Here is a 56,729-nt window from a genome sequence, read left to right as displayed (position 1 = left end):
GGATGGTGCGCTCTCCCTGGAGGCGCGCTGTCTTCGTGCGGAGTGGCTATCCCCGCGCCTGTCTACCCGGGAGGCGGAGGTCGTCGCGCAGCGTGCGGCGGAGGATCGCGACGGATCCGGAGGCTTGTTCCGTTTTTCCAGGGTTTCCTCCGTGCATGTCAGGGAAGAGGACATCCGGCTCGTCTGGAAAGTCTGGTTCCAGGACGAGGAACGTGGGGTGATCGATGCTTTTTCGGGGGATCGGATCGGGGAAGGAGATCTGATGTCCTTGTTTTTGAATGGCCCGTTCGCTTCCGTTCGGAAAGACGGGATGCCATAAGCGCCTGAAACAACGTCGATCCACCGCCGAGGACAAGAAATGCGTCGAAGACCGAAAACTCCGGGAAGGGACAAACAGCCGGGTGAGGAGAGAAAACACCCCCGGGAAACGATTGAGCTATTTCGCAGGGGATTGCCGCTTCCCTCGTGCTCGGTGAACGTACGTGTCCGTTTTTTGGTTCCCCGCCGTGAGGCGGAGGATGGAAACCTAGGGGCTGCAGGAGTCGCTGTCGCCCTTCGGAGGCGCGAGGTCGATGAGGGCGCCGATGAGTTTCTCGAGTTCCGCCATGTCCGGCGCTCCCTGGGTCTCGACGCAGCCGATCACGTAATTCTTCAGGATCTCGATGCATGCCTGCTGCATGGCTTTCCGTGCGGCGGAGAGTTGGATGAGGATGGTGTGGCACGGCTGTTCCTCGATGATCATGCGCTGGATGCCGCGCAGCTGGCCTTCCACGCGCTTCAGGCGGTTCAGCATGGCTTTCCGTTGCGGTGGAAGGGTGTCGAGCTGGTCGATCAAGGATTTCTTGGCCATGGGGATTTGCCTCCTTGCATGAGAGTGCACATCCTTGCCTTCGCGTGATCCCTACAGACAACCAAACCATTGTACGCGCAGGGAAGCTTGCGGGTCAACAAAGAGGTATGCTATACTTCCTTCGGCTCTGATCACACATGTTCAGGGACAACTGTGATGGTGCCCGGTTGATGAAATCGGGTTTCACGGAAGGATGACCTGGGCAGAGGATCGAAAACCACCCATAGGAGGAGGAATTCGCGTGGCAATTGTCTCAATGAAACAGCTTCTTGAATGCGGCGTGCATTTCGGGCACCAGACGAGAAGATGGAACCCGAAGATGAAGCCGTACATCTTCACGGAACGAAACGGCGTCTACATCATCGACTTGCAGAAGACCGTGAAGGGGCTCGAACAGGCCTACGATTTTCTTCGGGAAGTCTCGAAGAACGGTGGAAGTGTCCTCTTCGTCGGTACGAAGCGGCAGGCCCAGGACACCATTCGCGACGAGTCCGCTCGCTGCGGCGGGTACTACATCAACCAGCGCTGGCTCGGAGGGCTTCTCACGAACTTCCAGACCATCCGCCGGCGGGTCAACCGCATGCAGGAACTCATGAAACTTGAGAGCGACGGAACCCTCGACACCTATCCGAAGAAGGAAGCTATTGTCCTTCGCAAGGAAAAGGCGAAGCTCGAGAAGTATCTCATGGGCATCAAGGACATGAAGGATCTTCCCGAGGCATTGTTTGTCGTCGATCCCCGGAGGGAGAACATCGCCGTCCTGGAGGCGCGGAAGCTCGGCATTCCCGTCATCTCCATCGTCGATACGAACTGCGATCCCGAACTCATCGACTTTCCCATCCCCGGTAACGACGACGCCATCCGGGCTATCAAGCTCATGGTGGGTGTCATCGCCAACGCCGTCATCGAGGGACGCCAGGGTGTCGACGGAGAAGCGGGAGCGCTCGACGAGGACGGGCGTCCCCTTGGGGAGAGCGACATCATCGAGGTTCGGGAGAAGCTTCACGACGCCTACGGCGAAGTCGGAGAAAAGCTGGCCGTGGAGGGTATCGAGGAACGCAAAGGTTGGAAGGAGGCCTAGGCAACATGGCTCTTGACATGGAACAGGTGAAGGAACTCCGCGTTCGGACTGGTGCAGGAGTTCTGGACTGCAAGAAGGCTCTTGCGGAGTGTAACAACAATGTCGAAAAGGCTGTGGACTATCTCAGGGAAAAGGGACTGGCCAAGGCGGCGAAAAAGGCCGGTCGTACCGCTTCCGAAGGAAGGATCTTCAGCTACATCCACACCACGGGAAAGATCGGCACCTTGGTGGAATTGAACTGCGAGACCGATTTCGTGGCCCGCACCGACGAATTCCTCACCCTCGGACACGAAATCGCCATGCATATCGCTGCGGCGAATCCCCAGTACGTCCTTCCCGAGGACGTGCCTGCGGAGGACCTCCAGAGAGAGAGGGAGATCTACAAGAACCAGGCTCTCGAAGAGGGAAAGCCCGCGCACATCGTGGAGAAGATCGCCGAGGGGCGCGTCAAGAAGTTTTACGAGGACACGTGCCTTCTCGAGCAGAACTACATCCGCGATCCGGACCGGAAGATCAAGGATCTCGTGATCGAGAACATTGCCAAGCTGGGAGAGAATATCGTCGTCCGTCGTTTTTCCCGATTCTCCATCGGGGAATAGCGGCAGAGGAGAGACGAGGGGCGGAGATCTTTTTCTCCGCCCCTTTTTCATGGGTTTCTCGTGATGGCGGGAATATCGCGAAGGCAAGGAGGATGTGCGATGGCCTCTTTCAAGCGTGTTCTGTTGAAGCTCTCCGGAGAAGTGCTTGCGGGTGATCAGAAGTTCGGCCTGGATTTCGACACCGTCGCGGCAATGGCGGAGGAGATTGCCGAGATTGGCCGGGCGGGCATCGAGGTCGCCCTCGTGGTTGGGGGCGGCAACATTTTCCGCGGTGCCGAGGCGGAACGGAAAGGCGTCGAGCGTGCCCAGGCGGACAACATGGGTATGTTGGCGACGATCATCAACGCGCTTGCCCTTCAGGATTCCCTGGAACAGATAGGCACGCCCACCAGGGTGCAGACGGCGGTGGAAATGCGCCAGCTCGCCGAACCGTTCATTCGGCGCAGAGCTCTTCGCCACCTCGAAAAGGGACGAATCGTCATCTTTGCCGCCGGAACGGGTTCCCCCTATTTCTCCACGGATACGGCAGCGGCGCTCCGGGCTGCGGAGATCAATGCGGATTGCCTGTTGAAGGCCACCAAGGTGGATGGTATATATGAGAGTGACCCTGAGACGCATCCGGAGGCACGTCTTCTGTCGCACCTCACCTATCTGGACGCGTTACGGATGCAACTCCGGGTTATGGACGCCGCGGCGTTTTCCCTGTGTATGGAGAACAAGATTCCCATCATCGTTTTCAACATCCTTCGGAAGGGCAATCTCAGGAAACTGCTCGTAGAGGGTGAACGGACGGGCACGCTGGTATCGTAGGAGAGGAGTGACGGGAATGCCGAACGCTGCGATGAAAGATCTGCGTGGACGCATGGAAAAGGCCATTGATTTCTTTCGGAATGAACTACTGGGAGTGCGTACTGGTCGAGCGCATCCGGCCCTTGTTGAGGAAATCAAGGTGGATTATTATGGAGCTACCACCCCGATCAAGCAGATGGGAACCGTGACAACTCCAGAACCCCGTCAGATTCTCATCGCCCCCTGGGACAAGACGGCCCTCAAGGCCATCGAGAAGGCGATCCTCGCTTCCCCCTTGGGGGTCACTCCTCAGAACGACGGAGAGAACATCCGCATCAACCTACCCGAGCTTACCCGGGAACGGCGTGTGGACCTCACCAAGCTCGTCCGGAAATATGCCGAGGAAGCCCGGGTGGTCATCCGCAACCTGCGCAGGGAGGGCAACGAAACCTTCAAGAAAATGGAGAAGGACACGCTCATCACCGAGGATGCCCGGGACAAATTCCTCAAGGAGATTCAAGTGATGACCGACGAGTTCATCAAGAAGATCGATCAGATTCTGGAGGAAAAGGAAAAGGAGATCATGGAACAGTAGATCCTCCCCGTCGTTTTCGCGTGTTTTTGGCGGAAGCGATGTCGTGGTCGCGGCCGTGCGGACGATGCGGTTCTACCTGCGATGTCGTCTCCGGTCTCTAGTGTTGTGGAAGTTGTTGTGCCTCTTTTTGGAAGCATGGTGCAAGAGCGGGTCCGCGATGGATCCGCTCTTTTGCGTTGTGCCATTCCGTGTCTCTCTGCGGCCGTGCCGAGTTGCGTGCGCAGGGTTGGAAAATCTCCGTCGCGGTGTTCTGTGGTTGCCGATGCTTGTCCAGCTTTTCCGGGAGTGTCACATTTTCTCTTGAGGCACCTCCGCGTGAAGAAGGAAACGCGCCGGAAATGTTCCGGAAGCATGCTTTGAAGAGCGTGCGCAAAAGCGAGTGTGAGGAGAGGATGCCGGTCCGGTTCGGGGGGCACGCGTTCTCATTGTAACGAGAGCGCCGGAGAGTTTATTTCCAGTGGAAGGCCATGTGTTCTGTTGAAGTCCCAGGGTATAGAATAAGAAAGAGTACTTCCATTTGCGGATTTCTGGAGGGATGAGTGTGTCGCAGAGGATCGTCGTGGCGCTTGGAGGAAACGCGATTCTGCAGCGGGGACAGAAGGGGACGGCGGAGGAACAGATGCGGAATGTCCACGCCACCTGCGAGCAGGTGACGGGAATGCTCCGAGCCGGATATGAAGTGGTTCTCACCCACGGAAACGGACCGCAGGTGGGAGCGGTGCTCATTCAGAACGAACTCGGGAGCCGGCAGGTGCCGCCCATGCCGATGGATGTCTGCGGGGCCGAAACTCAAGGGTTTATCGGGTACATGTTTTGTCAGAGCCTGCGAAACATCATGGCGGAGCGCGGTATCTCCGGGCATCCTCCGGTGTGTGTCGTGACTCAGGTCGAAGTGGATCCCCGCGATCCAGCGTTCTTTCACCCCGCAAAACCCGTGGGGCCCTTCTTCACCGAGGAAGAGGCCCGAAGGCGCATGGAGCTGTCCGGGGAGAGCTGGATCGAGGATGCGGGACGAGGCTGGCGCCGAGTGGTCCCTTCGCCGGATCCGAAGGGGATTGTGGAAAGCGATGTCATTCGGGGGCTCGTGGATCGCGGTGCGGTGGTGATCGCCTCAGGAGGCGGAGGCATTCCGGTCGTCCGAAGGGACGATGGCCTCCTTCAGGGCGTGGAGGCGGTGATCGACAAGGACCTCGCGGGAGAACGGCTGGCGCAGCAGGTGAACGCCCAGGCCTTCGTCATCCTCACCGATGTGCCCAACGTGTGCGTGCACTACGGAAAACCCGATGAACAAAAGCTCGGGGAGATTACGGCGGGAGAGCTGAGAAGGCTCGCGGCGGAGGGACATTTTCGTTCGGGAAGCATGGGCCCCAAGGTCGAGGCGGCACTTCGCTTCGTGGAGAACGGCGGCGCCTTCGCGCTCATCGCCAACCTCGAACAGGCCGTGGAGGCTCTGGAGGGTAAGGCGGGGACCAGAATCGTCAAGGGGTGAGCCGGTTCCGGACTCGCGGCGTTTTCCGGGATCGGTGTTGTGCGCGGTTGGCGGAGGATGGTGCGGCAAGGTCCTTCCCCGGTGTGTGCGTCAGGCGTGTGCAGTCGCATGCATCACATTGTAGTTGTCTGCGTCAGGTTGCGCAAAAGGGTTTTCATGGTGTTCGGTGGCGCATCTCCGGCTTTTTTCGGGGGTTCTTTTGTGTGCGGAAGTGGGTGACGTGATCGCACACAACCCACAAAACATGCCGCTCTCGGGTTGTGTACGTTGTGGGCGAACGTTCGCCCGGACTACTCCAAAGGGGGAGCGGGGCTGTGGCGGATGGCGGAGCCGGCTCCGCTTGGCGGCGAAGGCATGACAAAGGGGCGACGGAACGAGGAAGAGATCCTCGTTCCGTCGCCCCTTGCTTTGTAATGTCCCGGGGCCTTTTTTGTGGCTGTCCGGGGGTTTTGCCCGTTTTCCGGATTTCGCCCCCCAGTGTTCGGTCCCGTCCATTTTGCCGCCGGAATTATTCCTCCGGTGCCGCAGGAGCGTGGGCGGGTTTGGGAGGCTCCTTTCTCTTGATCATGTCCGAGATGAAGGGCCATGCGACGGAGAGTGCCGCCAGGGCGAGAAGCGTGATGCAGATGGGGGAGCGCACGAAGATCGACAGTGCTCCGTCGGAGAGCATGAGGGACTGGCGAAAGGACTGTTCCATGGATTGCCCCACCACCACGGCCAGGATGAGTGGTGCCGTGGGGATCTTGAAGGATTTCATGAAATACCCCACCAGACCGAAGAGGACGAGGATGTGGAACTCCATGACGCTGTAATTGATGGTGTAGACCCCGAGGAGGGCAAGGACGATCACCAGCGGGTAGAGAATGCGGGGGGCACCGCGAGAACCCGCACCAGGGCACCCGCGAGGGGGATGTTGATGATCGCGCAGACCACGTTCGCGAGGAAGAGGCTGGCGATGACGCCCCAGGCCACGTCCGGATGGTGCTGGAAGAGCAGGGGGCCGGGTTGGAGACCGAGGATCAGCAGGGCTCCCAGCATGACCGCGGTCGTGCCCGATCCCGGCACACCCAGGGTCATCATGGGGATCATGGCGCCGATGGAGCAGGCATTGTTCGCCGCTTCGGGGGCGGCGAGCCCTTCGACAGCGCCCTTGCCGAACTCTTCGGGGTGCTTGGAGAGCTGTTTCTCGTTGTTGTAGGCCATCATGGCGGCGATGGTCCCGCCCGCTCCGGGGAGGATGCCGATGAGGAAGCCAACGGGCGTCTGGCGGAGAATAGGGAGCCAGCTCCGCTTCCATTGCTCCATGGAGATCCAGATGCGTCCGAATTTTCTCTGGATCGCCTGGGTGCCCTTGGCCTTGATGGTCTCGAAGTTCTTGAACACCTCGCCGATGCCGTAGACGCCGATGATGACCACCACGAAATCGATGCCCGACTGGAGTTCTGGCAGGCCGAAGGTGAAGCGCTGCACCCCCGACTGGAGGTCGATGCCCACGGTGGTGATCATGAGCCCGATCAGGAGGGAGATCATTCCTTTGAGGAGGGCCTCCTTGGAGATGGCTGCGGTGGCCGCTAGAGCGAAGACCATGAGCGTGAAGTACTCCGGGGGGCCAAACCGCAGAGCGAAACGGGCCATGGGGACCGCCAGGGCCACGAAGGCTATGGCGGAAAGCAATCCGCCGATGAAGGAGGCGATGGCGGAGATTGCCAGGGCGGCCTCGGCCTGCCCCTTCTGCGCCATGGGATAGCCATCGAAGCAGGATGCCACGGCGGCGCCGTCGCCGGGGATATTAAGCAGAATGGAGCTTCGGGAGCCGCCGAACATGGCGCCGTAGTAGATAGCGCACATGGTGATGAGCGCTGTCTCGGGCCTCATGGCGTAGGTGAGAGGGAGAAAGAGCGCCACTCCCGTGGAGGGGCCCAGCCCTGGAAGCATGCCGAGAACCGTGCCGAGAACGCTGCCGAAGGCCATGTAGGCCAGGTTTATCGGCGTTGCGGCGACGGAGAATCCGTAAAGAAGGCTCTGCAGAATGTCCATGTGTTCAGCCTCCGCCTAGGGAAGATTGATCTGGAAGGCTTTCACGAACACCACCCACAGCCCCAGGGTGAAGAGGACCGTAATGATGCTGTTGAGCTTCCATGCCGATTTGCCGTTCACGAGAAAGAGCAGTCCTCCGAGAAAGAGCAACGTCGAGGAGATGAAGCCGATGTGTTCGAAGAGAAAACCATAGGCGACGGAGAGGAGGATCGTACCTCCCGTAAGGATCCAGTAGCCGGGATCTTTGGCCTTCCCCGCCTTGTCTCTGTGCCCCTCCGCAGCGCGCTTTCGGTCCACCAGGAGAACCGCGAGGCCGAGGAGCATCGTCAGGACGCCCAGGGTGGCGGGAAAGTAAATGGGAGCCCAGGGATTGCCTATCGAGGCCTTGGGCAATTGAAATGCCTGGATCGTATAAACCGCTCCGAAACAGAGGGAAACGAGTCCCACTATCGTGTCGCGTCGCATGGCATCACCTCATGAATTGTCTGAATGTCTCTTTCGGAAAAAAATCGGAGAACCGAAGGTCTGCGGCCCGTGGGCAGGGCGGGCCGCAGACGACCGGAGATCGTGTTGTCCGACTATTGGGCCTGCTTGTAGAGACCGATCTCGGTGAGGAGTGTCTTGTACTCCTCGTTGGTCTTGTCGAGGAAGGCCGCGAAATCGGAAGAACCCATGAAGGCCTTCGTCCAGCCGTTGCGCTTGCAAATTTCGTCCCACGAGGCAGTCTGGACCATCTTGCCCAGGGCGTCCTCCATAAAGGCCTTCGCCGCCTGGGGCATGTCGGGAGCGCCGAAGATGCCGCGCCAATTGATGAACACCGTGTCGATGCCCTGTTCCTTCAGGGTGGGGACTGCCGCAAGGGGACCCTCGGCGATGCGCTCGGGGGCCGTCACGGCGAGGACCCGTATGTCACCGGCCTCAAGGGGGCCGACGACTTCCGCCATGCCTGTGGAGAGGACGTCCACGTGGCCGCCGAGAAGTGCCGCGAGGCTCTCGCCGCCCTGGAAGGGGATATAGGCGATCTCCTTCAGGCCCGAGACGCCCGCGGCATGGGCGGCCTGAAGGATCTGGAGATGGTCCATGCTTCCCGGAGAGGAGGCGCCGCCGATCTTGACGCTCTTGGGATCCTTCTTCAGCGCCTCGATCACGTCGGTCATGGACTGGTAGGGCGAGTCCTTGGGAACGGCGAATGCGCCGTAGTCGTTGATGAGCATGGCGATGGGGGTGACGTTCTTATAGCTCAGTTCGGTCTGGCCGGTGAGGTTGATGAGCAGAAGGGGAGGGGAGTAGACGATGAGAGAATAGGGATCGCCGGCCTTCTTCTGCATGTACGCGAGAGCCACACCACCGCCGCCGCCGGGTTTGTTGATGACGGGCATGGGAGATTTCACGAGCCCCTCTTCCGTAAGGACCTTGGTGGCCATGCGCATGGTCGTGTCCCAGCCGCCGCCGGGGCCTGCGGGAGCGATGCACTCGAAGGGTTTGGAAGGATAGTCGCTTGCGAAAGCGGCTCCGGCGACAAACAGTACCGCCAGTGCCAGGAGGAGCAGAATCGAACGTTTCATGCTGGTGTCACCTCCGAACAGGGTCATTCGCCTCGGCGCGAAGCGCCTTCCGCGATGCCGAAAAAAGAGAATCCTCTCCGCGATGGTGTGATGGCGTAACGCGAAACTTTTTCCGTGCACCAACCCCTTTCACCTCTGATCTGAGAGAACGCATCACAATATTTCCTGCGTGTCGTGGAGAGTGAAGCGCCGCCTTCGGGGTTGCTTCGTCTCCGGAAGTCGCATCCGAGCCGACGGATACTGCTCCGTGCGGGAGCGAGGATCGTCACCGGCGCTAGCGCGACGAGATCGGGGAGTATTCTTTGGGGGATGCTTCCCGTTCGTCTTTGCCCTTGTCGTCATGGTTGCCGGATGCCTCGCTTTCCAGGGAAGCGAGGTAGGCGTCGAGGGCGGTCTGGAGATGGGTCTTCACGAGGTGCTCCACCGCAGCGCGGTTTTTCTCCGCGACGGCGTCGAGAATGGCCCGGTGTTGCACGAGAACGTCGCCCTGGCGCGGTTTTTTGCCCAGAGTGATTCTGCGAAAGCGGTGGAGATATTCCCGGTAGGTTCCGATGAGCTGAATGAGCCTCGGCATTTTCGAGCTGGCGATGAGGGCGTCGGTGAACTCCTGGTGGTCCTTGAAGACCGCTTCGTCGTCGCCGCAGGCCATGTGGTGTTCCGCGCTGTCCAGACAGGCCTGGAGAAAAGCGAGTTCCTTCGGGGTGATGCGCTCGGCGGCGACGAGGGTTGCCATGACCTCCAGCGCCTGCCGGATGGAGTAGATTTCGATGATGTCCTCCCGGGAGAAGCCTTTCACGACGACGCCCTTGCGGGGAAGATACTCGACGATGCCCTCCATTTCGAGCTTGCGCAGGGCTTCCCGCACGGGGGTGCGGCTCACGTTCATCCGGTCTCCCAGTTCGCTCTCGACGAGGCGGTCCCCGGGCTTGAGTTCTCCGTTGAAGACAGCTTCGCGGAGGTGGTCGTAGATCACATCTCGGATGGGCTTGATGGATCCCGGATCGAAGGTGTCCAGCACGGCCATGAAACAATCCCTCCTGCACGATGGATAAGTATGAAAAGTCTTTGGGAAGCCCTGAATAAAGACCTTTCGCTTTCCCTTGACTCGGGTTGCATCAGGCTCTGCGAGGCGCCCTGCGGGGCTGACGTAGCCTTATTTATTCAGAGATTCCTTTGTTTTTTGCCTGAGGAAGCGTTTCCCAGGAAAGCGACGAGTGATAACCGGCACCGCTTTTATGTGCTGCAGCGGCAGGGCTGAAAAACTGCTGTCTTGCTTTGTAAGGTCTGTGTTTTTTGGAAACCGTTTCCCCCCTTCGTGCGGGGCGGAAGACTTCTCCGGTATGGACGAAAAAAGATCTTCTCCGGAGCTTGTTGCGAAAAACCGTCGGAAGAACTATGATGCATACGGGATACGGGATACCGTTCACGAGATCCATTTTAGAGGCTTTCGTTTTTTTGTCAAATAGGAACAAAGGCGTTGGAAATGTTCTGACAAGATTTTCGAAACGGATGGTGAAAGAACATGCGCTACGAGGCGGCTCAGGCGGGAACGCTGGAATCCTCGGATTGTCTCGTGACTCTGGCGCCGAGCGGAGAATTCTCCTTCGAGTATCGGAGCGGCAACGGAGGACTCTTCGCGGAGCGGACCGAGGCGATGGTGCGGGGGATCCTGGAGCACTATGGAAATCCCTGTTTTCGCGTGCAGATTTTGGATCAGGGCGCCCTGGAGGCGACGTTGCGGGCGAGGCTCGAAATCGCACTCGAGCGGGCCCTGCGGAAGGAGTGACGTTCGTGAAACCGCGCAGATCCATGCTCTACATGCCGGGCAATTCGCCGGGAATGCTCCAGCACGCACCGGTTTTCGGCGCCGACAGCGTCCTGCTCGATCTGGAGGACGCGGTGGCGGTGGCCGAAAAGGATGCGGCGAGGCGACTGGTGGCGCACTTCCTCAGGGTTCTCGATTTCGGCCGCGTGGAGGTGACGGTGCGAATCAACGGTGCCGACACACCCTATTTCGAGACGGACCTGGAGGAGATTGTTCCCGCACGACCCTCGGCGGTGCGGCTGCCCAAGTGTCAGAGCCCCGGGGATGTCCTTCGGGCGGACTCGCTCATGACGGCCATTGAGGAGCGCCACGGTATGGTGGTCGGTACCGTGGGCATTCATGCCATGCTGGAGACGGCGAAGGGGCTGGAGCACGCCTTCGAGATCGCCACGGCCTCGCCGAGGGTGAAGGCCCTCACGCTCGGCGGACAGGATCTCACCGCCGATCTGGGGGTGCAGAAGACTCGGGAGGGGTGGGAACTCTTCTACGCACGGGGGCGGGTGGTCATGGCCGCGAGAGCCGCGGGCATCGCCGCTTTCGACACAGTGTGGACCGACGTGGACGACCCCGAGGGGCTCGCGGCGGAGGCAAAGCAGATCGTCGAGATGGGGTTCACCGGAAAGGCCGCGATTCATCCCAGCCAGATTCCGGTCATACACGAGGCGTTCCGCCCCGATTTCAGGGAATTCCGGAGGGCCTGGCGCATCGTCACCGCCGCGGAAGAGGCGGAACGGCAGGGGAAAGGCGTTTTGCTCGTGGACGGCAGAATGGTGGACGGCCCTATCGTACTCAGGGCCCGGCGGCTTCTGGACCTGGGGGTTCTCTACGGCATGAAGGGAGACGAAACGGCATGAGACGGGCGAAGATGGTTCGAAACGCCATCGGGCGCTTCGTGCCCACGGATGTACCGGGAATCGGCGCTTTCGAGCCCTACGCCGGTGCCATGGCGAAAATCGCGGAGAGGCGAGAGCGGCCGAGGATTTGCGCGCCTCTGAAGGCGACGCCACCTTCCCGGAACAAGGTTGCGCCGGATCTTAGGGAGGCGGTCCGCCGCTCCGGCCTGGAAAACGGCATGACCATCTCCTTTCACCACCATTTCCGCAACGGCGATGCGCTCATGTCGCTGGTGCTCGCCACGCTGGACGAGATGGGCTTCCGCGGTCTCACCCTCGCGCCGAGTTCCCTCCCCGACACGGCGGACTTCGTGGCGGACTACATCCGGCGGGGAGTGGTGACCCGTCTGCATACCTCGGGCCTTCGTGGGGAGGTGGGCAAGGCTGTCTCGGCGGGGGAACTGGAGATTCCCGTGGTCATCCGTACGCACGGGGGGCGGGCCCGGGCCGTCGAGGAGGGGAGCATCGCCATCGACGTGGCCTTCATGGGGGCTCCCGCCTGCGATGTTCTGGGAAACTTCACCGGGTGCATCGGCAAATCCGCCTGTGGTGCCCTGGGGTACGCCCAGGTGGATGTGCGCCACGCCAGGCATGTCATCGCCCTGACGGACGACCTGATGGACTATCCCGTCCGCCCGCGCATCTCCGTGCCGCAGTATCTGGTCGATCAGGTGGTGGTGGTGGACAGCCTGGGCGACCCGACGAAGATCGCCACGGGGGCGGCCAGGATCACCCGAAATCCCGTGGATCTCTGCGTGGCGAAGAACGCCTTCGACCTCGTGGTCGCATCGGGGTTACTCGCACCGGGATGTTCTTTCCAGGTCGGCGCGGGCGGAGCGAGCCTCGCCGTGGCGGCCTTTGTGCGGGAGCATCTCCGGGAGAAGGGCATCCGGGGCAGTTTTGGTCTGGGGGGTATCTCGGGATTCATGTCCGGCATGCTCGAAGAGGGGCTCTTCAACGCCATGTTTGACGTACAGAGCTTCGATTCGGCGGTGACGGGCTCCATGGTGCGCAACCCGAACCATATCGAAATCGACGCCTCTTGGTACGCGAATCCTCTGAACAAGGGATGCCTGGCACACAACCTGGATGTAGTGATCCTCGCTGCCCTGGAGGTGGATCCTGAGTTTCACGTGAACGTCATGACCGGGAATGATGGGGTTCTCCGGGGTGCCTCGGGAGGACATGCCGACACGGCGGCGGGGGCGAAGCTCGCCATCGTCGTGGCGCCTTCGTTCCGTGGTGGTGTGCCCACCATCAAGGATTCGGTCAAGACCGTGATCACCCCCGGGGAGACCGTGGACGCCATCGTCACCGAACGGGGGATCTGCATCAACCCCGCCCGGGCGGACCTGCTGGAGGCCGCGCTGAGAGCGAACCTTCCCGTGAAGGACATCACCGACCTGAAGAAAGAGGTGGAGCGCCTCACGGGGGTTCCCCGCCCGGTGGAGTACGACGAGGATCACATTGTGGCCGTGGTGGAGTACCGGGACGGAACGCTTCTGGACACAGTCTATCGAACTCGTCAGAGGTGAATTTTCCCCCGCGGAACCGGAAAGGACGGTCGCGTGGGGAGGTGTCGTCGCGGGTGGTACGACTGCGTGGTGGAAGGATCGAGCGATCTCGCCGGGGGCTTCCTTGGTTTTTTGAAGAAGATTTTTTTCGGCGGGTGTGCACGATGTCAAAGAAAGAGGGCGGTCGTAAAAAAGAGGGGCGGAACGAGTGCGCCCCTCTTGCGCATGTTTTGAGAGGGATGCGGGCGCGTCGAAGAGGCACTTGCCGGAACTCCTCTTTCACGTCTGCAGAGCGTCAAACTCCAAGGAGCGGAAGGGCGTAAGGTTTCGTGGTCCCGGGATGTCCGTCTCTTATGGTAGAATACCACAGGCAATTTCAGGACAACTGGGAGTGATGTTCGTGGCGCAGAAAAGGAAAAGCTCGGGAAGCAAGGTGTCTCCGACAGAGACTGGAATCGCCGGGAAGGGCGGCATCTCGCTCCAGGGAATGCTCCAGTGGCTGTGTCTGGTCTGCATGGGCGTTTCTCTCGCGGTGCCCAACCTCGTCTATTCGGGGATGAGCTGGTTTCAGACACTCCATTTCATGAAATGGGTGGTGGCGCTCGTTCCTCTGGCGGTGCTCTGCATCGTCGTCGGTCTTGTGGTGGCGTTCAAGGGAACGGAAAAAATTCGTTTCACCATCGACCCCTTCGGGTGGATCTGGTTCGCCTTGCTCCTGTATGTCACTGCCCAGCCCTTGTGGACGGAGATCAAATCCGTTCCGACCTTCGCCCGGGAGTGGTTTTTCTTCGCCTCCCTCTGGGCGGCCTACGTGCTCTGCTATAACTTTCTTCCCAGGGACCGTTTCCGGTGGATTCTCTGGGGGGCGAACCTCAACGCCGCATGCAACGTGATCTTCGCGGAACTGCAGATCCGCAATCTGAGCGGTCCCTTCGCCTTTATCCTCCCCACGCCGGGAAACTACATCGGCAACACGGGGCAGCAGGAGATGTTCGGCCTCTGGGTGGCCATGGCCTGCCTGAACAGCATCTATCTCCACGTGGCCTACGGCCGGGAGGAAGGGCTCTACCGTCGCTCCCTGCCGGTACGTCTCGCCAACATTCTTCTCCTTGCCGTCAACGCCTGGGGGCTCTGGGGCTCCACCACCCGGGCGGCGATCCTCTCCCTGGGTGTCGCCGTGGCCGTGATGGCTCTCGTTGCCTGGCGGAACGAGGAGGCGCGACATCTTCGCCGTCTCGGGGGCATCGTTTCTCTTCTCGCCCTGGGTCTTTTGGCGACGGTGCTCTTCAACGCCGGGCGCGCTGGATCCCTGGAGTCGAAATGGATGGACGTGCTGAAGAACCCCGAAACCGTGGGAGGACGTATCGACATCTGGGCCACCTCGTGGACCATGATCACTCAACAGCCCCTGAAGGGGGTCGGGTTGGGGCAGTACAAATGGCACTACCTGGACGCCCAGAAGGAAATGTTCCAACGTTCTCCGAACCGGGACTGGAAGTTCACCATGTGGGCCCACAACGAGTACCTGCAGTTCTTCGCCGAGTTCGGCCTCGTGGGAGGGCTTCTGGTGATCGCCCTTCTTTTGTGGCTCCTCTGGGCCTTTCTCGGTATCGTGGTACGACGGGAGAAAATTCCGCTGGAAACGCTCTGGGCCTTGGCGATGCTCGCGTTGATCTGGTTCGACGCGCTCTGGTCCAGACCTTTCCGAAGGATCGAAAACGCCCTGTGGATCTCCGCCGCTTTCGCTTTCGCCACGTCGGTGCTGCTTCCGGAGCGCCTTTCCTGGAGCGCGCTGCGGCGTCCGGTGCTGCAGCGCTGTATGGGTGCCCTGCTCGCCGGGGTCGCCCTCTTCGGTTTGGTTTTTCTGGGTCAGGGTATAAAGGGGGACCGCACCATCGCCGAGGCCATGCAGGCACGAACGCCCCAGGCCCAGCGGGCTCTGCTGGAAGAGGCGAAAAAGGCGCTCATGGTGCGGGACATCGCGGAGCGGCAGATCGGAAAGCACCTTATCTCTCTGGCGCAGATCTCGAAGGACATGGATCTGCTGACGGACGGTCTGAACCGCCTCTGGTTCTCCTTCAAGAGCGAGAGCACGGCGGAGGATCTGATGGCCCTCATTGATTGGGGGAACCGCCTGCGAAACCGGCAGGTCCTTGATGCGCTGCTTCCCTATCTCAAGCCGGGAACCTACCGGATGGCCGAACCGGCACCGGAGGAATCTTCAGCCCCCGCGTCGGGTCCAATGTTGCCTTCTGTCCCGACGGAGCCGTCCGGCTCCTGAGCGGTGTTTCGGGACGGCGGCTTTTTCGTGCCGCTTGCCAGATGGAGGAGAGTATGCTAATGTTCTCTCCTGTGCGGGTATGTCGTTTTCAAGAAGAGGTTCGACCTCTCGCCTGTCGACGCTTCGGCTGTTGACTGGCCAGGAACCCGAAAATCCATGCGGATTTTTGTGTACTGAGGCCGGACCGAGTGTCCGGCCTATTTCTTTTTGGAGGTGAAGTGCCATAGAAAACAAGGAACAGGAGCCCCGCGTGAATGAGGAAATCAAGATTCCCGAAGTTCTCCTGATCGACGAGGAAGGTGTCAAGCTCGGCGTCACTCCCGTGCGCGAAGCCTTGGCGATGGCTGAGGAGCGCGGACTGGATCTCGTCGAGGTCGCTCCTCAGGCGCGTCCGCCCGTGTGTCGCATCATGGACTACGGTAAATACCGCTTCCAGATGCAGAAGCGCGACAAGGACGCACGGAAGAAACAGAAGACGCAGACCGTGAAGGAAATGAAGATGCGTCCCAAGATCGACGTGCACGACTATAACTTTAAGACCAAGGCCGTGCGCTCCTTCCTTGAGGATGGACATCGCGTCAAGGTCTCCGTGTTCTTCCGTGGTCGCGAGATGGCCTTTCTGGACCAGGGGCGCGAGGTGCTGGAGCGGGTCATCCGGGATTGCCAGGATTTGGCCACGGTGGAGATGGCTCCGCGCATGGAAGGCCGTTTCATGCGCATCATGCTCGTTCCCGTGCCTCAGGCAGCCAAGAAAGCCTGACGTCGAAGGAGTCTCCGTCCGGTTTTCCCAGGACGGAGCGGGTCAAGAAAGTACGTTCACGCGGAGTTGCTGCGGCACCGTTTTCGATGGGCCTCATCACCTTCTGCGGCAGCGAAGTGAGAGAGAACATCGGTCGGTTTTCCATGAACGGTTGCGTAGGATCCTGTCCCTTTGTGGGCTGGAATTTTCGCAGCCGAAATGTCGAACAGGCGGAAAAGGGTCAATCAGGACGAATCTTGTTGCGGGAGGGGTCGGATCATGCCCAAGATGAAAACACATTCGGGAGCCAAGAAGCGGTTTCGGGTCACGGGCTCCGGGAAAGTCGCTTTCCAGAAGACGGGGCGTCGTCACATCATGCGCACGAAGAACGGAAAACGGGCGCGCACGCTGCGCAGGACGGGAATTCTTCCCGAGGCTCAGGGTGACAATCTGAAGCGTCTTCTTCCCTACGCGTAGAGATAATTCCGGAGCAGGAGTTTCGGAAACCGTAAAAGAGGTGAATTGGTATGCCCCGTTCGAAATCATCGAGTAACAGCGATCGTAAGAGGAAAAAATTGTTCGGTATCACCAAGGGTTATTGGGGACGGAAGAAGAACGTCTACCGCCGCGCCAGGGAAGCGTTCCTCAAATCTCTTTCCAATGCCTTTCGTGACCGGCGTGCGAAGAAGCGGGAGTTCCGCAAGCTCTGGATCATGCGCATCAACGCCGCGGCCAGACTGAACGGAACCACCTACAGTGCCCTCATGAACGGCATGAAACGGGCCAACATCTCCATCAATAGGAAGATGCTCGCCGATCTGGCCGTCAACGACCTTCAGGCCTTCGCGAACGTCGTCTCCTCCGTGAAGGAGGCGCTCGGCCAATAGGCGTCCGGACATACAGCAATGTCCGCGTCGAGCGGGCCGTGGTTTTAGGGTTCCTGCTGCTTATTGCCGCAGGAACCCTACTTGTATGGGCGGGGAACCTGCACTCCGCGAGGCTTTCTCTCGTGGATGCCCTCTTCACCGCCACCTCTGCGGTGTGTGTCACGGGGCTCGTAGTGGTGGACACGGGACGGGATCTCTCTCCCTTCTCGCAGGTGGTCGTTCTCCTTCTCATCCAGCTCGGAGGGCTTGGCGTGATGACCGCCATGACTGCCCTTCCCCTGGTGGCGGGACAGCGCATCGGTATTCGCCAGCGGCTTCTTTTTGCGGAAGGAATGGGGCTCGACACACCCCAGGGGGCGGTACGCCTTCTCCTCGACGTGCTCAGGCTCACCCTGACCATTGAGGGCGTGGGAGCACTGTTGCTCTTTTTCGCCTTTTTGGGAGAATATCCTCCGGGACGCGCCGCCGCCCTGGCGATCTTCCACAGTGTGAGTGCCTTCTGCAATGCCGGGTTCTCCCTCTTTTCCACGAGCCTGGAGGAATATGCTGCCTCCATCGCCGTGCCGGGGGTCGTCATGATGCTGCTCGTCCTCGGGGGACTCGGATTTCCCGTCCTCTCGGAACTCCGGAACGTTCGGCGGGAACGACGTCCTCTCTCCGTTGCGGCGCGGCTGGTGCTCGTCACCACAGGGGTCTGCATTCTGGGAGGATTCGTTCTCCTGCTGGCTGCGGAATGGAACGGCGCCTTCCGACACCTGGCCCCTGGATGGAAACTGTGGAACGCACTCTTCGCGGCAGTGACACCGCGCACGGCGGGATTCGACACGGTGGCGCCCGGACTCTACGCGCCGCTGGGGCTTCTGGTGACGATCCTGCTCATGATTATCGGGGCGTCGCCGGCTTCCACGGGGGGTGGCGTGAAGACCACTACCGTGGGAATTCTCGCTCTGGCATGCCTGCGGGATATTCAGGGCGAGACGGAGGTGCACGCCTTTGCCCGGAAGATCCCCGTGCGGACGGTCTTTCGGGCGTTGACTTTCGTGTTGCTCTATCTGGGAACGATCCTCTGCGGTGTCTTCTGTCTCTCCTTCACGGAGGCACTTCCCTTCGGGAGCGTCCTTTTCGAGGTTGTTTCCGCTCTGGGAACGGTGGGGCTTTCCATGGGCATCACGTCGTCCCTGAGCGTTCCGGGGAAGCTCGTGATGGTACTGCTGATGTTCTGGGGCCGGGTGGGAATCGTGACCTTCATGTACAGCCTCGTGCAATCGTCGGGAGGCGGCCGGATCTCCTACGTGGACGCCCGGATTCCCATCGGATAGGAAGAAACGGGGAGGAAGCCATGAGACAGCCCGAAGCGGCGAAGGGACGGAAGAAAAAGACCGTGCTGGTGGTGGGGCTGGGGCGCTTCGGTTTCGCCTTGTGCGAGCGCCTCGCAGTCTTGGGGCAGCATGTGGTTGCGGTGGACAAGGTGCGCGCTCTGGTGGAGAATGTGTCGGACCTAGTGGAGCTTTCGGCCCAGCTCGACGCTACCGATGAGGACGCCCTGGCCAAGGTGGGCGCCAAGGATGCGGACGTGGCGGTGGTCTCCATCGGAGAAAATCTCGAGGCGAGCGTTCTCGCCACGGCGATCCTCCGTGGCATGGGCGTTCCTCGGGTGGTAGCCCGGGCGCAGAATTCCCTTCATGCCCGGGTACTGGCGAAGGTGGGCGCGCATCGCGTCATCTTTCCCGAGCGGGACATGGGCATCCGGGTGGCGGACCTCTTCGTTTTCCCCTGGTTGACCCAGTTTTCACCCCTTCCTGGCTCGGAATACCTGGTGGGGTCCCTTGCGCCTCTTCCGGAGATGGTGGGCAAGTCGTTGGTCGAGCTGGATTTCAGGAACCGCTACAACGCCGTGGTTCTGCTGATCAATCGGCAGGGGAGTCAGTTTCTCCCGTCCGCTGCTACAATCATCGAGGTCAAGGATGTGTTGCTCATTGCGGCTCGCCAAAAGGATGTGGAGCCCTGGGCGAATCGCCTGTATGAGGAAGGAGGAGATAAAGCATGAGTCATGTGCTCGGGCAGGTTAAAGACTTGCGCGAGCAGTGCCGCGAAGCTCTCGCCAAGATCGGTTCTCTGACTGCGCTGCAGGAGGAACGAGTCCGTTTTCTTGGAAAAAAAGGAGAGATCACGCGCCTGTTGCGCATGCTGGGAACGCTTTCTCCAGAGGAGCGCCCTCTCGTGGGGAGCACCGTGAATGAACTTCGCGACGAGATGGAGATGGCCTTCGATGCGGCTAAGATGCGCCTGGAAGTGCTGGAAGCGGAGAAGGAAGAGGAGCGAGGGCGGCTCGATGTGACCTTGCCCTGCCGGGGAAGAGGATGGGGGAGTTTTCATCCTGTGGTGCAGGTCATGCACGAGGTCATCGACGTCTTTATAGGGCTCGGCTATTCCGTGGCGCTTGGCCCGGAGATCGAGGATGATTTTCACAATTTCGAGGCACTGAACATTCCTTCCTATCACCCCGCCCGGGACATGCAGGACACGTTCTACGTGGAGGGGAACAGATTACTTCGGACCCATACGTCGCCCGTGCAGGTGCGCTCCATGCTCCGCTGGGGGGCGCCGCTCCGCATCATCTGTCCCGGAAAGGTCTTCCGGCGGGACAGCGACCCTACCCATTCGCCCATGTTCCATCAGCTCGAAGGACTCCTCGTGGACCGTGAGGTCTCCATCGCGGACCTCAAGGGAAGTCTCGAGGCCTTTGCCAAGGCCATGTTCGGCCCGGAGGTGAAGGCCCGCTACCGGGCGAGTTACTTCCCCTTCACCGAACCCTCCATGGAGATGGACGTGAGCTGTGTCGCCTGCGGCGGGAAAAATCCTTCCTGTCGCATCTGCAAGGGGAGCGGCTGGCTCGAGATCAGCGGTCTCGGCATGGTCCATCCGAACGTGTTGCGCGCGGGTGGCATCGACCCAACGGTGTACAACGGATTCGCCTGGGGAATGGGGTTGGATCGGATCGCGCTGCTGAAGTACGATGTGCGCGATCTCCGCTTCTTCTTCGACGGAGATGTGACGTTCCTTTCCCGGGGAGGTATGCGCTGATGCTCGTGTCGCTGAATTGGCTCAAGGAACTGATCCGGATTCCCGCCGGGGTGGATGAGATCGCCCACCGTCTCACCATGACGGGGTGCGAGGTGGAGGAAATCCGGCGTCCCGGGGAGGCGCTCCAGGATATCTTCATCGGCAGGGTGCTCTCCCTCGAACCCCATCCCACCCGGGAGGGACTTCGGGTGGCCCGCGTGGACTACGGCAGAGGGCGGAAGACCTGTACCACCGCGGCGCCCAATGTTGCCGTGGGAAAGCTTTTCCCCTACGCGCCCCCCGGCGGCGTGCTCGCCGACGGCACGGTGCTCGGTATGCGGGATTTCGACGGTGTTCTCTCCGAGGGAATGCTCCTCTCCGCAGAGGAGCTGGGCATTCCCGACGTGGAGGTGGAGTTTGGCCTGCTGACGCTTCCCGAGGACGCGCCCCTGGGGGCGGACTGCATCGCCTGGCTCGGTCTGGACGACGTGATCCTCGACATTTCCATCACTCCCAACCGGGGAGATCTTCTCAGCCTGGTGGGCATCGCCCGCGAACTCTACGGCATTCTCCCCGGAACGGAACTGCTGCCCCCGGAGGTTCCGGCGCTTCCGGAGGGGCCCTGGCCGATTCCTTTCGAGGGGATCACGCTGGAGGACGAGGGATGCCCCGCCTACTCCCTGGGACTCATCCGCAACGTCCGCATCGGTCCCTCGCCGGTGCGCGCCAGGGTTCGGGTTTCTCTCTGCGGCATGCGCCCCATCAGTAACGTGGTGGACGCCACGAACCTGGCCATGCTCTTCTGGGGGCAGCCGCTTCACGCCTTCGACCTGGACCGTCTTCCCGCCCGGCACATCGCCGTCCGTGCCGCGAGGAAGGGTGAAACGATCACCACCCTGGACGGCAAGGAACGAGTGCTCGAAGAAGAGGACCTGCTCATCACCTCCGGCGGCGTCGCCGTCGGTTTGGCGGGCGTGATGGGTGGCGCGAACTCGGAGATCTCCGACACCACCACCACGGTAGTTCTGGAGGCCGCCTCCTTCGACAGGGTCCGCATCGGTAGAACCTCGCGTCGCATGGGGCTCCATTCCGAGGCGGCGTTCCGCTACGCCCGGGGTGTGGACCGGACCAAGGCCTTGCCCGCCCTGGCTATGGCCATGGCCTACATGAGGGAGTTCGCCGGAGGCGAACTCTGCGGGGCGCCCCTTGTCGCAGGCGATCCCCGAGAGCCGCGCCGCACCGTGATTCTGCGGGAGAGCACACTCCGAACGTATCTCATGTCTGCGAACATGGACGAGGCGTCGGCCACCCTGGAGCGCTTCGGTTTTACCGAGGTCAGGGAGTTCCGGGAGGAGGCGGCGCGGACCTTCGCCGTTCCCGCTTCGCGGCTCGACGTCTCCATCGAGGAGGATCTCGTGGAGGAAGTGGCCCGGGTTGAGGGGTACGACACCGTTCCAGTGCGGATTCCGCCCCATCTGTATGCCTCGGCGTCCCTGACGACCCTCATGACGGCGTTGCGCCGCCTCCGGGAGTCCGCCATGGGGCGGGGATTCGTGGAAATGATCACCTACAGCTTCGTCGCTCCCGAGGACCTGCGGGTTCTCCGCTTTCCCGAGGGAGACCGGCGTGGAAACCCAATCGCCGTGGTGAATCCTATTGCGGCGGATCAGTCGGTGATGCGTACCTCCCTGCTGCCTGGGTTGCTCAAGGCGCTGCTGCGAAATCTCCGGGGCGGTTTCCGCGGCCCGATCCGCATGTTTGAGCAGGGCAAGGTGTTTCTCCGTACCGACGGCGCCGGTTCCTCCGGAGAGGCGCATGAGGAGCCCTTCTTCCTCGGGGGGATCGTCTTTCCCGGACGAGATCGCCGTTTTGCCGCCGACGAGGACTTCTTCTCCGTGAAGGCGGACGTGATTGCTCTGTGTGAGGCCTGTGCCGTCCGTCCGGAGTTCGTCCAGGGAGAGGAACCCTTCGGGCACAAGGGACGGACCGCATGGATCCGCATCGATGGAAAGGATGCGGGCTATCTGCTGGCGCTTAAGCCTCTCATCGGGGGGGCTCTCGACCTGGACGCGCCGCTCTACGCCTTCGAGATCAATCTGGAGAGTCTTGTGGGGCAGGTGTCCTACCAGTTCAGCGAGCCTATGCGCTATCCCGCGATCTACCGGGACGTGTCGCTTCTCGTGCCGAAAGGAACGCCCGCGGCGGCGGTGGAGGCTGAAATACGGCGCCTCGCCGGAGATTTCCTCTGGGATGTGCGCCTCTTCGACGTCTACGAGGGCGAGAGTATTCCCGAGGGACACCGGAGCCTTGCCTTCTCCGTGGCCTACCGGAGCGCGGAGCGTACTCTCAGCGACGAAGAGATCGAAGGACGCCACGGAGCGCTGCGGAGTGGTCTTGCCGCCCGTGGATACACGCTTCGATAGCATCGGACGAACCGCCGGGCGGCGTTTTTTCGCCGCCCCCGACGCGGGCTTCAACGGAATGGGAGGGAGGTTTTCCCATGATGCAACGTCTTGAACAGCTCGAAAAAGTGATCGAGCGGGCAGCGGAACACCTGCAGAACCTGGAGAGAGAGCGGGAAGAGCTTTTGGCGGCCCTGGAGGAGCAGAAAAAGCTCGTCCAGGCCAAGGAACTCGAGCTGATCCGGCTTCGGAAGGAGCAGCAGCGCATGGTGGAACAGCAGGAAAGGGAGACCATCCAGCTGAAGAAGGAGCGGGCCCAGGTGGAACAGAAGCTGACAGAACTGGTCGCCCGTTTCGAGCGTTTTCGTGCGGGGGAACCCGGGGCGAACAGCGGAAACAGGTGACAGGAACTAGAAGCGGAACCGGATAGGAGAAGGCCCCCATGCCCGAGGAAAAGAAGGATGAACAGCCGGGACGGTCGGTGCGGATTTCCGTAGGCAAGAAAAAATACGCGGTGTACACCCGCCTGGACGAGGAGACCTGCTCCTCCGTGGTCGCTCTTGTTCAGGGGATCGTGGAGAAAATGCCCTTCGGCGTTTCCCAGGAGGAGAAGCTTCTGCTCACCTGTCTCCGCCTGGCTCTTTCCGTGCATCACAGCGCGCAGCTTCTCAGTGATGCCGCGAAGAAAGCCCCGAAAGGCGACGGGAGGGCGAGTCTCCCCGAAAAAAGCGTTTCCGACCTGCGGCGTGACGGCGGAGACGTCCCCGGGAAAATCTGTTCCGGCGACACCCCCACTGTGGACGTGCCCTCCGGGGATCCGAGTGTTCCGCCGCCCTTGTCGGAGTCCTCCGATGCTATCGAAAAGGATGGTGGGGACGAACCCGAAAGAGGGGTTGAAAACCTGTGATGGACATCGCCCAGACAGTGGATCTGCTCTTTCTGCTGCTCGCCGCCGTGTTCGTCCTGCGGGGAGCCTTTCGCGGGCTCTCGGGGGAACTGCTCTCCCTCGCCGGGTTCGTGGGGGGGATTTTTCTGGCCTGGCGCTACGGCCCTCCGCTGGCGCTGAAGATCGAGGGAGCCTGGGCCGTCTCTCCAGGAATCGCCCAGGCGGTGGCCATGATCGGCATCTTCGTCACGGTGAATCTCTTCAGCGCTGTGGCGGAGCGCGGCTTGAAGACGGTTCTGAAGTTCGCCAATCTCTCTCTGCTGGACCGCCTCGGGGGTATGCTCGCCGGGGGTGTCAAAGTGGGAGTCCTTCTCCTCGGAGCCTTTCTTGCCATGTCACTTCTCACTCCGGGAGGGCCGCCCCAATGGGCAGAGGAGAGCCGGGCGCTTTCACTGGCCTCCGTCGCATGGGACTTTCTGGCGGAGGCCATGGAGAAACGAGGGTGGGAATTGCCGCTGCCGTCTCCGCTCTCTCTTCGGAGCGGGGCGAGCGGCGTGGACCTTTTTCCCGCGTCTGTGGAGGCGGATGTGACGTCACCAGATCTGGAGGTATCCCCGTGATCGTGAACGAACGGGTTCGCGAAACCCTGGAAATTGACAAGATACTGGAGAAACTCGCACGACAATGCCGCAGCCCCCTGGGCGTGCGGCACTTTTCCGGCCTTCGCCCCGCGTTGTCGGTGCAGCAGTTGCAGACCCGGCAGGAGTTACTGCGCGTCTACTGCAGAATGCGGGACATGGAGGGAGAACTGCCCTGGGACAACAGGGTCAAGCCCGTTCTGCCCCTTCTTGAAGAGGCGAAAGCCTCGGCCTTTCTCACCGGGGAGGAGCTTGTCCTGGTGCGGAACTTCCTCCGCCTCGCCATGGAGGTGCGGGGAGCGGTGGTGGAGCGGAAGGAGCGCTTCCCCGCTCTCGAGGATCTCGGCAGAGGATTGAAAGATTTTTCTCCCGAACTGACCTCCCTTGCGGTACTCTCCGACGACGGGTGGCTCTACGACACGGCGTCCCAGAAACTGGCTGAGATCCGGAAACGGCTCGAACACATTCGTGCAGACATCCGACGCCTGGGACACGCTCTCCTCAACGAGCCGTCCCTGGGAAGTATGCTTCAGGAGCGGGTGCTCACGCTTCGGGAGGGGCGATACGTTCTACTCGTCCGTCACGAGTACGTGAACAGCTTTCCCGGCATCGCTCTGGAGCGCTCCGGGTCTGGAAACAGCGTTTACATGGAACCTACGGCGCTTATTCCGCACAACAACAGGACGGGAATTCTCGGCGACGAGGAACGCAAGGAGGAGCGGGCCATCCTGACGCGTCTCACCCAGGATCTGCTGCGCCGCGAGCGGGCCATCGTCGAGGCGGAGGAGGCTCTTGGCTACGCGGATGCGCTCTTCGCCACGGCGGAGTACATGCGGAAACACCGTTGGCATGTTCCCGAAGTGGTGCCCTCCAAACGTGGGCACTTTCACTTCTGCAACGCCGTACATCCCCTGCTGGGAGAGGGGGCGGTGCCCATTAACATCCATGGAGGCGAGCGCTTCCGAATCCTTGTCATCACCGGGCCGAACACGGGAGGCAAGACCGTCGCCCTGAAGACCGTGGGGGTGCTCACCTTCCTCGCCTGGTGCGGCTTGCCCATTTCCGCCGCCGAAGGGGCCGTGGTGGGGGACATCGACCGCATTCTCACGGACATTGGCGACGAGCAGAGCATCGAGCAGAATCTCTCCACTTTCAGTGCTCACATGACCACCGTGATCGGCATGCTGGAGGAGGCGGGACCCAATTCCCTCGTGCTCCTGGACGAGCTCGGAGCCGGAACCGACCCCCACGAGGGAGCTGCCCTCGGCATCGCTCTGCTGCAGGAGCTGCTCGACCGGGGAAGTCTCGTTATCGCCACCACGCACCACAATCCGATCAAGAAGTTCGCCCTCAGCACCCCGAGGGTGGAGACGGCGAGCGTCGAGTTCGACGCGGCGACGCTCTCTCCCACGTTCCGCCTCTTCATGGGGGTGCCGGGGCGGAGCAACGCCCTCTACATCGCCGAGCGACTGGGCATGCCCTCCTCGGTGGTGCAGCGCGCTCGGGACGTGCTCGCCGGAGGCGAGGCCTCGGTGGAGGAACTCATCGGCGAACTGCAGGAGAAACAGGCCTATCTCGAACGGGTGCAGGAGCGCATTGCCGCGGATCGTCGGGAGATCGCCGCCCTGCGGGAGAAGTTCGAGCGGAAGTACGCGGAAGTGAACGAAAAGCGCGACGCCATTCTCGCCGGGGCAGACCGGCGGGCCCGGAAGATCCTCAGCGATGCCGAGGAAAGCGCCCGGTCCCTTCTGCGCGAGCTGGAGCATGCGGCGGAGTCGTCGGCGCAGCGGGTGATGCAGGAGAAAAAACAGGAGCTGGATCGCATGAAGAGACATATCGACGCCCGGGAGGAGCGGCGCCTGGAGCGGCAATCCGTGGTGGGGGAGAAGAAGACCCTCGAAGTGGGTTCGACGGTGCAGCTTCTGGAAAGCAAGGTCGTGGGCGTCGTGGAGGAACTGGAGCGGGGGCAGGCCCTCGTGCTCGCCGGAGGCATGCGCATCCGCGTTCCTCTGAAGCGCCTCCGCCTTGTCCAGGAACAGCCCGGCGGGAGTTCCCCCAGGGTCTCTGTGGATGTGAAGGTCACTCCGCCCTCGGAACGGGTGTCCGGATCGCTCATGATCCGCGGCATGACCATGGACGAGGCCATCCCCATGGTGGAGCACTACCTGGACCAGGCCTATCGGTACGGTTACGGGACCGTGTCCATCATTCACGGCAGGGGCGAGGGCATCCTCCGGAGAGAGGTGCAGGACATCTGCAAGCGCCTTCCCTACGTGGAGGAGCAGCGCCTTGGCGGTCCTGGAGAGGGTGGTTACGGCGTCACCATCGTCACGTTCAGGAAGAAGGGATAGAGCGGGAGCGGCTTCCATCGCGGCGAACCCCCGGCGTCAGACGATGGAGGAGAAGGTAGAGCGGAATCGTGATGCACAAGGCGAGCAGTTCCGAGGGAAGATCCCCGGGCGGCGGGCTCACGTGCTGGGAAAAGAGTCCCAGTGCGGCGCCTCCCAGGAAGGAAACGATCCCCGCCAGGCGGTAGTCCGGCTCGTCGTCCAGGTGTTCCGCCGCGTAGTGTCGCTTCCGAATGAAGTAGAAGTCGGCGATGAGGGGTCCCGCCCGCGGTGGGGCCGTTGCGCCGAGGACGGTGACGAAGTCAGCGGAGAAGATTTGGTGGAATCCGAGCGATCCCAGAAACGTTCCCAGAATTCCCGCCAGGAGCACGAGTGTTTTCCGGTCCGCGGACTTGCCATGGGAGGTGGGGATGGAGCCGGTGTAGAGGGAGTTGCAGTACAGTTCGGCGTTGTTGGTGGTCCAAAGGGACGTCGTTCAGGCGAGGCAGTCGACGACGGCGAAGAAAGGACTCTTGTCCAGCATCCATTCCACGTAGTTGAACTGACCCACCGACACGGCGCCGATGTAGCCCACCACGTCCAGAAGGGGGTTGGTGAGGATGAAGCAGGCCGCCGCCCCGGCGAAGACCGCTGCGATATTCCTGGTGAACCGGAACAGATCGACTTCCATGACGGCTCCGGCGGTCCAGCTTCCCACCACGACGGTGACGGCGTTTCCCAGTCCCAACCCGCCACAGCCTCCTTCCGGCGGTGGAGGATGCGGCGGATGCGATGCGGGATTTTCGCCGTTCGCGCTGCTGCTGGTTCTGTCGCTGGTGCTTTCGAGGCGGTGGTGAGGTTTCCCCGGAAGGCGGCGGAGGGTGGGGCTTGCGCTCGACTTCCCTCCGTGCCCCTCGGCAGGGGAACCGGGGGCGGGGGACGGTGTGAAGCGGCCGTGTCGTTTTGCGGATTTTCGAGATGGATTCCTCCTGTGGCTTGACAGCTTCCGGGGTTGCGGCATAAGATAATCCCTGCGCGCGCCCGTAGCTCAGCTGGATAGAGCGTTGGCCTCCGGAGCCAAAGGTCTGGCGTTCGAATCGCCACGGGCGCGCCAGTTCTTTCGATGTACGGCCCTCACTCCTTTTTGGAGTGGGGGCTTTTTTGTGCGTTATGTCTGAACGCGGAGACGATTTCCCCGGGATTTCCAGGACTCCCCTGCGGAAGGGATGGAGAGGTGACGTGTCCGTCTTCTCGCCTTGCGCTGCGCCGGACACCGCTCCGTCTTCCGGATGCTTTTGCTGTTCCGGAGTGGCACAACCGCTCTTGCAGGGATTTTTCGCCGTCGCCGGTCGTCGAGCGCCATGAAAACCTTTTGCACAACGTGACGCACACAACAAGAATTGTTCGCCAAATTCCTAAAATGCGCTAAGATTTTACCGAGGCAGGATGCTTTTTAAAATGCTCCCACGTTCTCGACGTTCGGGAGAAACGGCGTGTTCTGCAAGCGCTGCGGAAAGGCCGGAAAGGCGAGTGCGCAGGAGTCTGGAAGAGACAAGGTGCGGGACTCTTGGGCCCGCCGGAAGAACTGAGAGCGACGAAATGGAGAGAGGATCCCATGGAACGGTTCCGACTCGCGGATCTGGTGGACGTCGCACGGCTGCAGCGAATGATCGATTCCCTCTATGACGCCGGGGGGATCTCCGTGACGATCCTCGACGGGGACCGGGAAATCCTGGTGGCGTCCGGAGGACCGGATGCGTGTCTCCGTTATCATCACGGCAATCCGGACACGTATCGGCGGTGCAGGCGCAGCGATGCCGCCGCGGAAAAGTTTCTCGCGGAAGCGTCGCTTTCCGATGGGCGGGTGAAACGGAGATACAAGTGCGAAAACGGCCTCTGGAATGTGGCGGTTCCCCTCGTCGTAAGGGGGATGCACCTGGGGACGCTTTTTCTGGGGAAATTTCTGCTCGCCGAAGAGGAACCGGACATGGATTTTTTTCGGAGACAGGCCGTCGCATACGGATTTCCGGAAAAGGAGTATCTCGAAGCCATAGAGGCCGTTCCGCGTTTTTCCTCGGAACGCCTGGACGCCATGCTCCGCTACTACACGGATCTGGTGGCCACACTGGTGGACCTTTCCCTTGCCAGAATCGAGGCCATGGAGGTGTCGGAGGCGCTTCGGGAGAGCGAGGAGCGGTATCGGGATCTTTTCGACACGCTGGATCAGGGAGTGGTCTACCAGAATGCATCGGGAGAGATTGTGGCGGCGAATGCCGCGTCCCAGAGAATCCTCGGTCTTTCCCTCGCTCAGTTGCAGGGACGCACCTCTCTGGATTCCCGCTGGAGTGCGGTCCGGAAGGATGGTCTTCCTTTTCCAGGGGAGGAGCACCCGGCCATGGTGGCGCTTCGAACGGGAAAGGTGGTGCGAAACATTCTCATGGGGGTCTTCAATCCGGAGGAGGAGGCATTCCGCTGGATTGATGTCAGCTCTCACCCGAGGACACGGCCGGGAGCGACGGAACCGTTCGAGGTCTATACCACCTTCATGGATGTGACGGAACGCTGGAAAGTGCTCGAAGCCGTAAAGGAGAAGACCGAGGAGGCGGAGCAGTTTTTCCTGAGCGCTCTCGATCTGCTCTGCATCACCGACACGGAGGGGCGTTTCCTCCGGCTGAATGCGGAATGGGAGCATACCCTGGGGTATCGCCTGGATGAGCTGGCGGGACGTTTCTTCATCGAGTTCGTCCATCCCGAGGATGTACAGGCTACGCTGGATGCGATCTCCACGCTGGGCAACCAGAAAGAGGTTCTCAATTTCGTCAACCGCTATCGTTGCAAGGACGGCAACTATCGTTGGATCGAATGGCGATCTTTTCCCGCAGGCAGAAGGATCTACGCAGCGGCGAGGGATGTCACGGTCCGCAGGGAGATGGAGGAAGCGCTCCGCGAATCCCGTGACCGGTACCGACTGCTCTTCGAGAGGATGCTCGACGGTTTTGCCCTGCACGAGATCATCCTCGACGGAGAGGGAAAACCGCGGGATTATCGTTTTCTCGAGGTGAATCCCACCTTCGAACGCCTCACGGGGCTGCGGGGAGGGGACATTCAGGGGCGGACCGTGCTGGATGTCCTTCCCGGGACGGAACCACACTGGATCGAAGCCTACGGACGCGTGGCGCTCTCGGGGGAAACACTGCAGTTCCGGAACTACTCCAGGGCGCTCGGCCGCTGGTTCGAGGTCTCCGCCTTCTCGCCCCGTCACGGTTACTTCGCGACGATCTTCACGGATGTCACCGAGCAGGAGCGGGGCCGGGAGGAGCGGGAACGGCTCATCGCGGAACTGGAGCGGAAGAACGAGGAGCTGGAGCGCTTTACCTATACGGTGTCGCACGATCTGAAGAGCCCTCTCATTACCGTCAAGGGTTTTCTCGGTCTTCTGGAGCAGGACCTCGCCGCGGCGAAACCGGACCTGGTGCGAAAGGACATGGAGCGCATCGGTGAGGCCGCGGACCGCATGGCCCTGCTCCTGGACGACCTTCTGGAACTGTCCCGGGTGGGGCGCGTCGTCAATCCCTCGGCATTGCATTCCGTGGAGGAACTGGTGCACCGTGCTCTGGAGGCTGTTTCGGGGCGTCTCGCGGAACGTGGTGTGGTCGTGGAGGTGCTGCCTGGGCTGGGAAATGTTTATGGAGATGGCCCCAGGCTGGTGGAGGTGTTCCAGAACCTCCTGGAGAATGCGGTGAAATACATGGGAGAACAGGGAAACCCCCGTATCGAGATCGGCGTGATGCCTCGGGAGGATGGAATAGTGTATTATGTTGCCGACAACGGAATAGGTATCGAACCCCGGTATCGGGAGACGATTTTCGGGCTCTTCAATAAACTGGATCCACGAAGCGAGGGATCCGGTATCGGTCTCGCCCTGATCCAGCGCATCGTCGAGGTCCACGGAGGGCAGATCTGGGTTGAATCGGAGGGGAAGGGCAAAGGCTCCGTCTTCTGTCTGCGCTTTCCTCCCGCACCGCGTATCGGAGGTGATGACGTGTGAGCGAGGCTCCGCTGACGATCCTCCTTGTGGAGGACAATCCCGCCCATGCGGAGATGATCCTCCGCAGTCTGGAGGAACACGAAGTGGCGAACCACGTGACGTGGCTCGAGGACGGCGAGACCGCACTGGACTATCTGTTCCGCCGTGGAAGATATGCCGAACCGTCCGAATCTCCCGTTCCCTTCGTGATTCTCCTGGATCTGCGCCTTCCCAGGGTGGACGGGCTCCAGGTGTTGCGACAGGTGAAGGAACATTCCGAACTGCGGGATATCCCCGTGGTGATTCTCACAACCTCCGAGGCGGAGCGGGACATGGCCAGAGCCTATGAGTACCACGCCAACAGCTACGTCGTGAAACCTTTGAGATTCGACGACTTCGCCGCACTCATGAAGGATTTCGGCTTCTACTGGCTTTCCTGGAACAAGAGACCCAAGACCGAGGCGGGATGGAACACGCGCGGCGGCGCGCCGGGGAGCACGAAGACGGCCACCCCGTAGGGCCGGCAGGATCGGTGAAAGGAAACGACATGGAGAAGCCTCTGATTCTTCTCGTGGATGACGATCCCGACCACGTTGAACTTCTTCTGCGCTCCCTTGAGCGGGGGGAGGGGGCGTTCCGCTGTGTGGTTGCGGAAAACCTCGCCCGGGCGAGGGAATGCCTTGCGGAGCGGCTTCCCGATCTCATTCTCGCCGACTACCGTCTTCCCGACGGAGTTGGAAAGGACATCATCCAGGACGCTGCGGGGCGTGTTCCCGTGGTGATCCTCACCAGCCACGGAGACGAGCGGCTCGTGCGGGACGTGTTCCAGGCCGGAGCCTTCGACTATGTGACCAAATCTCCCGAATCCTTTGTCCTCATGCCGCGCATCGTCGACTGGGCGCTTCGGGAATGGCGGAGCCGCACCGCCCGCCAGCGGGCGGAGACGGCCCTCATCAAGCAGGGGCGTTTTCTTAACGTGCTTCTGGAGGCCATGCCTCTTCCCGTCTTCTACAAGGACGCCGGAGGTGCCTATCTGGGCTGCAACAGAGCTTTCGAGCGGGCTACGGGAGTGTCCCGGGAAGAGATGATCGGCAAGACCGTCATGTCCATGCCGGGAGAACAGAACGAAATTCTCCGCCAGAACGACGAGGCGCTTTTTCTCCGCCCCGGAATGCAGCGCTACGAATTACACCTCCCCGGCGCCGAGGGATCCATGCGGGATGTGATTCTCACCAAGGCCACCTTTCCCGACGCGGAGGGAAATGTGGCAGGTATCGTCTGTGCGGTGATGGACATCACCGCACAGAAGGCAACGGAGGAAAAACTCCGTCGCTCCCTCGAACAGAATCAGATTCTTCTCCGGGAAGTGCATCACCGGGTGAAGAACAATCTCCAGGTCATCATCTCCCTCCTCTCTCTCCAGCTCGCGGAAGTGACGGAGCCGCACCTCCGGGATGTGCTCCTGGAGAGCCAGTCCCGAATCCGCGCCATGGCGCTCATCCAGGAACAGCTCTATCGGGAGGGAGATTTTGCCCATCTGGATTTTCACCATTATGTCTCCAGCCTCGTTTCCCAGCTCGTCGCCGTCTACCGGACGGAGGATCGCCCTGGGAGCCCTTCGCCGCGGATCGAGGTGGAGTCGGTCTCCCTGACGCTGGAGCAGGCTATCCCCCTTGGATTGATCCTGAACGAAATCGTGACGAACTGTCTCAAGCACGCCTTCCCCGAATCGTGTTCGCGACCGGTGGAGGAGCGGGAGATTCGTATCGGTCTGTGGCGTAAGAGCGATCATGTCCTGCTGGAGGTGGCGGACAACGGGGTCGGACTGCCCCCGGATCTGGAGCAGCGAAGAACCCGCTCCCTGGGGATGCGTATCATCGACACCCTGACCCGACAGCTCGAGGGAGTCGTGCGAATGGAAGACGAAACACAACAAGGCGGCGCACGGATTCGTGTGCTCATCCCGGCGCTGCACGATGCGACATGACGTGAGGCGGATGCGCCGAGGAAAAGAGACGCTCTTCCGCCTCACGCTTTCTCGAAAAGGGGTACAGGAACTGCGCCACTCCCGGGAGCGGCCGTCTTCGGCGGGATTTGCCTGTCCGGGGGAATTCGGTACGACAACAGCCGGCGGAGCCTGTTTCATGCACGCATGAGGCCCCAGCCGGAGAAGGGCGCGCGCCTGATCGCGGTGCGCCGGAGAAATCTGGAGGGAGGCGGCAGTATGGAGGAACAGTATGGAAAGGATGACCGGGAACAGGGCAGGGGGACGCTTGCCGTGTGGGGAGGCGAGATGCCGCTGAAGGGGGGCAACGCCACGCAGGTTCCCGTGGTGCACAGCGTTGCCTTCGGGTACGGAGATGTGGAGGAGTGGCTCGACGTTGCCCTGGGGAAAAAGGCCGGGCACATCTACGGCCGGAACACCAACCCCACGGTGGCCGCCTTCGAGGAGAAGATCCGCCTGCTCGAAGGCGCCGAGGCCGCCACGAGCTTTTCCACCGGCATGGGCGCCATCTCGGGTCTGCTCTTCGGTCTGCTCTCCTCGGGTGCGCGGGTGGTTTCCCTGAAGGACACCTACGGCGGAACGAGCAAGGTCTTCCTGGAGTTCTTCCCTCGGGTGGGCATGGAGGCGGTGCTCTGCGACACCACGGACTTCGGCGCCATAGAGGCGGAGATCGCCCGGGGCTGCGATCTGCTCTACCTGGAGACCCCCACGAACCCCACCATGAAGGTGGTGGACATCGCCCGCCTCGCCGGGGCGGCGAAGAAGGCCGGTGCCGTCGTGGCCGTGGACAATACCTTCGCCACGCCGATCAATCAGAACCCCCTCGCCCTCGGGGCCGACCTGGTGGTCCACAGCGCCACCAAGTATCTGGGAGGTCATGCGGACGCGCTCGGCGGCGTGGTCTGCGGCAGGGCGGATCTGGTTCACCGCATCTATCACTACCGGGAGATCACCGGAGCGACCCTGCATCCCATGTCGGCCTACCTGCTGCTCCGGGGCATGAAGACCCTCGAGCTTCGGGTGTCCAGGCAGAATGAGAGCGCTCTTGCCCTGGCGAAATTTCTCCAGGGGCATCCCAAGGTGGAGAAGGTCTTCTACCCCGGATTGCCGGAACATCCCGGACACGATGTGGCCTGTCGCCAGATGCGGGGTTTTTCGGGCATGCTGAGCTTCCTCGTCCGGGGTGGCTTCGATGCGGTGAAGCGACTTCTGCCAAACCTCCGCTATGCCCACCTCGCGGCGAACCTCGGCGCGGTGGAGACCATCGCGGGGCCGCCCGCCACGACGAGCCACGTGGAGTGCACCGTGGAAGAGCGCGCCGCCTTGGGCATTCCCGAGGGACTGATCCGCTATTCCGTGGGCATCGAGAACGTGAGCGACCTCAGAAACGACCTGGAGGAGGCCCTGGCGAAGCTCTGACCGTCCCGTCGGAAGTGACAGGGGTTTTCCTTTCTCTGTCGAAAAGGGTTTCCCGTGGTCCCGTCGCGTGGGAACCGTGCGTGCGTCTCTGCATGTGTACCACTGCCGTTCGCGTCGCCGCCGGGATGAACCTATTCCGGCGGCGACGTTCCTGACCGACGACGGTGGCACGTGGTATCCAGTGGGTGGATTTACACTTCAAACGCAACAAGGGCTAAGGGAAGGGAGACACCCCGAGAAAAAACAGAGAGGTCCACGGCAAGGCCTTCGCTAAGATAGAGTCGCTACAACAGCCAGCTAGCGGGAGAAACCGGCCATGAGCCGCCACCATCTTGCCAGAGACGAGCGCGAGATCATCGTCATCGGCCTGCGAATCGGAGTATCCCCGCAGGAGATCGCTTCCCGGATCGGGCGTTCCAGGAGCACCATCCGCCGGGAGATTCCGCGCAGGCGGCGGCGCCCGTGACGACAGCGGAGTTCGAGCTCAGGACCGCTCTGGCAAGGTTCGCGAATCCTGTCGAAGGTCTCTGAAACTGTCCGATCCCTTCGTTCTGGAGATCCTGCGCCGGGGAATGAAGAAACACTGGTCCCCGGCGCAGGTGATTCACCGGGAGCAGCTTTTCCTCGCGGTTCCCACGGTGTACCGTAGAAACCGCCCGAGGCCTTCTGGGAGCGATTCGGCCCTTGCTTCGCCGCAAAGGGAACGTCTTCGTTCCCTTGTGGCCGCCCCCCTGAGAAGCAGGGCTTCGACCCCCCTGGCGAAAGCGGTCCCATGGATTCTTGATGGAGCGCCCTGCAGCAGCATCACCGTAGACAACGGCAAAGAGTTCGCCCGACATGCCCGGATGAGTAAGGAAAGGACTTCCGGAGCGTGAGCCGGGAGGAGTTGGATCAGTACGTATCGCTCCTCAACAACAGGCCACGAAAGTGCCTCGGATGGCGCACTCCGGCGGAGGTCTATCGGGAGCTGGCTCCACCTCCGTTGCGTTTGACTTGACAATCCAAGCCCCTTTTTCGTGAATATGGAGAGGTTTTTCGAAAAACGGACCGGGTTTTCCGGCGGACCCGGAAGCCGAAGGACGCTTTGTTCCTTTCGGAAAAGGCTGCCTTCGCGGTGAAGGCGGCGCGAAAGAACGCCACAATCGAAACCATCACGGAATCCCCTCGGAGAGCGTTTCTCTCCGAGGGGATTCCGTCATTTTGGATGCAAAAAAGAATGTCCTGAGGCAGCCTTGTCGTTTCCAATTAAAAGATGTAGAATCACTTGGATTCTTTTGATTCTTTTTTGAGATGAAAAAAGGGATTTTTTCTTTCTTTTGGAGAGGGAGATGCGTTTTCAAGAAAAAGAAGTTCATTATCCCGGTGATCCCGGTGCTGTGCTGTTTTGTGCGCCGGAACATGGAGAAGAAAAAGCAGGTTGAAAATGAATCGATCCGAATTAAAAATGAGACGAAGAAAAAAGGAGGATGCGATCATGAAGAAAATTGAATCTGCGGAGGACATTCATTCGGTCCTGGTGGTGGGTGCTGGAACCATGGGAAGTCAGATCGCCCTGCAGTGTGCGCTGTGTGGCCTGGGTGTGACGCTCTACGACGTGGACCGGGCGAAACTCGACGAGGCCCGGGGGAGAATGAGCGGCGAGTATGCCGCGTCCCTCACGGGTCTGGGCTTGCGGGAGGCGGAGACGGTTCGGAAGGTTATCGATGGCATCGAGTTCACCACGGACGCCGCGGCGGCTGCGGCGGAGGCGGACCTGGTGAGCGAGTCCATTCCGGAACGACCGGAACTCAAGGCAAGGGTGTTCGGCATGTTCGACGGACTGTGCCCGGAGCGGACGCTCTTTGCCACGAATTCCTCCACATTGCTGCCCTCCATGATAGCCGAGGGAACGGGGCGCCCCGACCGCTTCTGCGCCATGCATTTCCACATCTACGTGTGGGTTGCCAACGTGGTGGACATCATGCCCCATCCGGGAACGGCGCCGGAGGTGGCGGAGATTCTCCGGCAGTTTGCCCTGCGGATCGGACAGGTGCCCATCGTGCTCAAGAAGGAACAGGTGGGGTATGTCTTCAATACCATGCTCTGTGCGCTCAACGATGCCGCGCTGGGGCTCGTCGCAGACGGGGTCGCCTCGGTGGACGACGTGGACCGGGCCTGGATGGGCGTAATGAAGACCCCCATCGGTCCCCTGGGGATTCTCGATTTCGTGGGCCTCGACACGGCCATGACCATCACGGAATACTGGGCGGAGCGCACGGGAAACAAACGACTCGTCAGTAACGGGCAACTGCTCCGGAGTTATGTGGAGGCGGGGCGTCTGGGCATGAAGAACGGAAAGGGGTTCTACGACTATCCCGCTCCGCGCTACGCCGACGAGGACTTCGTCTCTTCCGCCTCGAAATAGTAGACCCGGATGAACTGGTCCTGAAGCGCGAAGGACCAGTGCACGTTCTGGAGCAACGAGGCGGCCTCCTCGCATTTTCCTTCTTCGAGGAGGAAGACAAATTCCCGGTGCTCCGCCATGGAGCGCACTTCCCAGTCGTGGATGAGTTCGTCCCGGCGTGGCATGAAGTCGTAGAGGCGCCTCCGGTAGTTGGAGAGCAGACGCAACAGATGGCGGTTCCCCGAAAGACGGGGAAGAGTACAGTGGAACTCGGTGTTCAGGTCGTTGTACTCCTCGGCGTTACCCCGGCGCCACGCCGTGTCCATGGCGTCGTTGATGGAGGCCAGTTCCGCAAGAACTCCCGGAGTGATCAGCGAGGCCGCAATGCGGACCGTGCTGGATTCAAGGGCGCCGATGATTTCGTAGAAGTCCTTGATGTCCCTCTGGGAGAGTTCGTTCACCACGATGCCCCTGCGGGGAAGGATGGTCACGAAGCCTTCGCCTTCAAGTTGCAGCAAGGCGTCCCGCAGGGGGGTCTTGCTGATGCCGAGCTGGCTGCTCATCTTCCGGAGGTTGATGGAGGCGCCGGGAACGATCTCCCGTTCGTTCATCTTGCGTTTCAAGTAGTCGTATACCTGTTCCCGAAGTGGTTTCGTGAAGAGAACATCGTCGCCGTTCATGGGGAGGCCTCCATCGCCTGGGGTGTCGCTTCCTAGGAAATCACGTTGTGTATACCAAGGGATCGGCTCTTTTGTCAATCTCCGAATGACGCATGATGATGGTATACAGCACCCGAACCTCTCTTCCTCTCTCCTTCCCCGAAGGTTTTCCCCTATTCCGTTCGTAAAAACGTGTTTCCTTTTCGACGCTCCGTCCCCTTTGGATCTCGCTCCGGCGGGGTGTCCGCCGAAACGATTCGAGGCACTGCTTTCGCCCGGGTCCTGCTCCGACAGGCCGGTCACAGGTCACCGCCGGGGAACGAGCCGCTCCCCGGCGGCCTTTCGCTGCCGCGTGCCCTCACGCGCCTCCGTTTTCCCCGGAAACGAGGGCGGCGTGATTTTCCATCCGGAAAAACGCCGCTTTTTCCTGCAGTGCTTCGGACACGCGGGCGAGCGTCTCCGCGCCAGAGGCGACCTCTTCCGTCGCGGCGGCCACGTCGAGAACGCGGGAGCGCACGGTCGCGGCGATGGAGGAGGCGTTGTTCACCCGTTCCGCTACGTTCTGTACCGCTCCGGCGATTTCTTCGCTGGAGGCGGCCTGCTCCTGGGAGACCGCTGCCATGTCCTGGGCGACGAGGCCGATGGTGCGCAGGGCTTCGAGAATGCGGGCGATGGTCGCCTCCGTTTCTGCGGCGAGATCCCGCGCCTCTCCCGATTTTGCGGCGTTCTGCTTTACCGCGGAGACGACGCCGTCCAGATCCCGAGTAATGGTCTCCGCGAGGTCCGCGATGTTGCGGGCTGCGGTGTTGCTCTCCTCCGCGAGTTTGCGCACCTCCTCGGCGACCACGGCGAATCCTCTTCCCGCATCGCCCGCCCGAGCCGCCTCGATGGCTGCGTTCAGCGCGAGGAGGTTCGTCTGGTCCGCGATCTGGGAGATCTGGGCGACAAAGCCCTGGATGTTCCGTGCCCGGGTTCCCAGTTCCACCACGGCTCCGGCGGCGTTCTCCGAATCGATGGCCACGCCGCGGATGCTTTCCACGACTTTCTTCACAGCGGCAATGCCCGTTTGGCCCTCTTCTTCGGCGCGTTGAACCTGCTCCGCCGTATCCGCGCTGCGCTGCGCCGCCGTTTGAGCTCCGGCGGCGACTTCCTCGACGCTGGCGTTGATCTCCTGTCCCGCCGCGGCAAGGCTTTCCATGGCTTCGCTCACGCGCTCCACGCCGTTCTTCGTCTCTTCCACGGCATCGTTCGTCCTGTGGGACAGCTCGTTGAGGACTCTGGCGGTGTCCTCAACCCGGGAACCCGCAGCGAGAATGCCGGAAATGGTGTCCCGGAGCGTTTTGACCATTTCATCCAGGGCCTGTCCCATCTCGGCGATTTCGTCCAGCCCTGCGGTGTCGAATGCGACCTGGAGGTTCCCCTCGGAGAAGGCGCGGATTCCCTCGCGAATCGAGGCGAGGGGCTTTACGATGGCTCGGGAGATGGTGACGCCGAAGAGAGCGGCCAAAAGCAGCGAACCGAGGGGGATGAGGACAAGGAGGCGTTTTGCCCTGCCGGTCCGGATCTCGTTTTCCTCGTTCGCCTGCTCCGCCCGCGTCACCCGGGATTCGGCGAGGGCGACGAGCTTTTCCTGAACGGCTCGGGATTGGCGGCGTACGTTCTGCTTGAACTGCTTGAACGCCTCTTCCTTCCTGCCGCCCGTCGCGAGTTCCGCCATGAATTTCCACGCCCGTCGGTAGTTTATGACGTCGAGAGAGAGTTTTTTCAAAAGTTCCTGTTCCTCTTCGTCGAGGTCCGTCTTCGTGAATTTTTCGAGAAGGTCATCGGTTGTTTGAGAAAGCACCGAGAGGCGGCTTCTGATGTCGGCGATCTCCTTTTCCTCCGTCTCGAGGATCAAGTGAAAGAGGAGTGCCTCCACTTCGTTCTGGCTCGTTCGGAATTCCTCCACCAGTCTCAGGGGAACGAGATTGTCCCGGTACATGGCGGAGAGTGATGCGGCGCTCCGGGTGTTGTAGGAGTAGCCGGTCCAGCTGACGAGAATCATGAGGGCGACGAGAATCCCGACGAGGCCGAGGATCTTCGTTGCCGTTTTCAGATCACGCATCCAGCGCATGTGCACACGTCCTTTCCGGGGGTGTTTCGCGGCTTCCGATCGTCGGAGTTCCTGTTTTCAGGGGTTCCAGGGAAGCGCCCGAGAAGGGCCAGAGCCTTTCTCAGGGATACCTGGGCCTGTTCTCGATGTGGCGGGCGAATTCCTCAATGCCGATGGTGCTCATGAGAGTGTTGTTCTCACGCCACAGTTTTTCCAGCCTGGGGGGCAGTTCCGTGGTGGTGCAGGGGAATGCGTCGCACTGGAAGCAGTAGTCCACTTCGTGTTCCCGCACGCAGTGCTGCACGCGGCAGGCTTGGAAGAGACAGCTTCCGCTGCGGCATCCCCGGCATTCCCCTTGCGCGAGATGGTCGAGAAGGCGCCGGAACGCCGCGTACTCGGCAAAGACGGGGGTGGCGGCGGCAAAACGCTCGGCGTAGGTGTGGAAATTTTCTCCCAAAAGGGTAATCAGTTCCTGCGCGGACTTGCGAACCGGCCCGTCCGCGAAGGCGATGCACTTGCCGCAGTCGAGACCACAGGGGGCAACGCGGCAACGCAGTTCTTCGTAGGGCATGCGTTCCTTCCTCCCGATCGTTCAGCTTTCCCCGCCATTGACGAGGAGACCCTGCTCCCGAGCCATCTGTTCAATGGTGCGGAATTCCACGTTCCGAGGATCCTCGGGATGCCCCTGGTATGTTACGGTACCGGCGATGCGCGGCGGATCCCCCGTCTGCGGGTCTTCGATGGAGACGCACAGAAGAACCGTGTAACCTTCCTTCTTAAGAGCCTGGATGATTTTCTCCATGCCGAGAATGGCAGGTTTCTTCATGGTTTCCACGTGTGACACCGTCCTCATGTTAATTTCAACCATATAAAGTATAGCACGAATCACTGGTGGACGAATCCGCCGTTTTGGCACAATTTTGCCGGCCCGGGCATCGTGTGTGTCGGCACGGTTGCGACGAGAGACGGATCCCGTCTTCGGAGCACGGGAGCAAGAGAAGCACCTGTTACGGAACTGGGCCTGGTCTGTGGAGGGCGTGTTACATTTCTCCTCTACCTTTGATGGTGTCGTAAACGCCGGGCACCGGAGTGCGGCGGCACATCCGGCCCGCTGGAAGAAGCGGAGTATGTGCACCCTGGAATGGAGCGTTCCCGGGGGTATGGTGTCGCGGCGGATTTCGCGACGAGCAGACACGGAGGTGGAGAAAATGACATTCAAAACACGCCTGACGCTCTGTACTCTCGCAGTGTTCCTGGTGACCCTGGGCCTGGCAGGAACAGCCTATTACCGGAGCGCGGGCATCATTCTCCGCCAGGCGGACCAAAGCGAGAGCACTACCGGCCGGTCCGGCGCCCAGGCCTTCGAGAACTGGTTCCGGGGGCTCGAAAACGTTCTCGGAACCGCGTCGCGCAACATGGCTTACATGATCGAGAACCTGGGCATTCTTCCCGGCACCATGGGGGACTATGTGCGGGACCTCACGGAGCAGTCCCGGGAGAAGGGTTTTTTGGACCTGTATCTTGCCCTGCCCGACAGAAGCCTTCTCGACGGGAACGCCTGGTTTCCTCCGGAGGAGTACGACCCGAGGGAGAGCGAATGGTATCGGGAGGCCGTCGCCGCAAAGGGATTCGTCCTCACCGCCCCTCACGAGGACATCAGGACGGGCGAGACCGTGGTTACCCTTGCCGTTCCCGTCGCTTCCCTCTACGACGACAAGAGGCTCTTCGGCGTCTTCGCCGCGGATATCCGGATCGGTGATCTGGGGATCCGGGCGGGCGGTGAAGGAAAGACGGGACGTGTCTTTCTTCTCGACCGGGAGAATCGCATCCTCGCCGGTCCCGATTCCGCGCTCGCCCTTCGTCCCCTGGACGAGGCGGGGACGTGGACGTCGGACATCGCTTCCATCCCCGAGGACGGAACGAGTCTGCGGGTGGCGGGCGGGGAAGGAACGTGGCGGATCTACGGGTACGCCCTTCCCTACGGTCTCCGGCTTGTGAACGTGGTGGACGAGGCGGAGACGCTGCGTCCCGTGATGCGTCTCGGTCTGGAGCAGCTTCTGCTCGCCCTCGCCGCGGCGGTCGCGGTGGGACTGCTTGTCTTCGGCGTGGGCAGAAGTCTCACCGTACCCGTGGAGGCACTGCTCCGAGTCTCCCGGAGCGTCGTGGAGGGCAATCTCCTCGTGGAGGCCCGTGCGTCCGGGGCGGACGAGATGGCCCGGATCGGCGGCGCGCTGAACGGCATCATTGCCCGGAGTCGGGAGATGCTCCTTCGCCTGCGTGGTGATGGCCGCCGTATCGGCGCCGAGGCGAAGGAGCTGGAGGCGGTTGCCGGAACGATCTCCGGCGTGGTGCTCCGGGTGGAGACGGAGTGCGCGGGACTGAAGGAGCGGATGGCGGAGAACATGCTTGCCCTGGAATCCGCTCTGGAGACGACTCTCCGGGCCGCCGAGGGGGCGGAGGCCGTGGCTGGGGCGTCGGCGCGCTCGAGAGAAGATGTCCTTGCCCTGCGTGACGAAGCAGAGGCGGCCCGGAGCATCGGGGAGGTCGCCAGCGATGCTGTCCGCTCCATGGCGCAGGGGTTTGAGCACATCGACGAGGCGGTGCGCCGTCTCCGGCAGGAGGCGGAGCAGATCGGCGGCATGGTGGAATCCATCTCCGCCGTGGCGGCCCAGACGAACCTGCTCGCGCTGAACGCTGCCATCGAAGCCGCCCGGGCCGGTTCCGCGGGGCGTGGGTTCGCCGTGGTGGCCGAGGAGGTGCGCAAGCTTGCCGGAGAAAGCCGAAAAGCGGCGGAACGGGTGGGTGTTCTCGCGGAGACCATTCTGGAGGGAACCGAAGGAGTGTTCCTCGCCGCGGAAGAGGGTCGGGAGCTTGGTGTGCGCGGGTTGGAGCGTTTTTCAGACATGGAGGTCCGCATGACGGAAGTGCACCACATGGTGGAGGCCGTCACCGCCCGTATGGGCGATACCGCCGAAACCGCCTCCCTGCAGGCGGAACGGAATCGGGAGATTGCCCTTGCGGTTGAGCGGGTTACCCGGAGTGTCGCCGGAACGGACGCCACCACCGGGGCCATTTCCATGACCCTGTCGGATCTCACGGGAGGAATGCGGCGGCTCCGCCAGGCCGCCCTGGGGCTCAACGAGCTGCTTGAGACGTCGGAGCGGCAGCTTGAAGGATACGTACTCGACGACCCCGCGCCCGAACTGGTTCCCTGTCAGGGGCGCTCCGTCCCGGCGGCGGAAGTGCCCGCTTCCGAGCTGCACCGGCTCGGTCGCGCCTGGTTGCCCCGAAAAACGACCGCTCCGCTTCCGTCATCCCTGCCGGCTTCGTCGAAAAGAAACCGACACGTCGCCGGAGCGGCATGATCTGAACGGAGCGGCTCAGGGTGCATTCTCCCTTTCGAACAAGAGGGAGCTTTCTCTTTTTTCGGAGAGATCTCGACCTGTTTTCGGTTCGAACGAAGGGCATCCGGAGGTACCTGTTTTCTTTATGAAGCGTGGAAGCCTCGCCGCAGGCGCATCGGGCGGGGTTTGCTCGCGGAGGTCTCCGCCGGTCCGCCTACCCGAAATGCATGGTATCATCGAAACGATGCGGCAGCATGATCCGTGATTCGTTTCGAGGGGGAGTGGAATGGGTATGCTCGTGCGGTTTTTCGAGCGGAGGCTGTTTCGTGCGTCGCGGTGTCTCGTTCCCGTGCCTGACGGCGGTGTCTTCGACCGGGAGGAAGTCCGCTTCGCCTCCCTGGACGGAACGTCCCTGTGGGGGTGGCACGTGGTTCCCCGGGGCCGGGGAGCTTCCACCTCGGGAGCGTGTCTTCTCGTATGCCACGGCAATTCGGGAAACCTCTCGACGCCCTTCCGGGTCGGGTTGATGGAGACACTGGCTCTGGCGGGGGCGCGCTTCTTCATCTTCGACTACCGCGGTTTCGGCAAGAGCGGTGGTGTTCCCTCCGAGGCGGGAACCTGCCTGGACGCCGAGGCGGCGTGGCGCCACCTCGTGGAGGAACGGGGGGTGGACGCGAAATCGGTGGGAATCTTCGGGCGTTCTCTGGGAAGTCCCTTCGCGGCGAAGCTCGCCGCGGATCACCCGGAGACGCCCTTTCTGGTTCTGGAGTCGGCCTTCCGCTCCCTTTCCTCCATGGCGGGGGTGCGGTTTCCCTGGCTGCCCGCATCGTGGACGGAGCGTCTCTGCGGAGAGCGCTTCGCCACGGAACACCATCTCCGGCGTTTGCGGACGGGCGTTCCCATCCTCTTCCTCCACGGCACGGCGGACCGGCTGGTGCCCTTTCGGGAGGGGGAGCGCCTCTTCGAGGGGTTTCCCGGAAAAAAAGCACTCGTTGTTCTTGAGGGAGCAGGGCACATGAGCTACCTGTCGCACCGCGACGCCTATCTGGAGGGCTTTCGTGCGGGGCTCGCGGAGCTGCTCGGGAATGTTCCCTGGTGAGGGGACGAAGGCCGGACCTGAGGTCGCTTCCCTACCGCCTCGAAGCATGCGGACCGAAAGTATAGCCCGGGATCACTCTAGGCCGAGGCGGCTTGCCAGGGAACGCAGTTCCTTTTCCGCGCTTCCCACGTAGACGGACTGATTGTGGAAGAGCACGCCCACGGGCTGGCCGTTGTGCGTGTTGGCAAGCTCCGTGAGGAGCATCCGGGCGCCCCGGACGTAGCGCCGCACCTTCTCGAACTTCTCCAGGTCCTCCGGAGAGAGCGTGGTGTTGCCGAGGTTTGTTTCCTCCGGGTGTTGTATCTGTTTCAGCCATCCTGTCTGCTTCATCCACACGGGGAATCCCTCCTTGACGTGGTCTCCGTTTTCCGGTCTTTCCGATGTTTTTCCCGTCCGTTTCCCGCCTGTTCCGTGCTTTTCGAGCCTGCCGTCCGTCCGTGGGATCGAGGACTCTCACGGGGTCCTTTCTCCGCATGTTTTGGGCATACCAGGCGTGTGGTCTCGTTGTGCCATGCAAAGGACTGTCGCCGGGGCGGATATGTCGCATAGTAGCAGAAATGGTGGCGGAGAAGTGGCTTCATGAACTAGTATAGAAACTAGTATAGACAAAAGAAACGGGATGGCATCCTCCTCGCCGGTGAGATTGCCGAATCTCCCGATCCCTCGAGGAGGCCGGGTGGGAGCGAAGGAAGTGGGCCACGCCGATGGACAAGGGGCATGACGGAACGACGCAGACGGTCCTGCACGGTCAGGTGGAGCGAATTACCTACGCGGACGACGCCGGTGGCTACGTGGTGGTCAAGGTGCGCGTGAAGGGCCGCTCGGACCTGGTGACGGTGGTGGGAGCGTTCCCCTGCCCCCAGCCGGGGGAGACGGTACGCTTCGCTGGAACATGGCAATCCCATGCGAAGTACGGGGAGCAGTTTCGAGCGGACCACATGGAGACCACCGCTCCCGCCACCGTCACGGGAATGGAGAAGTACCTCGGTTCCGGCCTCGTCAAGGGCATCGGTCCGGTGATGGCGGGGCGGATCGTGCACGCCTTCGGCATGGACACGCTGGATGTCATCGAGGGAACTCCGGAACGGCTCCTCGACATCGAGGGGATTGGGGAGAAGCGGCTTGCCCGCATCACCGGGGCCTGGGCGGAGCAGAAGGAGATCCGGAACGTCATGCTCTTTCTCCAGTCCCACGGAGTGAGCGCGGGGTTCGCCGTGAAGATCTTCCGCCAGTATGGCAGCGCGGCTCTGAAACTCCTGCGGGAGAACCCCTATCGCCTCGCCACGGATATCTGGGGGATCGGTTTTCTCACGGCGGACCGTATCGCCTCCCGCCTGGGGTTTCTCGAGAATTCGCCGCTGCGCCTGGAGGCGGGGGTGCTGCACGTGCTGCACACGCTCGCCGACGAAGGACACGTCTATTGTCCCCGGGACGTGCTGGTGAAGACCTGCTTGGACGTGCTGGGAGAGAAGCGCCGCAAGGACGAGGGCGTCGCGGGAGCGCCGGAGTCGTCCAAGTCCGGCACCGGCCCGGACGGGAGCGCGGCGGGGTTTGCGGAAGGGGCGTCCGCGAAGAGGGCGGAAGGCATGGACGGCACGAACTCCGTCTCCGGAGAGGCGACGGCGGAGGACATCCTTCGGGCCATCGCCTCCGCGACCGCGGCGAACCGGCTTGTGGTGGACGCGCATACTCCGGGAAGAGGTACGCCGAAGGTGGGGACTCTTTCCAAAGAGGAATCCTTTCCGCAGGAACTTTCCGCCGACGGCGGGGAGGAGTTTGCGCCCGCGGTGTATCTCGCCAAGTACCATACCTGCGAGGAGGGCATTGCCTCGGGGCTGCTCGGCCTCTGTCGGTGCGGTGCGTCGCCGGCGCGGGAGTTTTCCCCCGCCGCCGTGGAGGCGGTGCTGCGGCGTCTGCCCATCACCCTGGCGGAGGCGCAGCGCGATGCCCTCCGGATGGCCCTCGGCTCTCGGGTCTCCATTATCACCGGAGGCCCAGGAACGGGAAAGACCACCATCCTCAAGGTTCTTCTCGAACTCTTCGCCGTCCGGGGGCGGACCGTCCTGCTGGCGGCCCCCACGGGGCGTGCGGCGAAGCGGATGGCCGAGGCCACGGGGCGTGCGGCGAAGACCATCCACCGGATCCTCGAATACGCGCCTTCCCGGGGAGCCTTTTCCCGGAACGCCTCCCGGCCGTTGGAGTGTGACCTGCTCGTGGTGGACGAGGCGTCCATGATCGACACAGTGCTCATGTACCACCTGGTCATGGCTGTGCCTCCCGGGGCGTCCCTGCTGCTTGTGGGGGACATTCACCAGCTTCCCTCCGTGGGGGCGGGAAACGTTCTGTCCGATCTCATCCGGAGCGGGGCCTTTCCCGTGACCACCCTCACGGAGATCTTCCGCCAGGCCCGGGAGAGTCGCATCGTCCTGAACGCCCACCGTATCAACGCGGGGAAAATGCCACGGACGGAGAGCGCCGGGGAGGAGCTGACGGACTTCTATTTCATCGAAAAAGAGGAGCCCGAACGGGTGGTGGACATCATTGTGGCCCTCGTGCGGAATCGGATTCCCCGGCGCTTTGGCCTCGATCCCGTGGAGGATGTCCAGGTGCTCACGCCCATGCACCGGGGGATTGTGGGGGCGGGCAACCTCAACCTGGTGCTCCAAAAGGCACTGAATCCCCGCTCCCTCGACGCCGAGGCGGGGTTTCTCCGGGGAGGGCGCGTCTTCGCCGAGGGAGACAAGGTGATGCAGATCCGGAACAACTACGACAAGGAGGTCTTCAACGGCGACCTGGGGCGCATCGTCCGGGTGGACCGGGAGGAGCAGACTGTGATGGTTCGCGTGGAGGGGCGGGATGTGTCCTACGATTTCTCCGAGATGGACGAGCTGGTGCACGCCTACGCTGTGTCGGTGCACAAATCCCAGGGATCGGAGTATCCCGCGGTGGTCATTCCGCTGCTCACCCAGCACTACATGTTACTCCAGCGAAACCTTCTCTACACGGCGGTGACACGAGGGAAAAAGCTCGTCGTCCTCGTGGGCACCCGGAAGGCTCTGGCCATCGCGGTGGGGAACGACCGCCGGGAGAAGCGCTATTCCCTGCTGGCGGAGCGAATCATGGCCGCCCGAGGCGAAGCGGCGCTGCCCGCTCCGCCGCCGGGTCGATGACGGAGGTCTCACTGTCGGATCCGCAGAGGCTGTCCCGAAGGAGGCTGCCTCGCTCTGCAGCGCTTGCAGGGGCCTGGACAGCGTAGGAGCGTCCGCGGCGCGCTCCTACGTCCAAGGGACGCCCGCCCGTTTTTTCGGGTCCTCGCCCATCTCCAGGAGAAAGGCGTCGATGAGGCGCCGGGAGATGCTCGGCGGAGGCGGAAGGTCCGGAAGCTCCTCCGGAGAGAACCACCGGGCGTCCTCGATCTCCTTTTCGTCGATGCGGATCTCCCCTGATTCCCAGAGGGCGGTGAAGCCCACCATGAGGGAGTGGGGAAAGGGCCAGGGCTGACTGGCGACGTAGCGGACGTCCTTCACGGAGATGCGGACTTCCTCGAAGATCTCCCGCGCCACGGCTTCCTCCAGATTCTCCCCCGGTTCGACGAATCCCGCGAGGACGCTGTAGCGCCCCTTGGGGAAGTGGGGGCTTCGGCCCATAAGCAGTCGGTTCTCCCTGCGCACTGCCACGATGATTGCCGGGGAGACCGGAGGATAGGTCACGAAGGAGCAGGCCGGGCACTCCCGGGCGCGTTCCTTCGCGGAGTTTCGCATTGGGCCTCCGCAGCGTCCGCAGTAGAGGGTGTTCCGGGTCCAGTTCATGAGCTGAAAGGCCGTTCCCGCCAAAGAGAAAGCCCTCTCTCCGAGCAGTGTCCAGAGAGAACGAAGGTCCTTTTGGAAAAAATCCACGGGGACAGTGCAGTCCGGAGGAAGTTCTCCCCAGGCGAGGCGCTTTCCATCCGGGGGGCCGAAGTGTCCTGACCGAAGGAGTTCCCGGGCGAGGGGCGGTTCCTCGCCGAAGGGAAGCGCGGGCATTTCTCCGGAGCGAAGGAGAATGTCGTTGCCCCGGAAGAGAAACCAGGTGGTTCCGGCGGCGGCGCCGTCGCTTCCGCCGTCGGGGTGTGCCGGATTTCGGTCGTTGTCGTGCGTGTCGTCTGCTGTCATGAAAAATTCCTCCGCAACGGGTCGGGCCGGTGCCGCCTTTTCCGTCCTGTCCGGTTATCCGGTCCGCCCCTGAACGTTTGTGTGTCAAAAGACGAGTCTCATTCTACTCCTTTTCCGGTCCTTTGCCGGGGAGAACTCGAAGAAGAGCCATTCGTGCAGAGGAGGACAAACCGGAACGGAGCAGGGGCGCGAAGGAGTGCAGTGGCACGGAGACGACATTGTTCCGGGTTCGGCAGCGAGGGGGCGGAGTTTTCCTGGACGTGGTGGCGCGGGAGCGGAACTTTTTACGGGCGGCACGGGGGGAACTTTTCTGGGCGCCGGAGGTGGATTTTTGTCAGGTGTAGTGGCGCGGCGCGCCTGTTCTGGATGTTGCGGCGCGGAGTGTGTGGCTGGGTCCGTTTTTTCGGAGGAGGTGCGCATGACGGGGACGGCGGAAAAACCGGAAGCAGCGGCGGAGAGACGACGGAACGCCCTCTCCGGGGGTGTGCCGGAGGAAGGGCGGGGACGGATTTCCCAGTACAGGTGCGTTCGCGCCCGTTTTTATGCGCTGGTGTCCCTCGTGCTGGGACTCGTGTTCGCCCTTCTGCCCGGGGCCTTCGGAGAGGCGGATTCCTTTGCCGTGGCGTTGCGAACGGCACTCCTGGAGCGGAAGACTTTTTTCCGTTACGAGGAAGGCGGTGCCTCCTTCGACCGGCGGAGCGTCGAAGCCGCCCGGGAAGAGGTGCTGCGCGAGGTACCCGAATTCGACTATCTGGTGGAGCGGTGGACCTTTCGGATTGTCCGGGGCGGCGGAAAGAGCGCGGTTGAGGTTCGTATCGACTACTGGGAGAATCCGGAGCAGCGCGCCTTCGTGGCGCGCCGGGTCGGGGAGATCCTCGCGGAGCTCGTCACCCCGGAGATGGACGACTACGAGCGCATCGCCGCGGTGCACGACTTTATTGTCGCCACCGTGGACTACGACCGGACGCTGCGGCGCTTCACCGCCTATGATGCGCTCCAGGGGAAGGCGGTCTGTCACGGCTATGCTCTACTCGCCTTTGAAATGTATCGTGCTCTTGGCTACGAGGTGCGGATCATCTCCGGGGGCGACCACGCCTGGAACCTGATCCGGGTGGGCGAGAACTGGTACCACGTGGACACCACCTTCGACGATCCCACCTACGACTTTCAGGGGCATTTCACCCCCGAGGAAAAGCGGCGCATCGCCGGAGAGATCCGGAGGAACTACCTGTTGCAGGACGACGCGACCATGTGGCGGAGCGGCCATGTCTGGGATCGGAGTGCCTTTCCCCCCGCTCCCGTTCCGTTCCCCGGTCCGTGAAGAAAGACGAAAAAGCAAAACGGAAACGAAAAGAGGAAGAAGGAAAAAGAACGACCAGAAGGACAGAGCGCGGCATGGCGCCGGAGAGGGTAACTCTTTCCGCCCCAAGGATTTTCTCCCCGGGAGAGCAGAAAGTGTTGCAAAAAGGGGGGATGCGAAATAGATATTTTTTGAAAAAAACGGTCTATTTCGTAAATTATTCCTTACTGGCTCAGAGACATGTTTCTCCACGGGAACGTTTAACTCTCTTGAGATGTTTTCCGGTTCGCCTATGCTATACTGCGTGTGCAGAGGTTCCGCGTCGCGACACGCGGCGCCCGCACCCTGAGGGAGGTGGACTTGTGGCCTATTCCTTCTTTGGCGGAAAGGAATCGAGAACAGCCCTCTCGATCGAGGGGGATGGCTTGCGCTATCTCGAGATCGAGAGGCGAGGCGGAGTCTTTCGCGTTCTGTCGAACCTGATTCAGCCGCTCCCTCCGGGAACAGTGCAGCAGGAACTGTTGGGAGATCCGACGAAACTGCTTTCCGCCTTGGAGGAGCTGCGTGCCCGAAGAGGGCGCGGTTTCATTCTTCCCGTTTACGTTGGGCTTCCCTCCCGGGATGTGATGCTCCGGGTGGTGGAGCTGCCCAGGATGAATCCCGAGGACGCCCGGGAGGCCTTCCGGTGGGAGTTCGACAAGTATTTCCCTTTCTCTGTGACCGAGGCGGTGTACGATACGTGTCCCGTGGAGCATCCCGAGGAGGGGAGCGGCGAGAACATGAGGCTCCTCGTTGCCGCCGCTCGGTTGCGTCTGGTGGAGCTGCTCCTGGAGGCCTGCGAGAATGCGGGCATGTCCGTCGCGGGGTTGGAGCCCGCTCTCGCGGGGCTGTTGAGGACCTTCTCTGGGCCGATTCCCTCCGCTGAGGGGGGCTTTTTGTGTCTTTCCGTCGGACGGCTGAGCAGCCACGTCGTCGTGGGTTACCGGACCTCGGGCCTTCTCTTTCGAACGCTTCTCGTGGGGGCCGAGAGTTCCATGGGGTTCGACGAGGCGCTCCGCTCTCTCGCCCGGGAGGTGGGATCCACCATCACCTTCGCGACGGGACAGTTCCGGAATCTCGTCGTGGATCGGGTGCTTGTATGCAGTACCGCCGTGACCCGGGAGAATTCCCTGGCGTTTCTCGCGGAATCACTTCCGCAGGTGGCCGTTCACCCCTTTTCCCTCTGGGATACATGGGGTCTTGAAGAGGTGCCCGAGGAGGCCAGCGGTTGGGAGACCGCCTTCGGCCTCGCGGTGAAGGATTTTGCATGAGTGTCCGTTTCGATCTGAGGCCGGAGAAATATCGAAGCAAAGCCCAGAAGCGGCAGTCGGGCCGGCCCGGGCTGATGCTCGCCGCCCTTTTCGCGGTGTATCTTTCGCTCTCCCTCGGAAACACACTGCTTGGCTCTTTCCGGCTGGAGTCCCTCAGGAATGAGGCGGCCTCCGTCTCGGAACGGATGTTTTCTCTGGAGCGACAGGCGAAAGAACTCGATAGGGAGTTGCAGCGACTGCAGCAGCAGGAAAAACTCCACGCGGAGGTGCTCTCCATGGTGCGCGAGGACATTCCCTCCCTGGAATTTCTGGCGGCCCTCGAGGCATCCCTTCCCGGAACGGTGTGGGTGGATCGGATCTCCATCCGCCCCGGTCGTGCGGATGCCGAGGGATACGCCTATTCCGAGGGGGACGTGGTGGTCTTCGGCAATGCCCTGGCCAGAGCGACGGTGGTGCGGGAGGTAAGTCTTCCCGTCACCAGCGGTGTTGTCCGGGACGGGCGGCGGTGCGTGCGTTTCAGTCTGTCCTGTTCGCTCGCCGACCTCGCCTCGCTGGGCGATTCCGCCGGAGGGGAATGAAATGACAGAAAGGAAAAGACGGTTCTCCGCCGGTTTCGGTGTTTTTTCGCTTCTGCTGATGCTCTTCCTGGTGGTCGTGGTGGTGGGGGGCGTTCTCCTGAACCAGCATCTCCGCGCCCGTTGCGCGGAGGAGGAAAGGAGGCTTCTCGACCTGCGACGTGAAACGGCCGCGATGGAGCGGCATCTGGAACGCACCTCCGCCCTTCTCGAACTTTACAAGAGCGCTCTCTCCCGCCTGGACGCATACGTGCTGCAGTTTCCCCGCGACCGGGTGGGATTCTTCTCGGCGGTGGAGAGCGAGCTGACCAAATACAATGTGGAAGTGAAGCGCATCGCCCCCGCTTCGGCCATGGTTTCCGGGCGGACCGCCGTGACCGTGGAGTTCGAGGGCCCCTACTACACGATTCTCAAGGCCATGGCGGACTGGCGGGCCATGCCCGTGATGGTGCGCATGGGTTCCCTGTCCCTCTCCTTCTCCGACAACAAGGGGCACGTGACGGGATCGACCTTGCTGGAGACGGTGCTGGAAGGAGAGGGAGAACGATGAATTTCGCCGGTGAAGAATCTCCCTTCGAAGCACTGTCGGAGCTACTCCAGGGGGAATCCCCGGGCACGAGGGGACTGCGGATCCTGCTGTTTGCTCTCTTTCTCGGACTTGCCCTTTTCGAGGGAATGGGCCTGTGGCGCCTCCTGGCTCGGAGCGACATCGTCCCGGAATCTTCCGGGGAGATCGTTCTGGTGGAGGACCGCGCCCGACTGGAAGGAATGGTGAAGGACTTTTCCGCCACCATGCTTTCCCGGCAAACCAGCCGCCAGCTCGTGGCGCTCACCGTCGCCGCGGACCGGCGCCCCTTCGCCCCCTCCGGAGCCGTGGCCCAGGCGGTCACGGTGGAGGTGGCGGCGTCGGCGCAGCCTGCCCGGACGGTGCAGGAGATTATCCCCCCCTACATGGTGCTCCGGGCGGTGTTCCTCATGGGAGAAAGGCGCAGCGCCGTGCTCGACGTGGAGGGGGAGTCATCGGAACTCCTGGTGGAACCGGGAACGCGATTCGGTGGAGGGTTGGGCAGGGTGCTTTCCATTTCCGAGAAGAAGGTGGTCGTCTCATGGGCGGGCAGGCGTATGGAACTTCGGATGGAGGAATGACGGTGAATCCCAGGAGCGAACGCCGCGGCGGGGCGCTTGTCTGGACGTGTCGCCTTCTCCGCGATCTTCTCTGGGGTCTGGGAATGCTTTGGGGTGTTTTGACCGCCGTCCCGGCTTCGGCGTCGATTGTTCTTCCGGTCTTCGAGGGAATCGAGGCGAATCAGGGGGGTAACATGCTCATCCTCGAGGTGAAGGGAACGGCACTTCCCCTTCCGGTGGTGCGCGGCGAGGAATCGGGGCGCATCACGCTCTTCTGGCCCGGGGTCTCCCTTCCCGCCGGAGGATGGGAACGTGTCTACAGCCTCCCCATGCTGGACCGGATCTCCCTCTTGCAGGAAGAACGGGGCCTGCGGATGGACGTGGAGTCTCCGCTGCCGCTGTCGCTCAAAGCGCCCGAGGGGGTTCCTCCGCTGCGCCGGGTTTCCCTCTTCTTCTCCCCCGCCTCCTATCGCCCCCAGGGACCGTCGCCAACACCTCCCCCTCCTGCTCCCGCCGCAGGGGATCCCCTCCAGCGGACCACTCCCGTGACGATCGACGTGCGGGACATGGAGCTGCGGAGCGTCTTCCTCATGCTCGGAAGGATGACGAAGTGCAACATCGTCTGCGATCCCTCCCTTCCCACGGAGTCCGTGACGCTCAGCCTGAAGGATGTCCCCTTCAACCAGGCCATGAACTACCTGCTTCGCATGTACGACATCCGCTACGCCCTGGTGGGGAACACCATTCTGGTGGGCAAGCGGGAGAATCTGGCCCGGACCCTTGGGCGGGAGACCACCCGTGTCTTCCGGATCGGCTACGGGGATCCGAAGACGCTTCCCGCGCTGGTCCAGGGGCTTGTGGACGTGCAGAAGGTGGTGGTGGACGAGCGGCTCCGGGAGCTCTACGTCACGGCCTCGCCGGAAATCCTCGATGAGGTGGCGCGCTTCCTCGAGCGCATCGACCATCCGGGGAGGCAGGTCATGGTCCAGGCCAGAATCATCCAGGTCGCCAAGAGCGACAGCGACGAGGTGGAGGCTTCCCTCTCCGCGGTGTACAAGCACTGGTACTTCACCTACGGGCCCGGAGGCGGCGTGATCGGCTACATCGACTCCAACAAACCCGATAGGTACGACCCCGACTACGACGACGACGAGCTTCTCCGGCCCCCCGAGGGCATCGAGCCGGAGAACATCATGAAGAACACCATGCGCATGCTCGACGGAGGGCTCCGGGCCGTCACCGCCAAGGGGAACTCCAACGTGCTCGCCCAGCCGACGGTCATCGCCGTGGACGGCGAGAAGGCAGTGGTACGCCTCACCCAGCAGATCAAGTACGTCTCCGGGAGGGACGACGCGGGAAACCCCACCTACGGCGACGTGGAGGCGGGCCCCACCCTGGAGATCGTCCCCATCATCGGCCGTGAGGGGATGATCACCCTTGCCATGAAGCTCGCCACGGGAGACGTAACCTTTAAGGAAAGTTCCAACTTCCAGGTTCCCGAGTCGAACAAGCAGGAGGTGGAAACCCGGGTGCGGGTCCGCAACGGCGAGCCCTTCGTGGTGGGCGGTCTTTTCGACACCCGTCGCAGCGAGAACGTGTCGAAGATTCCCATTCTGGGGGACCTACCCCTGCTGGGAACGCTCTTTCGCACCACGAGCAAATCCGAAAGGACCACCGAGGTGATCATGGTCATTGTTCCCTACATCCTGGACATTCCCGAGGGCGGGATCGAGAGCACGGAAATCCGACGTTCGAGCACTCCCTGACCGCTCCGATTCATCCGGGGGGAAAAACCGCATTTCCCGGCTTGGCAAGGATCATGCTATCGGGTAATCTGTTTCTTTGACGAACCGTCGTAGAACGGACGGACGTTTGGAATTTGCTCCGCACTGTCGGAAGGATCGGGAGGGTGCGTCCATGGCGCAGGTAGTCGATACCAGTGATTTTTACAACGGGTTGAAGTTCAAGTGGCAGGACAGCGTGTGGGAAGTGCTCGATTTTCAGCATCACAAGATGGGGCGGGGCGGGGCGACGGTGAAGACCAAGGTGAAGAACCTCTTCACGGGATCCATCGTGGAGACGTCCTTTCGTTCCGGCGAGCGGTTCGAGCGGATCATCTTCGACGAGAAACCCGCCCAGTATCTGTACCAGGAGGGAGACGGCTACGTCTTCATGGATCTGGACAGCTACGATCAGATTTCCCTGTCGAAGGCAATTCTGGGAGATGCGGTGCTCTTCCTCAAGGACAACCTGGACGTGAACCTGGAGATGTACGAGGGGAAGGTCATGACCATCGAACTCCCGAAGTCGGTGGAACTCAAGGTGGTGCGGACGGACCCGGGCTTCAAGGGGGACACCGTGTCGGGGAGCGGTAAGCCCGCGATCCTCGAGACGGGACTTACCATCAGCGTGCCCATGTTCATCAACGAGGGAGAGGTCGTCGTCGTCGATACCCGGACGAGTCAGTACATCGAACGGGCCAAAAAGTAGACGGCCCCGAAGAAGGGCGGAGGTGATCCGACGTGCGTGCGCGGGAGACGATAGCCTACATAAGGGGCATGCTCGATGCCAGAACCTCGCTGGAAGCAGCGGATCGGCAGGTGTACGACGCAATTGTCGCCGCTCTCGCCGCCCTGGCGGAGCAGATCGAGGAGAACGAGCGCCGTGCGGAGGACCAGCAGGAACACTTGGAGGAACTCGCCGGAGAGATCGCGGAACTTCGGGAGGATCTGGACGAGGTGGTGGAATCCTTCGACGGTCCGCAACGGGGGTCTTCCTGGTCCTTCGGCGGTTCCGACGAGGAGGACGATTCCTTTTCGGAGGAGGAGCCCCTCGACGGGGAAGAAGACGAGGATGAAGATCTCCTTGACCAGTACGAATCCTGTGTGTGCGTGCACTGCGGCCACGTGTTCTTCTTCGCTCCCGATGCCTACGAGGACGAGGAGGAACTCCAGTGTCCCCAGTGCGGTCGTATGTTCGCGCTGAGGGAGTAGGGAGGCACTGAACGGAAACAGGAACAGGCACGGAGGGGAGGTTCGGATCAGGTGGAGCAGAAAGACCGGGAGCACTTCGATCTCGAAGAGGACGCTGTTCAGGAGGACGAGATGCAGGAGGATGTCGCACCCGAGGAGTTCCGTCCTCAGGCCGACGGTGAGGTTCGTATCTCGGAGGAAGTGATTCTGCAGTTGGCGACCCAGGCCCTTAAGAATGTCCATGGGGTCAAACCCGCCGGAGCGGGGCCACTGGCTTCTCTCGGACTGGGACGGAAGACCACGAACGGCATCCGCATCGCCGTCGAGGAGGGCATGCCTCCGCGTATTCTCGTGGACGCCTACATTTCCGTGAAGTACGGCATGCGCATACCCGATGTTGCCTGGGACGTTCAGGAGTCCGTCAAGGGCCATCTCGAGACCTACACGGGCTATCACGTCAAATCCGTCAACGTCTACGTGCAGAACATCTATCTCAACGAAGCCGAACCGGAGTCGCCGCCATCGCCTCCCGTTTCCCAGGGGCACGGCGGACCGCAGGCAGACACGACGCCCCAGACGCCGGGTTTCGTCGTGTCGGGAGATCCCCATCGCCCCGAGGAGGAGCCGGAGAAAGATCAGGAAAACTCCTGATCGTGGGCTGATCGTGAAGGAGCCGGTCTTTCGCGGGGCCGGCTCCTGTTCTGTGAGGTGAGGCCCGTGTTCTTGTACTGGAAATCGTCACCGCAAGGGAAACTCTGGATCTCCGAGAGCGGCGTGAGGACGCTGTTGAACGAAAAACTGCCCGAGGGGTTCCAGTGCAAAGACGTAGCGCTCTGGGACGAGAAGGGACTGCTCGTCCCGCGCATCGGCTTCCCCGAGGGGAGTGACGCGGCGGACAGGGAGCGGCTCCGGTCCGCCGAGGAACTGGTTCGGCGGCTTTTGGTCCCTCTGGGTTTCGAGGCCGTGGAGGTCATGTGGCTCGCCGCGGAGAAACCCTCCGAGAGCGGCTCCCTGGAGAAGATACTCCACGACCCCCGTGCCTGGGGAGGTGCCGCCGCCCTGCTCGTGGGGCTTGCGCACATGGGTGTTCCCGGTCTCGTGCGGGCGCTTGTCGCCGGAGGAATCGCTTTCGGTGTAGCGTGGTTCGTCCTCGACCTGCGGGGACGGATGATGGTTCGAAACATTCTGCGACGTCTGCGAGGGTGAAGAGTGGAAAGACATTTGCTGCCCCAGAGAAGACGCAGATCCAGGGAGATCGCCCTGCAGCTTCTCTACACGCTGGATCTGCGCCCGGATGAACTGCCCGCATCGGTGCTGGAAACGTTTCCCATGGATTCGGAGGATCCGGAGGTCGTCCGGTACGCGAAGGAGCTCGTTTTCGGAGTCTGGTCCGAACGGGTCGCCATCGACACTCTGATTCGCACCTACATCGTGAACTGGCGCCCCGAACGCATGGTCGTCGTGGACCGCGTGGCGGTCCGGATGGCTCTGTACGAGGGTTTCATTGCGAAGACGACGCCCCTCGCCGTGGCGATCTCCGAGGCGGTGGAGCTGGTCAAGGTCTTCGGCACCGAGGAATCGGGACGTTTCGTGAACGGCGTGCTGGGGCGCATCGTCCGTGCCCTGGAGGGACTCGGCGACGAAGGGGAGAGAAAGAAACGAGATGAGGGAGTTCCAGAAGACATTTCTCACGGTGAGTGAGGTCAACGCCCGGGTCGAGGGACTGCTCGGGGCGGACTCCCTTCTGCAGAACTGCGTCGTCCGCGGCGAAATCCTGGAACTCAAGCGGCACACCAGCGGACACGTCT

Annotated in this window: 56 protein-coding genes, 1 tRNA gene and 1 pseudogene (2 of these 58 running past the window's edge); 45 read left to right on the top strand and 13 right to left on the bottom strand. The window is 61.9% G+C overall.

Features of this window, described 5'->3' with window-relative positions:
• A protein-coding gene (locus tag K349_RS0115555; RefSeq protein WP_157367417.1) for a hypothetical protein crosses the window boundary here: on the top strand, positions 1–319 show its 3' portion. It extends 71 nt beyond the left edge of the window; 319 of the gene's 390 nt are visible here — the last part of the coding sequence; its start codon lies beyond the left edge, outside the window; it ends in the stop codon at positions 317–319.
• 207 nt (positions 320–526) lie between these two features.
• On the opposite strand, the gene K349_RS0115550 is transcribed toward K349_RS0115555, so the two are convergent.
• Positions 527–850 (bottom strand): metal-sensitive transcriptional regulator, encoded by a 324-nt coding sequence (locus K349_RS0115550; RefSeq protein WP_029166662.1) that lies wholly within the window; start codon positions 848–850, stop codon positions 527–529.
• Positions 851–1,091: 241 nt separating this feature from the next.
• Between K349_RS0115550 and rpsB the strand changes: the two genes are divergently transcribed.
• The 5 genes from rpsB to arcC all read left to right on the top strand — a co-directional run bounded on the left by rpsB (position 1,092) and on the right by arcC (position 5,403).
• A complete protein-coding gene (gene rpsB / locus K349_RS0115545; protein WP_029166661.1) occupies positions 1,092–1,931 on the top strand; it encodes a 30S ribosomal protein S2 in 840 nt (279 codons plus the stop codon).
• A 5-nt stretch (positions 1,932–1,936) separates the two neighbouring features.
• Entirely contained in the window at positions 1,937–2,530 is a 594-nt protein-coding gene (gene tsf, locus K349_RS0115540; protein WP_029166660.1) for a translation elongation factor Ts, read from the top strand.
• Between the two features lie 99 nt (positions 2,531–2,629).
• Positions 2,630–3,340: a UMP kinase gene (pyrH, locus tag K349_RS0115535; RefSeq protein WP_029166659.1), complete on the top strand. Its 711-nt coding sequence runs from the start codon at positions 2,630–2,632 to the stop codon at positions 3,338–3,340.
• 16 nt (positions 3,341–3,356) lie between these two features.
• Positions 3,357–3,914, top strand: coding sequence for a ribosome recycling factor (gene frr / locus K349_RS0115530; protein WP_029166658.1), 558 nt, complete (start codon positions 3,357–3,359; stop codon positions 3,912–3,914).
• A 535-nt stretch (positions 3,915–4,449) separates the two neighbouring features.
• Positions 4,450–5,403 carry a carbamate kinase gene (gene arcC / locus K349_RS0115520; RefSeq protein ID WP_034265831.1) on the top strand — a complete coding sequence of 318 codons (954 nt, stop codon included), beginning with the start codon at positions 4,450–4,452 and terminating at the stop codon, positions 5,401–5,403.
• Between the two features lie 508 nt (positions 5,404–5,911).
• Here the strand turns inward: arcC and K349_RS17500 are convergent.
• The 4 genes and pseudogenes from K349_RS17500 to K349_RS0115495 form a co-directional block, all read right to left on the bottom strand.
• A pseudogene (locus K349_RS17500) lies at positions 5,912–7,338 on the bottom strand (tripartite tricarboxylate transporter permease).
• Positions 7,339–7,455: 117 nt separating this feature from the next.
• Complete coding sequence (locus K349_RS0115510; protein ID WP_029166656.1) at positions 7,456–7,905, bottom strand: tripartite tricarboxylate transporter TctB family protein; 450 nt, start codon at positions 7,903–7,905, stop codon at positions 7,456–7,458.
• 113 nt (positions 7,906–8,018) lie between these two features.
• Positions 8,019–9,005, bottom strand: a complete 987-nt coding sequence (locus K349_RS0115505; protein WP_029166655.1) for a tripartite tricarboxylate transporter substrate binding protein — start codon at positions 9,003–9,005, stop codon at positions 8,019–8,021.
• Between the two features lie 274 nt (positions 9,006–9,279).
• Positions 9,280–10,029, bottom strand: a complete 750-nt coding sequence (locus K349_RS0115495) for a GntR family transcriptional regulator (protein WP_029166654.1) — start codon at positions 10,027–10,029, stop codon at positions 9,280–9,282.
• 498 nt (positions 10,030–10,527) lie between these two features.
• Here K349_RS0115495 and K349_RS0115485 point away from each other — a divergent pair, with 498 nt between their 5' ends.
• The 15 genes from K349_RS0115485 (at position 10,528) to K349_RS0115410 (ending at position 26,484) form a co-directional block, all read left to right on the top strand.
• Positions 10,528–10,791: a citrate lyase ACP gene (locus K349_RS0115485; RefSeq protein WP_029166652.1), complete on the top strand. Its 264-nt coding sequence runs from the start codon at positions 10,528–10,530 to the stop codon at positions 10,789–10,791.
• A 5-nt stretch (positions 10,792–10,796) separates the two neighbouring features.
• Positions 10,797–11,684 (top strand): HpcH/HpaI aldolase/citrate lyase family protein, encoded by an 888-nt coding sequence (locus tag K349_RS0115480; RefSeq protein ID WP_029166651.1) that lies wholly within the window; start codon positions 10,797–10,799, stop codon positions 11,682–11,684.
• The gene (gene citF, locus K349_RS0115475) at positions 11,681–13,258 is read left to right on the top strand and encodes a citrate lyase subunit alpha (protein ID WP_211240372.1); all 1,578 of its coding nucleotides are present in this window, start codon (positions 11,681–11,683) and stop codon (positions 13,256–13,258) included. The genes K349_RS0115480 and citF overlap by 4 nt, the downstream gene beginning before the upstream one ends.
• 379 nt (positions 13,259–13,637) lie before the next feature.
• Positions 13,638–15,518, top strand: coding sequence for an O-antigen ligase family protein (locus tag K349_RS0115465; protein WP_169731368.1), 1,881 nt, complete (start codon positions 13,638–13,640; stop codon positions 15,516–15,518).
• Between the two features lie 223 nt (positions 15,519–15,741).
• Complete coding sequence (gene infC, locus K349_RS17495) at positions 15,742–16,278, top strand: translation initiation factor IF-3 (protein ID WP_034265828.1); 537 nt, start codon at positions 15,742–15,744, stop codon at positions 16,276–16,278.
• Between the two features lie 258 nt (positions 16,279–16,536).
• The gene (rpmI, locus tag K349_RS0115455) at positions 16,537–16,734 is read left to right on the top strand and encodes a 50S ribosomal protein L35 (RefSeq protein WP_029166648.1); all 198 of its coding nucleotides are present in this window, start codon (positions 16,537–16,539) and stop codon (positions 16,732–16,734) included.
• A 50-nt stretch (positions 16,735–16,784) separates the two neighbouring features.
• Entirely contained in the window at positions 16,785–17,144 is a 360-nt protein-coding gene (rplT, locus tag K349_RS0115450; RefSeq protein WP_029166647.1) for a 50S ribosomal protein L20, read from the top strand.
• Between the two features lie 38 nt (positions 17,145–17,182).
• Entirely contained in the window at positions 17,183–18,463 is a 1,281-nt protein-coding gene (locus K349_RS0115445) for a TrkH family potassium uptake protein (protein ID WP_029166646.1), read from the top strand.
• A 20-nt stretch (positions 18,464–18,483) separates the two neighbouring features.
• Complete coding sequence (locus K349_RS0115440; protein ID WP_029166645.1) at positions 18,484–19,191, top strand: potassium channel family protein; 708 nt, start codon at positions 18,484–18,486, stop codon at positions 19,189–19,191.
• Positions 19,188–20,228 carry a phenylalanine--tRNA ligase subunit alpha gene (pheS, locus tag K349_RS0115435; RefSeq protein WP_029166644.1) on the top strand — a complete coding sequence of 347 codons (1,041 nt, stop codon included), beginning with the start codon at positions 19,188–19,190 and terminating at the stop codon, positions 20,226–20,228. The genes K349_RS0115440 and pheS overlap by 4 nt, the downstream gene beginning before the upstream one ends.
• Positions 20,228–22,630, top strand: coding sequence for a phenylalanine--tRNA ligase subunit beta (gene pheT, locus K349_RS0115430; protein WP_029166643.1), 2,403 nt, complete (start codon positions 20,228–20,230; stop codon positions 22,628–22,630). Before pheS ends, pheT begins: the two co-directional genes overlap by 1 nt.
• A 77-nt stretch (positions 22,631–22,707) precedes the next feature.
• Entirely contained in the window at positions 22,708–23,013 is a 306-nt protein-coding gene (locus tag K349_RS17490) for a hypothetical protein (protein ID WP_051464416.1), read from the top strand.
• Positions 23,014–23,051: 38 nt separating this feature from the next.
• Positions 23,052–23,516 (top strand): hypothetical protein, encoded by a 465-nt coding sequence (locus tag K349_RS0115420; protein ID WP_029166641.1) that lies wholly within the window; start codon positions 23,052–23,054, stop codon positions 23,514–23,516.
• The gene (locus K349_RS19805; RefSeq protein ID WP_245588095.1) at positions 23,516–24,115 is read left to right on the top strand and encodes a CvpA family protein; all 600 of its coding nucleotides are present in this window, start codon (positions 23,516–23,518) and stop codon (positions 24,113–24,115) included. Before K349_RS0115420 ends, K349_RS19805 begins: the two co-directional genes overlap by 1 nt.
• Positions 24,112–26,484, top strand: a complete 2,373-nt coding sequence (locus K349_RS0115410) for an endonuclease MutS2 (protein WP_029166639.1) — start codon at positions 24,112–24,114, stop codon at positions 26,482–26,484. Before K349_RS19805 ends, K349_RS0115410 begins: the two co-directional genes overlap by 4 nt.
• On the opposite strand, the gene K349_RS18310 is transcribed toward K349_RS0115410, so the two are convergent.
• Together K349_RS18310 and K349_RS18305 are read right to left on the bottom strand one after the other, a co-directional pair.
• Positions 26,468–26,851, bottom strand: coding sequence for a purine-cytosine permease family protein (locus K349_RS18310; protein ID WP_029166638.1), 384 nt, complete (start codon positions 26,849–26,851; stop codon positions 26,468–26,470). The genes K349_RS0115410 and K349_RS18310 overlap by 17 nt on opposite strands.
• Positions 26,852–26,956: 105 nt before the next feature.
• On the bottom strand, positions 26,957–27,208 hold the full coding sequence (locus tag K349_RS18305) for a hypothetical protein (RefSeq protein WP_029166637.1): 252 nt from the start codon (positions 27,206–27,208) through the stop codon (positions 26,957–26,959).
• Between K349_RS18305 and K349_RS20195 the strand changes: the two genes are divergently transcribed.
• The 9 genes from K349_RS20195 (at position 27,150) to K349_RS0115345 (ending at position 36,315) form a co-directional block, all read left to right on the top strand.
• On the top strand, positions 27,150–27,317 hold the full coding sequence (locus K349_RS20195; protein ID WP_084460437.1) for a Synerg-CTERM sorting domain-containing protein: 168 nt from the start codon (positions 27,150–27,152) through the stop codon (positions 27,315–27,317). The genes K349_RS18305 and K349_RS20195 overlap by 59 nt on opposite strands.
• 180 nt (positions 27,318–27,497) lie before the next feature.
• Positions 27,498–27,574 (top strand) — tRNA-Arg (locus K349_RS0115395).
• A 501-nt stretch (positions 27,575–28,075) separates the two neighbouring features.
• Positions 28,076–30,508, top strand: a complete 2,433-nt coding sequence (locus K349_RS18300) for a PocR ligand-binding domain-containing protein (RefSeq protein ID WP_029166635.1) — start codon at positions 28,076–28,078, stop codon at positions 30,506–30,508.
• Positions 30,505–31,005: a response regulator gene (locus K349_RS0115375; protein ID WP_029166634.1), complete on the top strand. Its 501-nt coding sequence runs from the start codon at positions 30,505–30,507 to the stop codon at positions 31,003–31,005. Before K349_RS18300 ends, K349_RS0115375 begins: the two co-directional genes overlap by 4 nt.
• Before the next feature lie 29 nt (positions 31,006–31,034).
• Positions 31,035–32,474 (top strand): sensor histidine kinase, encoded by a 1,440-nt coding sequence (locus tag K349_RS18295; protein ID WP_169731367.1) that lies wholly within the window; start codon positions 31,035–31,037, stop codon positions 32,472–32,474.
• A 237-nt stretch (positions 32,475–32,711) separates the two neighbouring features.
• Positions 32,712–33,911, top strand: coding sequence for a cystathionine gamma-synthase family protein (locus tag K349_RS0115365; protein WP_029166632.1), 1,200 nt, complete (start codon positions 32,712–32,714; stop codon positions 33,909–33,911).
• A 316-nt stretch (positions 33,912–34,227) separates the two neighbouring features.
• Entirely contained in the window at positions 34,228–34,377 is a 150-nt protein-coding gene (locus K349_RS18920; RefSeq protein ID WP_084460436.1) for a helix-turn-helix domain-containing protein, read from the top strand.
• A 106-nt stretch (positions 34,378–34,483) separates the two neighbouring features.
• The gene (locus tag K349_RS19250) at positions 34,484–34,786 is read left to right on the top strand and encodes a hypothetical protein (protein WP_157367416.1); all 303 of its coding nucleotides are present in this window, start codon (positions 34,484–34,486) and stop codon (positions 34,784–34,786) included.
• Positions 34,787–35,385: 599 nt separating this feature from the next.
• On the top strand, positions 35,386–36,315 hold the full coding sequence (locus K349_RS0115345) for a 3-hydroxyacyl-CoA dehydrogenase (RefSeq protein WP_029166630.1): 930 nt from the start codon (positions 35,386–35,388) through the stop codon (positions 36,313–36,315).
• On the opposite strand, the gene K349_RS0115340 is transcribed toward K349_RS0115345, so the two are convergent.
• The 4 genes from K349_RS0115340 to K349_RS0115325 form a co-directional block, all read right to left on the bottom strand.
• Positions 36,276–36,974, bottom strand: a complete 699-nt coding sequence (locus K349_RS0115340) for a GntR family transcriptional regulator (protein WP_029166629.1) — start codon at positions 36,972–36,974, stop codon at positions 36,276–36,278. The two genes, K349_RS0115345 and K349_RS0115340, sit on opposite strands and share 40 nt — an antisense overlap.
• Before the next feature lie 337 nt (positions 36,975–37,311).
• Positions 37,312–39,066: a methyl-accepting chemotaxis protein gene (locus K349_RS18290; protein ID WP_029166628.1), complete on the bottom strand. Its 1,755-nt coding sequence runs from the start codon at positions 39,064–39,066 to the stop codon at positions 37,312–37,314.
• A gap of 100 nt (positions 39,067–39,166) precedes the next feature.
• Positions 39,167–39,616, bottom strand: a complete 450-nt coding sequence (locus K349_RS0115330) for a DUF3795 domain-containing protein (protein ID WP_029166627.1) — start codon at positions 39,614–39,616, stop codon at positions 39,167–39,169.
• A 21-nt stretch (positions 39,617–39,637) separates the two neighbouring features.
• Entirely contained in the window at positions 39,638–39,880 is a 243-nt protein-coding gene (locus tag K349_RS0115325; protein WP_029166626.1) for a hypothetical protein, read from the bottom strand.
• 373 nt (positions 39,881–40,253) lie between these two features.
• On the opposite strand from K349_RS0115325, the gene K349_RS0115320 reads away from it, so the two are divergent.
• The gene (locus K349_RS0115320) at positions 40,254–42,410 is read left to right on the top strand and encodes a methyl-accepting chemotaxis protein (RefSeq protein WP_169731366.1); all 2,157 of its coding nucleotides are present in this window, start codon (positions 40,254–40,256) and stop codon (positions 42,408–42,410) included.
• A 265-nt stretch (positions 42,411–42,675) separates the two neighbouring features.
• Positions 42,676–43,488, top strand: coding sequence for an alpha/beta hydrolase (locus K349_RS17465; protein WP_029166624.1), 813 nt, complete (start codon positions 42,676–42,678; stop codon positions 43,486–43,488).
• Positions 43,489–43,560: 72 nt separating this feature from the next.
• Here K349_RS17465 and K349_RS0115310 read toward each other — a convergent pair whose 3' ends face one another.
• Positions 43,561–43,824 carry a hypothetical protein gene (locus K349_RS0115310; RefSeq protein WP_029166623.1) on the bottom strand — a complete coding sequence of 88 codons (264 nt, stop codon included), beginning with the start codon at positions 43,822–43,824 and terminating at the stop codon, positions 43,561–43,563.
• A 368-nt stretch (positions 43,825–44,192) separates the two neighbouring features.
• Here K349_RS0115310 and recD2 point away from each other — a divergent pair, with 368 nt between their 5' ends.
• Entirely contained in the window at positions 44,193–46,658 is a 2,466-nt protein-coding gene (recD2, locus tag K349_RS0115305) for an SF1B family DNA helicase RecD2 (protein WP_029166622.1), read from the top strand.
• 105 nt (positions 46,659–46,763) lie between these two features.
• On the opposite strand, the gene nudC is transcribed toward recD2, so the two are convergent.
• A complete protein-coding gene (nudC, locus tag K349_RS0115300; protein ID WP_029166621.1) occupies positions 46,764–47,639 on the bottom strand; it encodes an NAD(+) diphosphatase in 876 nt (291 codons plus the stop codon).
• Positions 47,640–48,057: 418 nt separating this feature from the next.
• Between nudC and K349_RS18285 the strand changes: the two genes are divergently transcribed.
• The 12 genes from K349_RS18285 to xseA form a co-directional block, all read left to right on the top strand.
• Positions 48,058–48,960 carry a transglutaminase domain-containing protein gene (locus K349_RS18285; RefSeq protein ID WP_029166620.1) on the top strand — a complete coding sequence of 301 codons (903 nt, stop codon included), beginning with the start codon at positions 48,058–48,060 and terminating at the stop codon, positions 48,958–48,960.
• 341 nt (positions 48,961–49,301) lie between these two features.
• Positions 49,302–50,249 (top strand): type IV pilus biogenesis protein PilM, encoded by a 948-nt coding sequence (pilM, locus tag K349_RS0115285; RefSeq protein WP_029166619.1) that lies wholly within the window; start codon positions 49,302–49,304, stop codon positions 50,247–50,249.
• Positions 50,246–50,827, top strand: a complete 582-nt coding sequence (locus K349_RS0115280) for a PilN domain-containing protein (protein ID WP_029166618.1) — start codon at positions 50,246–50,248, stop codon at positions 50,825–50,827. The genes pilM and K349_RS0115280 overlap by 4 nt, the downstream gene beginning before the upstream one ends.
• A gap of 1 nt (position 50,828) precedes the next feature.
• A complete protein-coding gene (locus tag K349_RS0115275) occupies positions 50,829–51,374 on the top strand; it encodes a hypothetical protein (RefSeq protein WP_029166617.1) in 546 nt (181 codons plus the stop codon).
• The gene (locus K349_RS0115270) at positions 51,371–51,970 is read left to right on the top strand and encodes a hypothetical protein (protein WP_029166616.1); all 600 of its coding nucleotides are present in this window, start codon (positions 51,371–51,373) and stop codon (positions 51,968–51,970) included. The genes K349_RS0115275 and K349_RS0115270 overlap by 4 nt, the downstream gene beginning before the upstream one ends.
• Positions 51,931–53,715 (top strand): secretin N-terminal domain-containing protein, encoded by a 1,785-nt coding sequence (locus K349_RS0115265; RefSeq protein WP_029166615.1) that lies wholly within the window; start codon positions 51,931–51,933, stop codon positions 53,713–53,715. The genes K349_RS0115270 and K349_RS0115265 overlap by 40 nt, the downstream gene beginning before the upstream one ends.
• A 151-nt stretch (positions 53,716–53,866) precedes the next feature.
• The gene (gene efp / locus K349_RS0115260; protein WP_029166614.1) at positions 53,867–54,439 is read left to right on the top strand and encodes an elongation factor P; all 573 of its coding nucleotides are present in this window, start codon (positions 53,867–53,869) and stop codon (positions 54,437–54,439) included.
• 32 nt (positions 54,440–54,471) lie between these two features.
• Positions 54,472–54,942 (top strand): hypothetical protein, encoded by a 471-nt coding sequence (locus K349_RS0115255; RefSeq protein WP_029166613.1) that lies wholly within the window; start codon positions 54,472–54,474, stop codon positions 54,940–54,942.
• A gap of 51 nt (positions 54,943–54,993) precedes the next feature.
• Positions 54,994–55,572: an Asp23/Gls24 family envelope stress response protein gene (locus tag K349_RS17455; protein ID WP_029166612.1), complete on the top strand. Its 579-nt coding sequence runs from the start codon at positions 54,994–54,996 to the stop codon at positions 55,570–55,572.
• 66 nt (positions 55,573–55,638) lie between these two features.
• Positions 55,639–56,127, top strand: a complete 489-nt coding sequence (locus K349_RS17450) for a hypothetical protein (RefSeq protein ID WP_034265820.1) — start codon at positions 55,639–55,641, stop codon at positions 56,125–56,127.
• A 3-nt stretch (positions 56,128–56,130) separates the two neighbouring features.
• Positions 56,131–56,622 (top strand): transcription antitermination factor NusB, encoded by a 492-nt coding sequence (gene nusB, locus K349_RS17445; RefSeq protein ID WP_051464413.1) that lies wholly within the window; start codon positions 56,131–56,133, stop codon positions 56,620–56,622.
• On the top strand, positions 56,585–56,729 hold the beginning of the coding sequence (gene xseA / locus K349_RS0115240; protein ID WP_034265817.1) for an exodeoxyribonuclease VII large subunit. It continues 1,094 nt past the right edge of the window; 145 of the gene's 1,239 nt are visible here — the first part of the coding sequence; the start codon lies at positions 56,585–56,587; its stop codon lies beyond the right edge, outside the window. The genes nusB and xseA overlap by 38 nt, the downstream gene beginning before the upstream one ends.

Origin of the sequence: Aminiphilus circumscriptus DSM 16581, from assembly GCF_000526375.1 — a bacterium.
GTDB lineage: Bacteria > Synergistota > Synergistia > Synergistales > Aminiphilaceae > Aminiphilus > Aminiphilus circumscriptus.
Note: the sequence above shows the minus strand (reverse complement) of the source record. Positions and strands in the feature narration are given on the sequence as shown.

What these genes read in the sequence shown, in the direction of transcription:
- rpmI (WP_029166648.1), top strand. Translation starts at nt 16,537, where the DNA reads ATGCCCAAGATGAAAACACATTCGGGAGCCAAGAAGCGGTTTCGGGTC.
- K349_RS18300 (WP_029166635.1), top strand. Translation starts at nt 28,076, where the DNA reads ATGGAACGGTTCCGACTCGCGGATCTGGTGGACGTCGCACGGCTGCAG.
- K349_RS0115440 (WP_029166645.1), top strand. Translation starts at nt 18,484, where the DNA reads ATGAGACAGCCCGAAGCGGCGAAGGGACGGAAGAAAAAGACCGTGCTG.
- K349_RS18290 (WP_029166628.1), bottom strand. Translation starts at nt 39,066, where the DNA reads ATGCGCTGGATGCGTGATCTGAAAACGGCAACGAAGATCCTCGGCCTC.
- arcC (WP_034265831.1), top strand. Translation starts at nt 4,450, where the DNA reads ATGAGTGTGTCGCAGAGGATCGTCGTGGCGCTTGGAGGAAACGCGATT.
- K349_RS0115330 (WP_029166627.1), bottom strand. Translation starts at nt 39,616, where the DNA reads ATGCCCTACGAAGAACTGCGTTGCCGCGTTGCCCCCTGTGGTCTCGAC.
- K349_RS19805 (WP_245588095.1), top strand. Translation starts at nt 23,516, where the DNA reads ATGGACATCGCCCAGACAGTGGATCTGCTCTTTCTGCTGCTCGCCGCC.
- rplT (WP_029166647.1), top strand. Translation starts at nt 16,785, where the DNA reads ATGCCCCGTTCGAAATCATCGAGTAACAGCGATCGTAAGAGGAAAAAA.
- K349_RS0115420 (WP_029166641.1), top strand. Translation starts at nt 23,052, where the DNA reads ATGCCCGAGGAAAAGAAGGATGAACAGCCGGGACGGTCGGTGCGGATT.
- K349_RS0115485 (WP_029166652.1), top strand. Translation starts at nt 10,528, where the DNA reads ATGCGCTACGAGGCGGCTCAGGCGGGAACGCTGGAATCCTCGGATTGT.
- efp (WP_029166614.1), top strand. Translation starts at nt 53,867, where the DNA reads ATGGCGCAGGTAGTCGATACCAGTGATTTTTACAACGGGTTGAAGTTC.
- nudC (WP_029166621.1), bottom strand. Translation starts at nt 47,639, where the DNA reads ATGACAGCAGACGACACGCACGACAACGACCGAAATCCGGCACACCCC.
- tsf (WP_029166660.1), top strand. Translation starts at nt 1,937, where the DNA reads ATGGCTCTTGACATGGAACAGGTGAAGGAACTCCGCGTTCGGACTGGT.
- K349_RS0115550 (WP_029166662.1), bottom strand. Translation starts at nt 850, where the DNA reads ATGGCCAAGAAATCCTTGATCGACCAGCTCGACACCCTTCCACCGCAA.
- pyrH (WP_029166659.1), top strand. Translation starts at nt 2,630, where the DNA reads ATGGCCTCTTTCAAGCGTGTTCTGTTGAAGCTCTCCGGAGAAGTGCTT.
- pheT (WP_029166643.1), top strand. Translation starts at nt 20,228, where the DNA reads ATGCTCGTGTCGCTGAATTGGCTCAAGGAACTGATCCGGATTCCCGCC.
- K349_RS17465 (WP_029166624.1), top strand. Translation starts at nt 42,676, where the DNA reads ATGGGTATGCTCGTGCGGTTTTTCGAGCGGAGGCTGTTTCGTGCGTCG.
- K349_RS20195 (WP_084460437.1), top strand. Translation starts at nt 27,150, where the DNA reads ATGACGGCTCCGGCGGTCCAGCTTCCCACCACGACGGTGACGGCGTTT.
- K349_RS19250 (WP_157367416.1), top strand. Translation starts at nt 34,484, where the DNA reads ATGAAGAAACACTGGTCCCCGGCGCAGGTGATTCACCGGGAGCAGCTT.
- K349_RS0115510 (WP_029166656.1), bottom strand. Translation starts at nt 7,905, where the DNA reads ATGCGACGCGACACGATAGTGGGACTCGTTTCCCTCTGTTTCGGAGCG.
- K349_RS17490 (WP_051464416.1), top strand. Translation starts at nt 22,708, where the DNA reads ATGATGCAACGTCTTGAACAGCTCGAAAAAGTGATCGAGCGGGCAGCG.
- K349_RS0115345 (WP_029166630.1), top strand. Translation starts at nt 35,386, where the DNA reads ATGAAGAAAATTGAATCTGCGGAGGACATTCATTCGGTCCTGGTGGTG.
- K349_RS0115505 (WP_029166655.1), bottom strand. Translation starts at nt 9,005, where the DNA reads ATGAAACGTTCGATTCTGCTCCTCCTGGCACTGGCGGTACTGTTTGTC.
- K349_RS0115495 (WP_029166654.1), bottom strand. Translation starts at nt 10,029, where the DNA reads ATGGCCGTGCTGGACACCTTCGATCCGGGATCCATCAAGCCCATCCGA.
- K349_RS0115270 (WP_029166616.1), top strand. Translation starts at nt 51,371, where the DNA reads ATGAATTTCGCCGGTGAAGAATCTCCCTTCGAAGCACTGTCGGAGCTA.
- K349_RS18295 (WP_169731367.1), top strand. Translation starts at nt 31,035, where the DNA reads ATGGAGAAGCCTCTGATTCTTCTCGTGGATGACGATCCCGACCACGTT.
- frr (WP_029166658.1), top strand. Translation starts at nt 3,357, where the DNA reads ATGCCGAACGCTGCGATGAAAGATCTGCGTGGACGCATGGAAAAGGCC.
- K349_RS18285 (WP_029166620.1), top strand. Translation starts at nt 48,058, where the DNA reads ATGACGGGGACGGCGGAAAAACCGGAAGCAGCGGCGGAGAGACGACGG.
- K349_RS0115265 (WP_029166615.1), top strand. Translation starts at nt 51,931, where the DNA reads ATGGGCGGGCAGGCGTATGGAACTTCGGATGGAGGAATGACGGTGAAT.
- K349_RS0115365 (WP_029166632.1), top strand. Translation starts at nt 32,712, where the DNA reads ATGGAGGAACAGTATGGAAAGGATGACCGGGAACAGGGCAGGGGGACG.
- K349_RS18920 (WP_084460436.1), top strand. Translation starts at nt 34,228, where the DNA reads ATGAGCCGCCACCATCTTGCCAGAGACGAGCGCGAGATCATCGTCATC.
- citF (WP_211240372.1), top strand. Translation starts at nt 11,681, where the DNA reads ATGAGACGGGCGAAGATGGTTCGAAACGCCATCGGGCGCTTCGTGCCC.
- pheS (WP_029166644.1), top strand. Translation starts at nt 19,188, where the DNA reads ATGAGTCATGTGCTCGGGCAGGTTAAAGACTTGCGCGAGCAGTGCCGC.
- K349_RS0115320 (WP_169731366.1), top strand. Translation starts at nt 40,254, where the DNA reads ATGACATTCAAAACACGCCTGACGCTCTGTACTCTCGCAGTGTTCCTG.
- recD2 (WP_029166622.1), top strand. Translation starts at nt 44,193, where the DNA reads ATGGACAAGGGGCATGACGGAACGACGCAGACGGTCCTGCACGGTCAG.
- K349_RS0115280 (WP_029166618.1), top strand. Translation starts at nt 50,246, where the DNA reads ATGAGTGTCCGTTTCGATCTGAGGCCGGAGAAATATCGAAGCAAAGCC.
- K349_RS0115340 (WP_029166629.1), bottom strand. Translation starts at nt 36,974, where the DNA reads ATGAACGGCGACGATGTTCTCTTCACGAAACCACTTCGGGAACAGGTA.
- K349_RS0115275 (WP_029166617.1), top strand. Translation starts at nt 50,829, where the DNA reads ATGACAGAAAGGAAAAGACGGTTCTCCGCCGGTTTCGGTGTTTTTTCG.